Raw genomic sequence first — 43,728 nt, 5'->3', positions numbered from 1 at the left:
GCAGGGGGGACCCTGTGGGAGAGTAGGACGCCGCCGAACAATCATTCAGGAGAAGCCTCCTTTCCTTCGGGAAAGGGGGCTTCTTCGCGTTTCCGAGCCTTTTCGGGACAGCAGGGTAGCCGGCTGCTCGGGAGCGCGGACAGCCCGGCGGGACGTCCTGGGGACGGGCAGTGGTGCTCCGCGGAGAGTAGGGCCGAGCGGGGTTCTGGAGGCGCTGGGAAAGGTCCTCACGGGCAGGAGGGTGGTCCCTCGTGACACCGGAGTGGCATGACAGACGGCCCGTGATGGGGAACGCCGGAGGGGCCCGGGAGAACCCGGGCCCCTCCGGCGGTGGCGGTGGTGGACGGCTGCTCCGTGCTAGAGCTTGCCCGCCGCCTTGAGCTCCAGGTAGCTGTCCGCCAGGGCCGGCGGAAGGGCGGCGGGGGACTCGTCCAGGACCGTGACGCCGAGGCGGCCGAGGCGGGTGGCGACCGCGCGGCGGTCGGCCTGGGCCTGCTCGGCCGCGGCAGCGCCGTACACCGCCTGCACGGTGCCGCGGGCGGCCGCCAGCTCGGTCAGCCGGGGGTCGGCCACCGAGGCGACGATCACCTGGTGGCGTTGGGTGAGCCGGGGCAGCAGCGGCAGCAGGCCGTCCTCGGCGGGGCCGGTGTCCAGGCCGGTGAGCAGCACGATCAGCGAGCGGCGCGGGGCCAGCTTGAGCGTGGCGGCCGTCAGCGCGCGCAGGTCGGTCTCGACCAGTGCCGGTTCCAGCGTGGCCATGGCGTTGGTGAAGGCGGGCAGCACGTCGGTGGCCGAACGACCCAGGACCGTGCCGCGCTGGCGCAGGTCGTGGGCGAGCAGGTCGACCCGGTCCCCGGCCCGGGTGGCCAGTGCGGTGAGCAGCAGGGCGGCGTCCAGTGCCGCGTCCAGACGCGGGGCGTCGCCGACCCGGCCGGCCGAGGTCCGGCCGGTGTCCAGCACGATCAGGATGTGTCGGTCCCGCTCGGGCCGCCAGGTGCGGACCGCGACGGTGTGCCGGCGGGCGCTGGCCCGCCAGTCGATGGAGCGGACGTCGTCACCCGGCAGGTACTCGCGCAGGCTGTCGAACTCGGTGCCTTGACCACGGGTCAGCAGCGAGGTCCGGCCGTCGAGTTCGCGCAGTCGGGCGAGGCGGGAGGGCAGGTGCTTGCGGCTGGTGAACGGCGGCAGTGCGCGCAGCGTCCACGGCACGTGGTGCGAGCCCTGACGCCCCGCCAGGCCGAGCGGGCCCAGCGAACGGACCGTCACCCGGTGGGCCTGCTGGTCGCCGCGGCGGGTCGGGTGCAGCGCGGTGCTGACCCGGCGGCGCTCGCCGGCCGGCACGGTGAGCCGGTGCCGAGAGGCCGTCAGGTCGGTGCCGGGGCGGAAGGCGGAGGGGGCCCAGGCGTCGCGCAGCTGGGCCCGCAGCGGGCGCCCGGACAGGTTGCTGATGCTCAGTGAGACGGTGGCCGGCTCGCCGAGCCGGACCGAGGTGTCGCCGTCCCGGTCCAGCACCAGGGTGCGGACCGGGGCGGCGAGCAGCAGATCGGCCAGCACCCCGAGCAGTACCACCCCGGTGACCAGCCCGACGCCGGCCCAGGAGGGCAGCAGCAGCCCCACGACCAGGCTGCCCAGGGCGGCGAGCAGGGCGGTTCGGCCGGTCAGGGCCACGGCAGACTCCTAGCGTGTGGGGCTGACTGGCTGGCGGGAACGGGTCCGGCTCAGCGCGGTGCGGGGGTCTGGGCGAGCACGGCCTGGATCACCGAGTCGGCGGTCACGCCCTCCATCTCGGCCTCGGCGCGCAGCTGCAGCCGGTGGCGCAGCGTGGGCAGGGCGAGCGCCTTGACGTCGTCGGGCGAGACGTAGTCCCGCCCGGCCAGCCAGGCCCAGGCCCGCGCGGTGTTGAGCAGCGCGGTGGCGCCGCGCGGGGAGACCCCGAGCGAGAGCGAGGGGTGCTGCCGGGTGGCCCGGCACAGGTCCACGATGTAGGCCAGCACCTCGGGGGAGACGGTGAGCTTGGCGATCTCGGCGCGGGCCGCGGCCAGCTCGGCCGGGCCGGCCACCGGCCGCACGCCGGCGGCGGCCAGGTCGCGCGGGTCGAAGCCGGCGGCGTGCCGGCTGAGCACCTGGAACTCCTGGTCGCGGTCGGGCAGCGGCAGGATCAGCTTGAGCAGGAAGCGGTCCAGCTGGGCCTCGGGCAGCGGGTAGGTGCCCTCGTACTCCAGGGGGTTCTGGGTGGCGGCGACCAGGAACGGCTCGGGCAGCTTGCGCGGCTCGCCGTCCACCGTGACCTGGCGCTCCTCCATCGCCTCCAGCAGCGAGGCCTGGGTCTTCGGCGGGGTGCGGTTGATCTCGTCGGCCAGCAGCAGGTTGGTGAAGACCGGGCCGGGCTGGAAGGAGAACTCGGCGGTGCGGGCGTCGTAGACCAGCGAGCCGGTCACGTCGCCCGGCATCAGGTCGGGGGTGAACTGGATCCGCTTGGTCTCCAGGCTGAGCGCGGTGGACAGGGTGCGGATCAGCAGGGTCTTGGCGACACCGGGCACGCCCTCCAGCAGCACGTGGCCGCCGCAGAGTATCGCCACCACCAGGCCGGTGACGGCGGCGTCCTGGCCGACCACGGCCTTGCCGATCTCGGCGCGCAGCGCTCCGAGGGCCTGCCGGGGGTCGGCGGCAGCGGGAGTGGGCTGGTCGGTCACGGCTGTCGTACCTGCCTTTCGAGGGCATCGAGGTCGTCGGCGAGCCGCAGCAGTGCGGCGTCGTCGGTGGGCGGCGGACCGTAGAGCAGCCCGGCCAGGTCACCGGCGGGGCGGTCGGTCAGCCGGTCGCCGAGGGCGGCGAGCAGGGTGTGGGAGTCCACCTGGCCGGCCGTCACGGACACCCCGAGCACGGGGGCCAGCCGGTGCCGGGCGGCCCGGCGCAGCGCTTCGGCGGCCCGGCCGCGGGCCTTGGCCAGCTGGTAGAGCCGGGCGCGGCCCTCGGTGGTCTCGGCGGCCCGGACCACCACCGGCAGCTGTTCGGCGACCAGCGGTCCGAGCCGGCGGGCCCGCCAGAGCGCGGCCAGCACGACGGCGACGGCGAGCTGCACCGCGGCCCAGCTCCACCCGCTCGGGATCAGCTCCGTGAAGCTCTTGTCACCGTTGGCGGCGGCGGAGGCGGCGTAGTCCGGCAGGTACCAGACCAGGTGCGGCTGCGAGCCGAGCAGACCGAGGGCGAGCGAGGCGTTGCCCTCGTGGGTCAGGTACTCGTTGGTGAGGAAGCGGCCGGAGCCGACCACGACCACCTCGGAGCCGTCCGCGCCGCGGGCGCTCACCAGGGTCGGGTGGCCGAGCCGCGGGTAGCAGGCGGCGGTGCCGGGGCCGCCGCGGTACAGCCGGCCGCCCGCCTCGGCGGTGCCGGCCACCTCGGCCTCGGCCAGCGTGCAGCCGGGGGCGGTGGCGGCCGAGGTGACGCCTTCCGGTCCGTCGCCGGTGTAGGGCTGCACGGCGGGCGCCAGGACGTCCAGGGCGGTGCTGTCGGGGGAGAGCAGCACCAGGCGGCGGTGGCCGGCGGCGCCCAGCGCGCGCAACTGGTCGGAGGTCAGCAGGTCGGGCACCGGGACCAGGACGGTGTCGTCCGGTCCGGCGGTGGCGAGGGCGCCGGGGTCCGCAGTGGTGGAGACGGTCACGCCGTGCCCGCGGAGCAGTTCGGCGACGGCCTTGGTACCGGTCCCGTCGGGCGAGCGCGGATCCAGGGCCGGGTAGCCGGCGCTGTTGTCGAGCCCGGCCAGCAGCAGGCCGGCCAGCAGCAGCAGGACGGCGGCGGCCAGGAACCAGCGGGTCCGGTGCCAGAGCTGGCGCAGCGTCGGGCTGAGGCTGGACGCGGGCGCGTCGGCGGCGGTTGCCGCGGGCGCCCCGGTGGTCGGTTCGGTGGTCGGTTCGGTGGTGGTGCTCAGGCTCACGCGGCGCCCGCCGGAGTCAGGGTGGGACGGGTCTGGCGCAGTCGGCGGTCGAGCTCGGCCAACTGCTGGTAGGCGCCCCGGTCGGCGGTGCGGCCGCCGTAGGCGATGTCGTCGAAGAGGCGGGCGGCGGTGCGCAGCTCCGCGGCGTGGGTGGGGAGCCGGCGGCCGGCCTCGGCGGCGGCCTCGTCCGCGGTGCGGCCGGGGCGCGGGTCGAGCAGGGTGCGCTCCTCCAGGTCGCGGACCAGGGCGCGCAGCTGCTCGCGGACCGCGTCCTCCCACTCGCCGGCGGCGGCGTGCCGCTCGGCCGCGGCCCGGTGCTCGGCGGCGCTGCGCGGGCCCCGGTCGGCGAAGAGCGCGGTGGCGGTGGTCGCGGACCGCCCCGGGCGGCCCAGGCGCCACCAGAGCAGGCCGCCGATCACCACGAACAGGAGCAGGAAGAGGACCAGCCCGGTGGTGCCGCTGTGGCCCGGGCCGCCGAGTCGGTCGAGCAACTGGTTGAAGTGGTCCCAGAGCCAGCTGATGGCGCGCTGCAGCAGGCTCGGGTCGTGGCGGTGGTACTCCGCCTTCTGCAGTTCGTCGCGCGCGGCGTTGCGGGCCACGTCGCGCGGCACGGTCACCGGGACGCCGTCACCGGCGGCCCGGACCAGTTCCCCCCAGGTCGTCATCGGGTCAGGCCGCCCCGTGCGGGCCGGGGTACGGCGGGTACTGGCCCGGCTGCTGGCCGGCCCAGCCGGAGCCGCCGTACTCGGGCAGGCCGGCCGCGCGGGCCAGCTCCAGGTCCAGCGCCTCGCGGCGGATCCGCTGGTCGACGTAGAGCAGCACCGAGATGCCGGACTTGATCGGCGTGGTGAGGGTGGCGCCGAGCACGCCGCCGATCGCGACGATCACCAGCGAGGCGAGCGAGGGCGGGTTGTTCGGGTCCGGCACCAGCCCGGCGAGCGGGCCGCCCGCGCCGCTGCCGCCGGAGAGCAGCCGGAACGGCAGCGCGATCACGCCGGCCAGGATGCCGGTGAGGAGCAGCCCGAGCAGGTTGATGCCGAAGATCCGCCACCAGGAGCCGCGGACCAGCCGGCGGGAGCGGCGCATCGCCTCGAAGACGCCCTGGCGCTCCAGCATCAGGGCCGGGGCGGCGAGGCTGAGCCGGACGTACATCCAGGCGCCCAGCGCGATGGCGGCCATGAACCCGAAGAAGATCAGCACGGCGGCACCCGCGCCGGCGCCGGAGTCGTCCGAGCCGAGGCCGCCCATCGCGATGCCGACCAGCACGCAGGGCACGATGACCGCGGCCATCACGCCGACGACGATCAGCGTGATCATCAGGGTCAGTCCGACCAGCTTCCAGAGCTGGCCGCGGGCCGCCTGCCAGGCGGTGCCGACCGAGACCGACTCCCCGATGGTCGCCTTGCTCACCACGATGGTGAGCAGTGCGGTGACCACCAGGCCGGCGACCGCGCTGATCAGGGCGCCGGCCAGGCCGCCGACCAGGGCGGCGATGTTGGCCGAGCCGTTCAGCTGGACCCAGTTGAGGGTGGTGACAGCGCTCTGGCTGAGCACCGCGACGATCAGCGACAGCGGCAGCACGGTGCGCCAGTGCTGGCGGGCGGTGGCGATCGAGCCGTCCAGGATCTCGCCGACGGCGAGCGGGCGCAGCGGGATCACGCCGGGCTTGGGGCTGGGCGGGCGCATGCCCCACTGCGGCTGCTGGCCCCACTGGGGCTGTCCCCACTGCGGCTGGCCGCCCTGCGGCTGCCCGCCCCGCTGGGGTTGCCCCCACTGCGGCTGCTGCTGCCCCCAGCCGGGCGGCGGGTTCCAGCCGCGCTGCGGGGGGACCGGAGCTCCTGCGCCACCGGGGACGCCGTAGGAGCCCGAGTACGGTGGGGCGGCCGGCGGCGGGGTCACCGGGGGCGTGTGCGGTGCGGGAGGAGTGTCCGACGGTCGGTCCGCTCCACCCGGCGTGCCGGCCGGGGGCCGGACGTCCTCGGGTTCGGACCCGGACGAGCTGGGGGAGACCCAGCCCGGAGTGTCGGTCATCACTGCTCCTCGGCGCGGGGCGTCGGCCCCGGATTCGGTGGTGGGGCGCATGCGTGCCGCCCCATCGTGCCATGGTGTCGGCAGGCGCCCCAGGGGCGCCGGGTTGCTGATCGACAACGGAGTCGACCGGGCCCGGAAAGCATGGAGTTTGGGTGGATATGGGCAGCATTACCGGCCGTTCGCCGGTCGGATGGGCACGGGTGTGCGGCAGGTCACAATCCGGTAATGAGAGGATGGGCGCATGAAAGGTCGCGTCCTCGTCGTAGATGACGACACCGCACTGGCCGAGATGCTCGGCATCGTGCTGCGTGGTGAGGGTTTTGAGCCGTATTTCGTGGCGGACGGGGACAAGGCGCTCGCCGCGTTCCGGGAGACGAAGCCGGATCTGGTGCTGCTCGACCTGATGCTGCCCGGACGGGACGGGATCGACGTCTGCCGGCAGATCAGGTCCGAGTCCGGTGTGCCGATCGTGATGCTGACCGCGAAGACCGACACGGTGGACATCGTGGTCGGCCTGGAGTCCGGCGCCGACGACTACGTGGTGAAGCCCTTCAAGCCGAAGGAGCTGGTGGCCCGGATCCGGGCCCGGCTGCGCCGGGCCGAGGAGCCCACCCCCGAGCAGCTGACCATCGGTGACCTGGTCATCGACGTGGCCGGCCACTCGGTCAAGCGGGACGGGCGGGGCATCCCGCTGACCCCGCTGGAGTTCGACCTGCTGGTCGCGCTGGCCCGCAAGCCCTGGCAGGTGTTCACCCGCGAGGTGCTGCTGGAGCAGGTCTGGGGCTACCGGCACGCGGCCGACACCCGACTGGTGAACGTGCACGTGCAGCGCCTGCGCTCGAAGATCGAGAAGGACCCGGAGCGTCCGGAGATCGTCGTGACCGTCCGCGGTGTCGGCTACAAGGCCGGACCCAGCTGACGTGTCGCACCAGGTCCACCCCTCCTCGGCCGACGTCGTGGCCGAGGAGGTGATCGTCCCCAGCGGCGGCCCGCGACGCGCGACGGGCGCGTCGCACGGTCCGCTGGGCCGTCGGCTGCTGCGCCCGTTCCACCGGCTGAGCGCGCTGTACCGGCGTTCCATCCAGGTCCGGGTGGTCGCCGCCACCCTGGTCCTCTCGGTGGCGCTGGTCGCCGTGCTCGGCGTCGTCGTGATGGCCCAGGTCCGCCAGGGCCTGCTGGACAGCAAGAAGCGCGCCGCGCTCAGCCAGGCCTCCGGCGGCTTCAGCACCGCCCAGAAGCAGAGCGACACGCTCCGCGACCTCGGCGCCAAGGTCGGCGGCACCGGCACCGCCGGCAGCGGCGACCCGAGCAGCAGCGAGACCAGCACCTGGCTCACCGACCAGGTGGCCAACCTGGCCAGTGGTGGCCAGGGCGTCTACCTGGTGATCGGCGTCGTGCCGGCCACCGACCAGAGCGCAGTGGCGACCAGCGTCCCGCCGCAGACCGCCCGGGCCTCCGAGGACGTGGCGCTCACCAGCATCTCCCCCGAGCTGCGCCGGGACGTGGCCGGCGACCCGAACGCGATCCACCAGCAGACCACCACGATCAACCGCACCGCGGCGAACGGCCAGGAGCTCTCCGAGCCCGGCCTGGTGATCGGCCGGCAGCTGACGGGCCCGGACAACAAGCCGTACCAGCTCTACTTCGCCTTCTCCTTCGTCCAGGAGGACCAGACCCTGGCCCTGGTCACCACCACGGTGGCCACCGCCGGCGTCTTCATCGTCGTGCTGCTGGCCTGCATCGCCTGGCTGGTGGTCCGTCAGGTGGTCACCCCGGTGCGGATGGCCGCCGGGATCGCCGAGCGGCTGGCCGACGGGCACCTGGAAGAGCGGATGAAGGTCACCGGGACCGACGACATCGCCCGGCTCGGCGAGTCCTTCAACCGGATGGCCGGCGCGCTGCAGGCGCAGATCCGCCAGCTGGAGGAGCTGTCCCGGGTGCAGCGCCGGTTCGTCTCGGACGTGTCGCACGAGCTGCGCACCCCGCTGACCACGGTGCGGATGGCCGCCGACCTGATCTACGACTCGCGCGAGGACCTGGACCCGATGGCGGCCCGCTCGGCGGAGCTGCTGCAGGGCCAGCTGGACCGGTTCGAGTCGCTGCTCGCCGACCTGCTGGAGATCAGCCGGTTCGACGCGGGCGCGGCGATCCTGGACGCGGAGCCGGTGGACCTGCGCGACATCGTGCACCGGGTGGTCGAGGCGGCCGATCCGCTGGCCCGGCTGAAGGGCAGCGCCGTGGTGCTGCGCGGGGCCGAGAACCCGGTGGTGGCCGAGGTCGACCCGCGCCGGATCGAGCGGATCCTGCGCAACCTGGTGGTCAACGCGCTGGAGCACGGCGAGGGCCGCGACGTGGTGATCCGGCTCGGCTCCGCCGAGGGTGCGGTCGCCGTCGGCGTGCGCGACTACGGCATCGGCCTGAAGCCGGGCGAGGCCTCGCGGGTGTTCCACCGGTTCTGGCGCGCCGACCCGTCCCGGGTGCGCACCACCGGCGGCACCGGGCTGGGCCTGTCGATCGCGGTCGAGGACGCCCACCTGCACGGTGGCTGGCTGCAGGCCTGGGGCGAGCCGGGCGGCGGTTCGCACTTCCGGCTCACCCTGCCGCGCACCCGCGGCGGGGAGATCGGCCGGGCCCCGTTCCGGCTGGAGCCGGAGGACTCCCGGCACAACCGCGGCCTGCGGACCCAGGGCACCCCGTACCGCCGGGCGCTGCCGGCCGGCGCGACCGCGCTGACCGCCGGTGGCGAGGCGACCGAGGTCCCGGAGACCCCGGGCGGCGCGGGTCAGGGTCTCGGCCCGGGCCTGGGCGGGGTACTGAGCATCGGCGGGGCGCTGGGCCGTCCGCAGGCCAGGGCGGCCGTGGTCGCCGACCCCTCGGACGTGCGGGCCGCGGGCACCGGGTACGGTGCCACCGGCGCGCAGGTGGTGGTCGAACCGCACCGGCTGCCGCAGCAGCCGGAGGCCGGTCCGACCGAGGCCGGAGCGGACCGGCAGGTCGGCGGGAGCACGAGCGCGGAGGGGTCACCGGGTGGGGACTACCAGTAGGGCCGACTCGAGCGGCTGGGTGGGGACGCTGACGGTCTCGCTGACCGTGCTGCTCGCGGCCGGTTGCGCCACCATGCCGGACAACGGGCAGCCCGAGACGGTCCGCCCGCCGCAGGGGCAGGGCGTCCAGGTGCGGGTGATCCCGATGCCGCCGCGCGACGGGCAGTCGCCGCGCGAGGTGCTGCAGAACTTCCTGGACGCCTCGATCGCCGACGAGGCCGACTACCGGACCGCCAAGCAGTACCTGACGCCGGACGCGATCGCGCAGTGGCGGCCGAACGACGGCGCGGTGGTGCTGGCCACCACCGCGCTGCAGGCCCCCGCCGGCGGCGACTCGGCCGACCAGGTGCAGCTGACCATCAGCTCGCACGAGGTCGGTGAGCTTGATTCCCGGCACACCTACCACGGCAAGGACGACCGGGCCCAGTACAGCGGCCAGTTCACCCTGGTCAACGTCGCCAAGGACGCGAAGGACAGCAAGGACGCCAAGGACCGGGCGCAGTGGCGGATCGCCGCGCTGCCCTCGACGCTGGTGCTGGACAAGACCAGCTTCCAGAACGCGTACCAGCTGGTCGAGCGGTACTTCTTCACCCGCAACGACCCGGTCGGCGGCGGCGCGCAGCCGGTCCTGGTACCGGACCCGGTGTACCTGCGCCGCCGGATCGACCCGGCCGGCGCCGCGGCCCAGGCGGTCGCCCAGGGTGCCTCGGGGTGGCTGGCGCCGGTGGTCCGGTCGGGCTTCGACGGCGGCGTGAGCGTGACCGCGGTCAGCTCCGACGACCCGCGCACCGTGCGGGTCCAGGTCGACGGCGTGGACTGCGTGACCAGCGAGCGCCAGTGCCGCCAGATGGCGGCCCAGCTGTACTACACCCTGCTCAGCCAGGGCGGCCCCGGTTCGGTCGACCGGGTCCAGGTGGTGGCCAAGAAGGGCAGCGCCGAGGTCACCACGACCCAGGCCAAGGCCGCGGCCTACGCGCCCGGCACGCTGGCCGGCTCCGGCCAGGCGTACGCCCGCGACGCGAAGACCGGGCAGCTGGAGACGCTCAGCCAGGGCAGCTCCGGCGCGGTGCCCGGGGTCCTGGGGTCGACCAGCCCCGGTGCGTCGGTCGAGCCCAGCGGTGACCAGGCGCCGGCCGCCTTCGCGGTGCGCCGCGACCGTCCCGCCGCCGCGGTGGTGAGCCAGGACGGCCGGGCGCTCTACCAGGTGGCGCTGGACGACAGTGCCAAGCAGCTGGGCCAGCCGGTCGCCACCAGCCGGGTGGCACAGGGCCTCGCCACGCCCAGCTGGGACGGCTTCGGCGGGCTCTGGGTGGTGGACCGCGACCCGGCCCAGCCGCAGGTGCTGCTGATCAAGGACGGCGCCCGGACCTCGGTGCCGGTGGCCGACCTGCCCGCCGGTCAGGCCGTGGACGGCCTGCGGGTGTCCTCGGACGGCACCCGGGTGGCGCTGCTGCTCAAGGACGCGGCCGGCAACCACGGCCTCTGGCTCGGGCTGGTCCGCCGGGACGACCCGCAGCAGGCGTCGAACGTGCAGATCAGCGGGCTGCGGCCGATCGCGGCGCTGCTCACCGACGTCACCTCGGTCTCCTGGGCGGATCCGGACACGCTGCTGGTGCTGGGCAAGGAGCGCGACAGCGTGCCGCAGCTGCGCTACGTCTCCACCGACGGCTACTCCGGCCTGGACACCGCCCTGCAGGCGGTGGACGGGACGACGGTGGTGGCCGCCTCCGAGTCGCGGCTCGACCCGGTGCTGGCCGACGCCAAGGGCGGCGACCACCTGGTCTACTCGCTGAGCGGGACCATGCAGCCGCAGTGGAAGGCGTTCGCCAAGGACGCCACGCAGCCGACCTACCCCGGCTGACGGCGGCTCAGCGCCGCGCGGCGGCCACCGTGGCCGCCGCCAGCGGCGGTGCGCCCGCCTCCCGCAGGGCCCGGGCGGCCTCGGCCAGGGTGGCGCCGGTGGTCACCACGTCGTCCACCAGGACCAGCTGACGGCCGGTCAGCGGGTGGTGGAAGCGGACGGGCACGGTGAGCGCGCGGTGCAGGTTGGCCCGGCGGGCGGCGGCGCCCAGGCCGGCCTGATCGGCCACCGTGCGGGCCGGGCGCAGCACGGGGGCGACCTGGCAGCGCAGCCCGTGCCCGCGCAGGCGGCGGGCGGCGGCGCGGGCGAGGCGCCGGGTGGCGTCGTGGCCGCGGGCGCGCACCGCGCGACGGGCCGAGGGCATCGGGACCAGGAGCACCGGTCGACCGGCGGGAGCGGGCGGCGCGGACAGCGCGGCGAGCACGGTGCGGGCCAGCAGCTCGCCGAGCGGGGCGGCCAGCGCGAGGGCGCCGCGTTCCTTGTGGGCGAGCAGGAGTTGGCGCAGCGGGTCCTGGTAGGCGGCGCAGCTGTGCACCGGTGGCAGGCCGGGCGGGGCGGGCTGCGGGTCGAGCCGCCCGGGGGTCGAACGGTCCAGCCGGGCCCGGCAGTCGGGGCAGAGCGGACCGCCGGGCCCGGCACAGCCGGCGCAGGGGGCGGGGAGCAGCAGGTCGAGCAGCGGAGCGAGCACCGGACGCCTCCCGAGCGCGGTGTTGGCGGGTCGGGCAGGGCTCAGGGTGGGCCGTCTGGGCGGAGTTGTCCAGATATTTACCGTCACTTCACTCATATGAGGGTAGACAGGGGGGAACAGCTGTCCGGCCAAGACCCGCGACCCCTAGGGTCCCGCTGGAGAGGCGAAATGAACACCCGGGGTGTCTGATGAGGCTCCGGGGGGTTTCGCGCCTCCCGGTTGGGGAGGAGAGTGGGTGAGGGCCCAGCCCGCCCGGTCCGTGGACCAGGCGGCGGGCCGGCGGCAGTTTGGCTGGTCAGGCTGGGTCTCATGCCCGGTCCGGTAGTCCGGGCCGGCGCCAGTACGAGGGATCGGAGTTCTGCGTGGACATCGTCGTCAAGGGCCGCAAGACCGAGGTGCCCCAGAGGTTCCGCGAGCACGTGGCCGAGAAGCTGGAGAAGGTCCAGAAGTTCGACGGCAAGGTGATCAGCCTCGACGTCGAGGTGTCCAAGGAACACAACCCGCGTCAGGCCGACCGGTCCGACCGGGTGGAGATCACCGTCCGCACCCGTGGCCCGGTGATCCGGGCCGAGGCCGCCGCCGCCGATCCCTACGCGGCGCTCGACCTGGCCTCGGCGAAGCTCGACGCGCAGCTGCGCAAGTCCGCCGACCGGCGCCGGGTGCACCACGGAGTGCGCACCACGCCGCTGAGCGTGGCCCAGGCGACCGCGCGGATCGCGGCGCTGCCGGGCACGGCGACCGCCGAGGAGCTCGACGCGCAGGCCGTGCCGAAGACGAAGATGGGCTCGCTGGAGGTGGAGGGCGAGGGGCCGCTGGTGGTCCGGGAGAAGACCCACCTGGCGCACCCGATGACGCTGGCCCAGGCGCTGGAGTCGATGGAGCTGGTCGGCCACGACTTCTACCTGTTCGTGGAGAAGGACAGCGGGCTGCCCAGCGTGGTGTACCGCCGCCGCGGCTACGACTACGGCGTCATCCACGTGCAGGCCAACGGCCTGGAGCCGGACGACGAGCTGAGCGGTGGCGGCGGCTCGATCAACTCGGCGGCCGACCGCTGATCGCAGGAGTACCCGAGCCCGGCGGCCGACAGCGGCCGCCGGGCCGTTCGCCGTCGTGGGCGCGCGCACGGCCGTCGGCCCACCCGTTGGGGGGACGTGACGATCACGGGTTGAACCCGGCCCCAATTACCGTGGAATGATGAGGCCCACAGCATTCGGCGGCGGGGAGGGGCGGATGGCGCAGCGGTTCGACGGCGAGGCTCCGGAGCCGGAGTACGCGCCACGCGGCGGCGAGCCCATCCGCGTCCTGGTGGTGGACGACCACGCGCTCTTCCGGCGGGGCCTGGAGATCGTGCTGGCCGAGGAGCCGGACATCAAGGTGGTCGGCGAGGCCGGGGACGGCGCGGAGGCGGTGTCCAAGGCGGCCGACCTGCTGCCCGACATCATCCTGATGGACGTGCGGATGCCGCGGCGCAGCGGGATCGAGGCGTGCACCTCGATCAAGGAAGTGGCGCCCAGCACCAAGATCATCATGCTGACGATAAGCGACGAGGAGGCCGACCTCTACGAGGCGATCAAGGCGGGGGCCACCGGCTACCTGCTCAAGGAGATCTCCACGGACGAGGTGGCCACCGCGATCCGCGCGGTGGCGGACGGGCAGTCGCAGATCAGCCCCTCGATGGCGGCCAAGCTGCTGACCGAGTTCAAGTCGATGATCCAGCGCCGGTCCGACGACCGGGAGTTGGTGCCCGCGCCGCGGCTCACCGACCGCGAGCTGGAGGTGCTCAAGCTGGTGGCCACCGGGATGAACAACCGGGAGATCGCCAAGGAGCTCTTCATCAGCGAGAACACGGTGAAGAACCACGTCCGCAACATCCTGGAGAAGCTGCAGCTGCACTCCCGGATGGAGGCCGTGGTGTACGCGATGCGGGAGAAGATCCTCGAAATAGGGTGACCGGCGCTCAGCCGAGCAGCCGCTCCAGCGGGGCGCGCAGCGCCTCGTCGGAGAGCGCCTCGACCCGGACCGCCGAACAGCCCACCCACTGGGCCGCCTCGCGCAGCGCGTCGGCGAGGGCGGGCAGCCGGGCGGGGGAGTCGAGCGAGACCTGACGGGCCACCAGGACGCCCTTCTCGCGGGCCGGGTCGACCCGGCCGACCAGCTTGCCGCCGGTCAGCAGCGGCATGGCGAAGTAGCCGTGGACGCGCTTCTCCCTGGGGGTGTAGGCCTCCAGCCGGTGGCTCATGCCGAAGATCCGCTCGGTCCGGGCGCGGTCCCAGACCAGCGAGTCGAACGGTGAGAGCAGGGTGGTGCGGTGCCGGCCGCGCCCGGCGGCGGAACCGTCGACCGCCCCCTCGGCGGCGAGGGCGGCGGGATCGGCCCAGGCCGGGGCAGGGGTCCCGGCGGCGCCCCAGCCGGCCACCGCGACCGGGACCAGGCCGCTGTCGGCCAGGACCCGGTCGAGCTGGGCGGTCCTGAGCCGGTGGTAGTCCTGCAGGTCGCTCCGGGTGGCCACGCCGAGCGCCCGGCCGGCCTGGCCGACCAGTCGGCTCAGGCACTCCCCGTCGGTGAGCTCGCGCTGGTACAGCTCGGCGGGGACCGCCTGCTCGGCCAGCGCGTAGACCCGCTTCCAGCCGCGGCGCTCGGTGCAGACCACGTCGCCGAAGGCCAGCGCCCGCTCGACCGCGATCTTGCTGTCCGACCAGTCCCACCACTCGGCGGTCCGCTTGGCGCCGCCGAGCTCGCTGCTGGTCAGCGGGCCCTCGGCGCGCAGCCGGTCCAGCACCGCCCGGTAGGCCCGGGGCTCGACCCGGTGGTTCCACAGGTTGCCGCGGTCCCGGAAGGCCCGGCGGCGGAAGGCGAACAGCGGCCACTCCTCGATCGGCAGCACGCAGGCGGCGTGCGACCAGTACTCGAAGGAGGCGGCCGCGCCCCAGAGCGCGTGCTCCACGGCCGGGCGGCCGACCGCGCCGAGCCGGGCGTACGGGACCAGCTCGTGCGAACGGGCCAGCACCGAGATGGTGTCGAGCTGCACCGCGCCCAGCCGCCGCAGCACTCCGCGCACCCCGGCCCGGCGGTCCGGTGCCCCCAGCAGTCCCTGCGCCCGCAGCGCGATGCGGCGGGCCTGGTCGGCGGAGAGGGTCAGCTCGGGCGGTGGCAGCGCGGTCATGCGGGGCAGGCTAGCGGGCCCGTCCGACAGCCGGGCCCGTCCGACAGCCGGGCCCGGCAGACGGTCGGGGCCGTCCGGCGGTCGGGGCCGGCCGGACCGCGGGGTCCGGTCCGGCGCGCCGGGCTCAGTCGACGGCGTCGGTGGCGAGGCGGGCGTGCAGGTGCAGGTCCTGCCGGGCGCCGTGGCTGTCCGGCATCGCCCCGCGCAGCACGCCCTCCAGCAGGTAGCCGCCCTTGCGGGCGATCGCGCAGGACGCCCCGTGTCCCACGGCGTGCGCCAACTCGATCCGGTGCAGGCCCAGTTCGCCGAAGGCCCAGTGGGAGGCGAGGAGCAGGGCGGCGGTGGCCGTGCCGCGGCCGCGCGCCTCGGGCATGATCCAGTAACCGACCCGGGCGGTGCCCGTCGCCGGTTCCACGTCGCGCAGGCCCAGGTGGCCGAGCAGCCGGTCGTCGTCCGGGTGCCGCACCGCCCAGAAGACCCCGCTGCCCTGGGCCGTCCTGGCCAGCAGGCGGTCGACCCAGTCGTGCACGGCCGGTTCGCCCGGGTCGTCGAGCGGGGCGTTGGGGTTCCACCGGGCCTGTTCGGGGTCGCTCAGACCCCTGCGCAGGTCCGCCACGTCGCGCCGGTCGAGTGCGGCGGTCCAGGGGCGCAGCAGCAGGCCGTGCCCCGACAGCTCCGCGGGCTCCAGTGCCCCGGTCATGCCGACGGGACCTCGGTGGCCAGCAGCGAGCCCATCCACACGTCGCGCCACTGGCCGCGCTGGGGGGCGAACGAGCGCAGGGTGCCCTCCATGGTGAAGCCGGCCCGGCGGGCCACGGCGCGCGAGGGCTCGTTGCCGACGTAGGCGGTCCACTCGATCCGGCGCAGGCCGCGCTCGGCCACGCCCCAGCGGCAGACCGCCAGCAGCGCCTCGACGGTGAAGCCGCGGCCGCGCGCCGCCGGCGCGGCCCAGTAGCCCACCTCGGCGCTGCCCGGGCCGCGGTCGGCCAGGCTCTGGGTGCCGACCAGCGCGCCGGTGGCCTTCTCGAACACGCACCACGAGGGGTAGCGGCCGGTGCGCCAGCCGTCGGCGGCCAGCTTGTGCACGAAGAACTCCGCGTCCTCCGGCCGGTAGGGGGAGGGGACCACGGTCCAGCGCTGGATCTCGGGATCCTGGCAGATCTCGAAGATCGGGCCGACGTCCTCGGGCGCGGGGGCGCGCAGCAGCAGCCGTTCGGTCTCCAGGACCGCGGGCGCCAAGATCGAATCGCTCATGACTGGAGTATCCGGGTCGTCCGGCGGCGGCGAAAGTGACTTTCCCGTGCCCGGTTTGCACCCGTTCCGACACCTATCGCGGGATCCGCCCCCACGGGTGACACAGGAATGGCGTGCTGACGCACCTCCCGGCGCGTTGGACTCCTCGCATACGATGGCCCGTGCGGTGGGGTGGACCCCGCCGTGCAGTCGTCCAGAGCCGATCCAGGCAAGGAGCCCGCTCAAGTGTCCGTCTTCGACAAGATCCTGCGCGCCGGCGAAGGGAAGATTCTTCGCAAGCTGCAGCGGATTGCTGCCCAGGTCAACTCCATCGAAGAGGACTTCGTCAACCTCACCGACGACGAGCTGCGGGCGCTGACCGACGAGTACAAGCAGCGCCTGGCGGACGGCGAGTCGCTGGACGACATCCTCCCCGAGGCGTTCGCCACGGTCCGCGAGGGCGCCAAGCGCGTCCTCGGTCAGCGCCACTACGACGTCCAGCTGATGGGTGGCGCCGCGCTGCACATGGGGTACGTCGCCGAGATGCGCACCGGCGAGGGCAAGACCCTGGTCGGCACCCTGCCCGCCTACCTCAACGCCCTGACCGGCAAGGGCGTGCACCTGATCACCACCAACGACTACCTCGCCGAGCGCGACTCGGAGTGGATGGGCCGGGTGCACCGCTTCCTCGGCCTCGAGGTCGGCGTGATCCTCGCCAACATGTCGCCGGCCGAGCGCCAGCGCCAGTACGCGATGGACATCACCTACGGCACCAACAACGAGTTCGGCTTCGACTACCTGCGCGACAACATGGCCTGGTCGCAGGACGAGCTGGTGCAGCGCGGCCACAACTTCGCGATCGTCGACGAGGTCGACTCGATCCTGATCGACGAGGCCCGCACCCCGCTGATCATCTCCGGCCCGGCCGACCAGGCGACCAAGTGGTACGCCGACTTCGCCAAGCTGGTGCTGCGCCTCAAGCGCGACCGCGACTACGAGGTGGACGAGAAGAAGCGCACCGTCGGCGTGCTGGAGGAGGGTGTCTCCCGGGTCGAGGACTACCTGGGCATCGACAACCTCTACGAGTCGGTCAACACCCCGCTGGTCGGGTTCCTGAACAACGCCATCAAGGCGAAGGAGCTCTACAAGGCGGACAAGGACTACGTCGTGATGAACGGCGAGGTCATGATCGTCGACGAGCACACCGGCCGCATCCTGGCCGGCCGCCGCTACAACGAGGGCATGCACCAGGCGATCGAGGCCAAGGAGGGGGTGGAGATCCAGAACGAGAACCAGACCCTGGCCACCATCACCCTGCAGAACTTCTTCCGCCTGTACGAGAAGCTCTCCGGCATGACCGGTACCGCCACCACCGAGGCGGCCGAGTTCCACCAGATCTACAAGCTCGGCGTGGTGCCGATCCCGACCAACAAGTCGCCGCAGCGCATCGACCAGCCCGACCTGATCTACAAGTCGGAGCCGGCCAAGTTCGCCGCCGTGGTCGAGGACATCGCCGAGAAGCACGAGAAGGGCCAGCCGGTGCTGGTCGGCACCGTGTCGGTGGAGAAGTCGGAGTACCTCTCCCAGGAGCTGCGCAAGCGCGGCATCCCGCACGAGGTGCTGAACGCCAAGCACCACGAGCGCGAGGCCCAGGTCGTCGCCCAGGCCGGCCGCCGGGGCGCCGTCACGGTCGCCACCAACATGGCCGGCCGCGGCACCGACATCATGCTCGGCGGCAACCCCGAGCACCTGGCCACCGCGGAGCTGGCCCAGCGCGGGCTGAACCCGGTGGACACCCCCGAGGACTACCAGGCCGCGTTCCCGGCGGCGCTGGACAAGGCCAAGGAGATGGTCAAGTCCGAGCAGACGGAGGTGCAGGAGCTCGGCGGCCTGTACGTGCTCGGCACCGAGCGGCACGAGTCGCGCCGGATCGACAACCAGCTGCGCGGTCGTTCGGGCCGTCAGGGCGACCCGGGCGAGTCCCGGTTCTACCTCTCGCTCGGCGACGACCTGATGCGCCTGTTCAAGGCCGGCATGGTCGAGCGCGTGCTCTCCATGGCCAACGTGCCCGAGGACGTGCCGATCGAGTCCAAGATGGTCACCCGCGCCATCGCCTCCGCGCAGACCCAGGTCGAGCAGCAGAACTTCGAGATCCGCAAGAACGTCCTGAAGTACGACGAGGTGCTCAACCGCCAGCGCGAGGTCATCTACGGCGAGCGCCGTCGGGTGCTGGAGGGCGAGGACCTGCAGGAGCAGATCGGCCACTTCATGGACGACACGGTGGAGGCCTACGTGCAGGCCGCCACCGGCGAGGGCTTCGAGGACGACTGGGACCTGGACAAGCTCTGGACCGCCCTCAAGCAGCTCTACCCGGTCACCCTGGAGCTGGACGCGCTGGAGGAGGAGGCCGGCGGTGCCTCCGGCCTGACCTCGGACTTCCTGACCAAGGTGCTCCAGGAGGACATCCAGGCCCAGTACGGCGCCCGCGAGGACCAGCTCGGCGAGCAGGTCATGCGCGAGCTGGAGCGCCGCGTGGTGCTCTCGGTGCTGGACCGCCGCTGGCGCGAGCACCTGTACGAGATGGACTACCTGCAGGAGGGCATCGGCCTGCGGGCGATGGCCCAGCGCGACCCGCTGGTCGAGTACCAGCGCGAGGGCTTCGACATGTTCTCCGCGATGATGGAGGGCATCAAGGAGGAGTCCGTCGGCTACCTCTTCAACCTGGAGGTCCAGGTCGAGCAGCAGGTCGAGGAGGTCCCGCTGCCGGCCGACGCCGAGGCCGCCGAGGTCGTCCAGGACGCCCGTCCGGAGATCAAGGCCAAGGGCCTGGAGGCTCCGGCCCGCCAGCGCCTGCACTACACCGCCCCGTCGGTGGACGGCGACGAGACCGTCATCGAGGGCGACTTCGAGGAGGACGCGGCGGTCAGCGAGGGTGACGGGCTGACCCGCGCCGAGCGCCGCCGGGCCGCCAAGGGCCGCCGCCGCAAGTAGTCGAGCCGTCGTCGGGGCGCCGTCCGGATCCGTCCGGGCGGCGCCCCGCCGCGTCACCAGGTCCCCACGGTGGCGCACTGCCACTGGTCGGTGCGGCGGTGGCGCTCCAGCCGGAACGCGACCACGTGGTGGCGCGGGCCGGCCTCGACCCGCACGCAGACCTCCAGGGCGCCGGGCCCCGGGGCGGACTCGTGCACCGGGCCCAGTCGGGGCAGCGCGCCGCCGGGGCGGCGCAGCGGGTTGCCGCGGGACAGCCGGGCGAGTTCGCGGTAGCCGTCGTGGGTGGTGTGCCGGACCAGCTGGCCGAGCGGGCGGACCCCGGCGAGCACCTCGACCAGGCGCTGGGCGAACCGCTGGGCCAGCTCGCCCTGGGCCCGCGCGGTGGTCGCGCAGGCGGCGCGCGGGTGGCGGGGCGCGCGGGGCTCGTGCGGTGGCGGGTGCGGCGTCGAGTGCGGTGCGTCCGGGTGCGGCGCGTCGTGCGGGTGCGGGTGCGGTGCGTCGTGCGGCGGGTGCGGCGCGGTGTCCGCGTGCGGTGCGGCGTTCGACTGCGGTCGGGCCGGGCGCCGGGGCGTCGGCGTCAGCCTGCTGATCTGCGGCGCGGTGGTGCGGCGCAGCGCGGTCTCCATCATCGGCGGTACCCCCGGGGCTCGGTCGGTCACGGACGGGTGCGGTGCCAGTGCTATCGGCCGCTGCCGCGCCGCCTCAAGGCGGCCGCGCACCCCCGTGCGGGTGTCGCCCGGACGGCGGCTTGACACCGCTGCGGCCCTGGCGGGAGGGCCGGCGCACCCGGGTCCCCGACCGCCGCCGGGCCCGGCGGCGATGCGCTCGAAGGGGTACACGCCGCCCGCCCCGCGGTGATCGTCGGGGCCGTATTCTGTGGTGGTCCCGAGGACTACCGGAAGCGAGCGTGCCCCGATGCGTGTCTACGTGCCCACCACCCTGGCCGCGCTGGCCCAGGCGCACCCGGACGGCGCGCTGGACCAGTCCGCCGCCTACGCGGTGACCCCGGCGCTGCGCGAGTGGTACGTCAGCGACGACCTGGAGGAGCTGGAGTACGCCGCCCTGGTGCGCGCCGCCCAGTCCTCGCTGCGCCTGCTGGCCGCCGACGCCGGGGCGCCGCGCCGCCGGGTGGTGGTGGCGCTGGACGTGCCGGACCAGGCGGTGCGCCCGTTCCCCGGGGACGAGTACCAGGACCAGGCCTCGCTCGGCCGGGTCACCCTGGCCGCCCCGGTCCGGTTGGCCAAGGCCGCCGCCGTGCACGCGGACGCGGACGAGGAGGAGGTGGTCACCGACGTGACCGCCGCCGCGGCCGCGATCGGCGCCGCGGACGCCGGCGACACCGACGCCCAGTTCGACGTGGACGGCGCCGAGGACCACGAGCTGCTCTGGTACGCGACCCAGGAGATCCCCGGCCTCATCGGTTGATCGCCTGGTTGTGAGCCGCCCGATACCCGTTTGTCGGCACGGCCGCCTACCCTTCCGGGGTGCGAACTCACATCGTCTGGGACTGGAACGGCACCCTGCTGAACGACATGGCGGCGGTGGTGGGCGCCAGCAACGCCGCCTTCGCCACGGTCGGCGGCGCCCCGCTGACCCTGGAGCAGTACCGGGCCAGCTACGAGATCCCGATCCCGCGCTTCTACCAGCGGGTGCTGGGCTTCCAGCCGAGCGGCGCCCAGTGGGAGGCGCTGGACGCGGCCTTCCAGGAGCGGTACACCGAGCTGGCCGTCGGCTGCGGGTTGACCGACGGGGCACGGGACCTGCTGGCCGGCTGGGCGGCCGGCGGCGGCACCCAGTCGCTGCTCTCCATGTACCAGCACGAGCGGCTGGTCCCGGTGGTGGAGCGGTTCGGCATCCAGCGCCACTTCCTGCGGGTGGACGGTCGCACCGGCCCCTCGCACGGGCAGAAGGCCGCCTCGCTGGTGCGCCACCTGGCCGCGCTGGCCCCCGGGGTGGACCCGGCCCGCACCGTGCTGATCGGCGACGCGGCGGACGACGCACTCGCGGCGCGCGAGGCGGGCGCGCACGCCGTGCTGTACACCGGGGGTTCGCACATTCGCGCCAACCTGGAGCCGGTCGGCGTCCCGGTGGTCGACACCCTGGCCGAGGCGGTCGAGCTCGCCCGCACGCTCGTGCGCTGACCTGCTGGTTCGCCGCTCGCGGGCGATGGACCTGGACATCCTGTCCAGGAAGGGCGGATCTTCCTTCGGGAATGCTCCGCACTGTCCCCTGACACCTTGGTTCCCGCCGGTTAGGCTGGCTGGCGTCGTCGGGACGGCCCCCTCAGGCCGAAAGGTCTGTCGTACCCAGGCGAGGTGTTCTTTAAGCGTGCCTTGAGCGCCCCTTGCCAACCTGGTGCGGGAGGATTGTGGTCGGCCCGGCGGTGTGAAACCCAGACACCACCGAGTCACGCAACGGCGCGCGACAGGAGCCAATCAGCCATGCAGACCAAGCTGGACGCGGCGAAGGCCGAACTGCTCGTGAAGGCGGCCGCGGCCGCCGAGCACAGCCAGGTGGGGGGAGCGGCGCCCGGAGAGGGTCTGAGCAATGGTGCTCTGACCGCCTACCTGAACCACTACTACCTCCACACCGCCCCCGAGGACCTGGTCGACCGCGACCCGGTGGACGTGTACGGGGCGGCGGCCTCCCACTACCGGCTGGGCCTCAAGCGCCCGCAGGGCACCGCCGAGGTCCGGGTCTCCACCCCGACGGTCGACGAGAACGGCTGGTCCAGCGGCCACACCGTGGTCGAGGTGGTCACCGACGACATGCCGTTCCTGGTCGACTCGGTCACCAACGAGCTGTCCCGCCAGAACCGCGCGATCCACCTGGTGATCCACCCGCAGCTGGTGGTCCGCCGCGACATCACCGGCAAGCTGCTGGAGATCCTCGACATCGACGCCTGCTCGCGCAGCCAGGCCGGCGGCGTCGAGTGGCCCGCGGACGCCACGGTCGAGTCGTGGATGCACGTCGAGATCGACCGCGAGAGCGACCGCGAGGACCTGCGCCAGATCGAGTCCGACCTGCGCCGGGTGCTGGGCGACGTGCGCGAGGTGGTCGAGGACTGGGCGAAGATGCGCACCTCCGCGCTCCGCCTGGCCGACGAGCTCGCCGAGCAGCCCCCGGCCCACCTGCCCGAGCAGGAGGTCGGCGAGGCCTGGGAGCTGATGCGCTGGCTGGCCGACGACCACTTCACCTTCCTGGGTTACCGCGAGTACGACCTGGTCGAGCACGAGGGCGAGGAGGTGCTGCGGGCGATCCCCGGCACCGGCCTGGGCATCCTGCGCTCCGACCCGCTCAGCCACGACACCGACCACCACCCGGTCAGCGAGTCCTTCGGGCGCCTGTCCGCCCCGGTGCGCGCCAAGGCGCACGAGAAGAAGCTGCTGGTGCTGACCAAGGCCAACTCGCGGGCCACCGTGCACCGCCCGGCCTACCTGGACTACGTCGGCGTCAAGAAGTTCGACGCGGCCGGCAACGTGATCGGCGAGCGCCGCTTCCTCGGCCTGTTCTCCTCCGCCGCCTACACCGAGTCGGTCACCCGGATCCCGGTGGTGCGCCGCAAGGTCCAGGAGGTCGTCGCCGACTCCGGCTTCTCCGCCGAGAGCCACGACGGCCGCGACCTGCTCCAGATCCTGGAGACCTTCCCGCGCGACGAGATCTTCCAGACCCCGGCCGACGAGCTGCAGCAGATCGCCACCAGCGTGCTCTACCTGCAGGAGCGCCGCCGGCTGCGGCTGTTCCTGCGCCAGGACGAGTACGGGCGCTACTTCTCGGCGCTGGTCTACCTGCCGCGCGACCGCTACACCACCCGCATCCGGCTGCGCCTGATGGACATCCTGATGCAGGAGCTGAACGGCGCCGCCATCGACTACACGGTGTACGCCACCGAGTCGGTGCTGACCCGCCTGCACTTCGTGGTCCGGGTCGCCCCGGGCAACGAGCTCACCGACCTGACCGACGCCGAGGCGGAGCGGATCGAGGCCAAGCTGGCCGAGGCCGCCCGGTTCTGGATGGACGGCTTCAACGACCAGCTGCACGTCGAGCTGGGCGAGGAGCGGGCCGCCGAGCTGGCGCACAAGTACGCCAACGCCTTCCCCGACGGCTACCGCGCCGACTTCACCGCCCGCACCGCGGTGGCCGACCTCAAGCAGATCGAGTCGCTGCACGGCGAGGGCGACTTCCGCCTCAACCTGTACCAGCCGGTCGGCGCCGGGGACGACGAGCGCCGGTTCAAGATCTACCGGGTCGGCGGCCCGATCTCGCTGACCGAGGTGCTCCCGGTGCTCCAGCGGCTGGGCGTCGAGGTGCTCGACGAGCACCCGTACGCGCTCCGCCGCTCGGACCACACCACCGCCTGGGTCTACGACTTCGGCCTGCGGCTGCGCGAGGCCACCGAGCTGACCGACGAGGCCCGCGAGCGGTTCCAGGAGGCGTTCGCCGCCACCTGGACCGGCCGCGCCGAGAACGACGGCTTCAACGGCCTGATCCTGACCGCCGGGCTGACCTGGCGCCAGGCCGTGGTGCTGCGCGCCTACGCCAAGTACCTGCGCCAGGCCGGCTCGACCTTCTCGCAGGACTACATGGAGGACGCGCTCCGCAACAACGCGCACACCACCCGCCTGCTGGTCAACCTCTTCGAGGCGCGGCTGAGCCCCAGCCACCAGCTGGGTTCGGGCGAGCTGGGCGAGGCCATCCTGGAGGAGCTGTCCGGCGCGCTGGACGAGGTCGTCTCGCTGGACGAGGACCGGATCCTGCGCTCCTTCCTGCACCTGATCACGGCCACCCTGCGGACCAACTTCTTCCAGCGCAGCGAGTCCGGCGACTGGCACCCGTACGTGTCGATGAAGTTCGACCCGCACGCCATCCCGGACCTGCCGGCCCCGCGCCCGGCCTTCGAGATCTGGGTCTACTCGCCCCAGGTCGAGGGCGTGCACCTGCGCTTCGGCAAGGTCGCCCGCGGCGGTCTGCGCTGGTCCGACCGGCGCGAGGACTTCCGCACCGAGATCCTGGGCCTGGTCAAGGCGCAGATGGTCAAGAACACCGTGATCGTGCCGGTCGGCGCCAAGGGCGGCTTCGTCGCCAAGCAGCTGCCGGACCCGTCGGTGGACCGCGACGCCTGGCTGGCCGAGGGCATCGCCTCGTACAAGACCTTCATCTCGGCGCTGCTGGACATCACCGACAACCTGAAGGGCGGTCAGGTCGTCCACCCGGTGGACGTGGTCCGCCACGACGAGGACGACACCTACCTGGTGGTCGCCGCCGACAAGGGCACCGCGACCTTCTCCGACATCGCCAACGGCGTGGCCGAGTCCTACGGCTTCTGGCTGGGCGACGCGTTCGCCTCCGGCGGTTCGGCCGGCTACGACCACAAGGGCATGGGCATCACCGCCCGCGGCGCCTGGGAGTCGGTCAAGCGCAACTTCCGCGAGCTGGGCGTGGACACCCAGACCGAGGACTTCACCGTGGTCGGCATCGGCGACATGTCCGGTGACGTGTTCGGCAACGGCATGCTGCTCAGCGAGCACATCCGGCTGGTGGCCGCCTTCGACCACCGCCACATCTTCCTGGACCCGAACCCGGACGCGGCGGTCTCCTTCGCCGAGCGGCGCCGGCTCTTCGACCTGCCGCGCAGCTCCTGGGACGACTACGACAAGTCGCTGATCTCGGCCGGCGGCGGCGTCTTCCCGCGCTCCGCCAAGTCGATCCAGCTGTCCGCCCAGGTCCGCGAGGCGCTCGGCATCGAGGCCGCCAAGCTGACCCCGGCCGAGCTGATGAAGGCCGTGCTGCAGGCGCCGGTCGAGCTGTTCTGGAACGGCGGCATCGGCACCTACATCAAGGCCGAGCGCGAGACCAACGCGGACGTGGGCGACAAGGCCAACGACGCGATCCGGGTCAACGGCGGCCAGGTCCGGGCCCGGGTGATCGGCGAGGGCGGCAACCTCGGCTGCACCCAGCTGGGCCGGATCGAGTACGCCCAGACCGGCGGCCCCGCGGGCACCGGCGGCTGGATCAACACCGACGCGATCGACAACTCGGCCGGCGTGGACACCTCGGACCACGAGGTGAACATCAAGATCCTGCTCAACCAGGTGGTCGCCGAGGGCGACATGACGGTCAAGCAGCGCAACGCCCTGCTGGCCGAGATGACCGACGAGGTCGGCACCCTGGTGCTGCGCAACAACTACGCGCAGAACGTGGTGCTGGCCAACGCGGTGGCCCAGGCGCACAGCATGGTCAACGTGCACGCCCGGATGATCGGCCGGCTGGAGGCGGACGGCCTGCTCGACCGCCAGCTGGAGTTCCTGCCCGGCGACAAGCAGCTGAAGGAGCGCCAGCAGACGGGCTACGGCCTGACCCAGCCCGAGCTGTCGGTGCTGCTGGCCTACACCAAGATCACCCTGGCCGACGAGCTGCTGGCCACCGAGCTGCCGGACGACCCGTACTTCCGCAGCGTCCTGCACCTGTACTTCCCGACCGCGCTGCGCGAGCGGTTCGCCGAGGCGGTGGACAACCACCCGCTGCGCCGGGAGATCATCACCACCCTGATCGTCAACGACACGATCAACCGCGGCGGCTGCACCTTCGCCTTCCGGCTGCGCGAGGAGACCGGGGCCGGCTACGAGGAGATCGCCCGCACCCACACCGCGGCCCGCGCGGTCTTCGGCCTGGAGAACATCTGGGACGAGGTCGAGGGCCTGGACAACCGGGTGACGGCCGAGGTGCAGACCCGGATGCGGCTGCACGCGCGCCGACTGGTCGAGCGGGCCACCCGGTGGATGCTCAACAACCGCCGCCAGCCGCTGGACATCGCCGGCACCATCGCGTTCTTCCAGGAGCGGGTGGACCAGGTCTGGAGCAGCCTGCCCAAGCCGCTGCGCGGCGAGGACCTGGCCTGGTTCCAGCACGTCTACGGCGAGCTGGTCGAGGCGGGCGTGCCGGAGACGCTGGCGACCCGGGTGGCGGGCCTGTCCTCCGCCTTCCCGACGCTGGACATCACCGGCGTGGCGGACCGCTCCGGCACCGAGGTGACCGAGGTCGCCGAGCTCTACTACGACCTCGCCGACCGGCTGGGCATCACCCACCTGCTGGACCGGATCATCGAGCTCCCGCGCACCGACCGCTGGTCCTCGATGGCCCGCGCCTCGATCCGCGAGGACCTGTTCGCGGCGCACGCCCAGCTCACCGCGGACGTGCTGGCCTGCGGCCCGGCCGGGGCCACCCCGTCCGAGCGCTACGACGCCTGGGCGGACCTGAACGGCACCCTGCTGAGCCGCGCCAAGACCACGCTGGACGACATAAGGGGTTCGGACACCTACGAGCTGTCCAGCCTGTCGGTGGCCATGCGGGTGATCCGCACCCTGCTCCGTGCGGGGGCCATGGGCTGACGCCCGCGCAGCGCGACGGCGGGGCCGCACCTTCCAGGGGAGGGGGCGGCCCCGCCGTCGTCCCCCGGTCCGCCGTCGGCCCCCGGCGCGCCGAGCGGTGGGCCGGCGGAGTGACCGGTGTGACGGCGGCGCCCCGGGCGGGGATGGTGCACCGGTGCTCTTGTGGCGGTGGTGGACGGTGCTGGGGGCGTGGCTGCTGCGCCGGGCCCGCTGGGTGCTGGCGGGGTCGCTGGCGGTGCACCTGCTGGTGACCGCACTGGCCACCGACATGTTCGACCTGCGGGTCTACTGGCTGGCCGCGCCCCGGCTGCTGGACGGGCACCTGTACGACGTCACCCTGGTGCGGCCCGACCCGGGCAGCCTGCCGCTGCCGTTCACCTATCCGCCGTTCGCGGCGGTGGCGCTGCTGCCGACGGCGGTGCTGCCCTGGCCGGCGGCGACCTGGGCGTGGCACGCGGCCTCGCTGGCGTCGCTGGCCGTGCTGGTGCACTGCTCGCTGCGGCTGTGCCCGGGCCGGTCCGGGCCGGTGGGGCCGGAGCACACGATGGTGTGGACGGCCGCCGCGCTCTGGCTGGAGCCGGTCCGGCACTGCCTGGACCTGGGCCAGATCGACCTGCTCCTGGCCGCCGTGGTGCTGGCGGGCCTGACGACCCGGCGGGCGGCGGCGGGCGGCCTGGGGGTGGGGCTGTCGGCGGGGGTGAAGCTGACCCCGGCGGTGGTCGGCGTGTACTTCCTGGTCGCCCGGCGCTGGCAGGCGGCCGGCTGGACGGTGGCCGTGTTCGCCGCCACCGTCGGCCTGACCTGGCTGGTCGACGCGCGCGACTCGCGGCGGTACTGGCTGCAGTTGGTCGGCCAGTCGGACCGGGTCGGGCCGGTGGCCGCGTGGGAGAACGAGTCGCTGGGCGGCGTGCTCTCGCGGTTCGCCGGGCACGGGATGGTGCTCACGCCGACCTGGCTCGGGCTGGCGCTGGCCGCGCTGCTCGGCACCGCCCTCGCGCTGCGGGCGTCGCTGCGCCGCGGGGACACGCTCGCGGCGGTGGTGGCGGTGCAACTGCTCGGCCTGCTGGTCTGCCCGATCTCCTGGAGCCACCACTGGGTCTGGGCGGTGCCGGCGCTGATCTGCCTCGGCTACGGCGGCGGTCCGCCGCGCCGGGCCGCGCTGGCCGCGATCGTGGCCTGGGGGCTGGCGGCCGGGGCCTGGCTGGTCCCGCTCGCGGGGGAGCTGGCGGACGGCACGGGCCCGTCGGGGTACCTGTTCCTGCTCAGCGCGAGCTACCCGGTGTGCGCGGCGCTCACCCTGGTGGCACTGGCGCGCCGGGCGGGGGGCCCGGACCGCCGCCAGGGACGCGGTCTCGCGGCGTCACCGGGCGGGGAGCCGCAGGGCTGACCCGCGCCCGGCGGCACCGGTCTCAGCTCGCCGCCGCCCGCTGCAGCGCGCTCGCCAGCAGGGCCAGGTCGGTCGGGCCGTTGCCGAGCTCGCGCACCGGGCGGCGGGTGGGCGGCGCGCCCAGCTGGGCCGGGTCCAGGGCGACGACGGTCGGGCGCAGCGTGGCGGTGCGCGGGATGCGGCCGCTGATCTGCGCGGACTGGAAGGCCAGCACCGCGCCGTCCGGGCGGCGGAGGTAGCCGCGGCCCGGGGTGGCGTCGGGGAGGGCCGCCGCGTCGTCGACGTGGACCAGGAGGTCGGAGTCGGCCGGGCGGTCGGTGCGCAGGGCGATCCGCCACTGGGCGGCCTCGTCCAGCTCGGTGCCCGCGGTCAGCTCCGGCTGGCCGGTGGCGGCGACCAGGTGGACGCCGAGGCGGCCGCCGCGGACGGCGACCTCGGCCAGCGCCCGGGCCAGCGGGCGGCCGGCGGGGGACTGGGGGGCGAGCAGCGCGTCGTAGTCGTCCACCACCACGACCAGCCGCGGCGGGGGTGCGGTGACGGTGGCCGTGGCCGGGCCCGGCGGGACGGCGGTGGGTACCGGCACGGCGGCGCCGCGCGGCTGCACCACCTTGGTGCTGAGCGCCTGCTCCGCGTACCAGCTGCCGAACGGGCGGCCGCGGAAGAGCTCCTCACGGTGGGTCAGCTCGTCCAGCAGCGACTCGGCGGTCAGCAGCGCCTGGCGGGGGTCGGCGGCCGCCTCCAGCCGGCCCGCCACGTGCGGCAGCTCGGCGCAGGCGGCGAGGGCGCCGTCCCGGCCGCCGATCAGCAGCACCGAGAGCCGGTCCGGCCGCTCGCCGACCGCCAGCGAGGCCACCAGGGTGCGCAGCAGCTCGCTCTTGCCGGAGCCGCGGGCACCGCCGATCAGCAGGTGCTGCTGCTCCGTCGGGTCCGGGCCGGCCAGGTCGACCGTGCACAGGTCGTCCCGGGTGGTGCCGAGCAGCGCGGTGGCGGTGCCGGTGGTGCTGGGCAGGCCCTCCCAGCGGGCCAGCAGCTTGGCGGGGGTGACGGTGTCCAGCTCCAGCAGCTCCAGCAGGCGCAGCGCCTCCGGCAGCGGACCGCGCGACACCGGTGCGCTCTCCCGCAGCGGGGCCAGCGCCCGGGCCAGCCGCTCCGCCCAGGCCCGCGAGACCGCGTCCAGCGCGGCCCCCTCGACCGGCTCGCCGCCGGCCCGCAGGGTCAGTTGGGTGGCCACCTCGCCGGTCAGCTCCGCCACCGCGCCCAACCCCGGCGGCAGCTGCTCGGCCGTCCGGGCCAGGCACACCACGTGGACGCCGGGGGTCCGCAGCACCCGGGCCAGCGCCTCGCGGGCGGCGGGCGAGCCCGGATCGCCGTCGACCAGCACCACCGTTGCGCCCACCGGCTCCTGGGTGTCCAGCAGCTCGGTCAGCCGCTGCTCGGCCTGCGCCGGGTCGAGCCCGAAGAGCAGCCGGCAGTCCTGGCCCCGGGCGGGGCGCAGGTGCGGCAGCCAGAGCGCCCAGGACCAGTCCTCGGCCCGCTGCTCGGCGGCCAGCCGCCCGTCCGCGCCGACCAGCACCAGGCTCAGCCCGCTCGGCGGGTGCAGCACGGCCAGCTGCGCCAGCACGGCCCGGGCCAGCCCGAGCACCCGCTCGCGCGGACCGGTCAGTCCGAGGCCGCCGGCGGCGGCCAGGTCCACGGTGACCGGGACACCGGGCAGCACGGTGCCCGGGGCCGTCCCCGGACCCGCCGGCCGGTCGGCGGTGCCCAGTCGCACGGCGAGCGCGTCCGGGTGGGCCGGCACCCGCTCCCAGAGCCGGGGGCCCGGGCCCAGCGCGGTCAGCAGCAGCGTGGCCGGGTCGGGGAAGCGCTCCCGCAGCGCGGCGGCCTGCCGGTCCCGGGCCCGCAGCTGCTGCTGGGCGGCGTCCGGGGCCGGGTCGGCGGGCGCGGCGGAGCGGCCCAGGGTGCGGGAGAGCAGCGAGCGGGTGCGGCCGGGCGCGGCCGCCGAGGCGGGCGCGGGCTGCTCGGCGGCCGGGACGGCGGGCCGGGCGGGCGCGGCGGGGCCGACCTGGAGGTGGCCCAGCCCGTCCGGCGTGGTGGTGCGGGCGGACGCCGGGGCGGGTGCGGCGGCCAGCGTCACGGTGGACTCGCCGAGCCGCAGCAGCGCGCCCTCCGGCAGCGGACGGGGGTCGTCGGTGAGCGGGCGGCCGTCCAGCGACGTGCCGTTGGTGGAGCCGAGGTCGTGCACCGTGACCGCGCCGTCGGCGGCCAGGTGCAGCGCCAGGTGCAGCCGGGAGACGTCCGGGTCGTCGAGCGGGACGTCCGCGTCGCTGGAGCGGCCGAGCCGGACCTGGCGGCCGTGCAGCCGGTGCACGCCGCCCGCGTCCGGTCCGCCGACCACGCGCAGCTCGGCCACCGCGTCACCGGGCGTGCCGAGGGCCTGCGGGTCGGGCTCGCCGAGCGACAGGACGGCGCCGTCGAGCAGCGGGGGGTGGCCGAGCGGGGTGCGGTCGTCGATCCGCTCCGCCCCGGCGTAGAGGTGCACGTGGGTCGCGCTGCGCGGGCCGCGCACGCCGACGGCGCCGGCCAGCGCCACCGACAGCGCCCCGAGCGCCGTGCCGACCGGTGCGGTGACCAGCACGTCGGTGGCGGACGCGGGCAGGCCCGCGCCCGCGCGGGGCCGGAGGACCGTCAGCCGGATCTGCATCTCGCCCGGGGTTCCCCTCTGCTCGTGATGAGTGCGGGCCAGCGCTGCCGGGTGCCCGGCCGCGACGGGGCCCGCGGCAGGGCACCGCCGTGGTGCTGGATGCGCCAAGTGCTAGGCGTCATCCTGCCACTCGGCACTGACAGCCCGCGCACCGTACCGGATTTGACGATCTTGTGATCATGGCCATGGTGGAGTCGACGGAGCATCAGGTCAAGGTGGTCGCACGGCAGCGGCAGAACCGGCCGTCAGTCCGCTGCGTCACACGTCTGAGTGGGGTCGCGCGGACACCGTTAGAGTTGCCGCACACCCGGGCTGCCGCCCGAGGTGGTGGGCTCGTTCAGGGCGAGGAGTGCACCAGGTGCGGCCGGTCGGCAGCAAGTATCTGCTCGAGGAGACGCTCGGGCGCGGAGCCATGGGCACCGTCTGGCGCGGCCGGGTCCGGGAGGACGCCGGACTGGCGAACCTGGCGCCCGGCCAGCCGGTCGCGGTCAAGGTGCTCAAGGAGGAGCTGGCCACCGACCAGGACATCGTGCTGCGCTTCCTGCGCGAGCGCTCGGTGCTGCTGCGGCTCAGCCACCCCAACATCGTGCGGGTGCGGGACCTGGTGGTCGAGGGCGAGCTGCTGGCCCTGGTGATGGACCTGGTGGACGGCCCGGACCTGTACCGCTACCTGCGCTCGCACGGCCCGCTCAGCCCGATCGCCGCCTCGTTGCTGATGGCCCAGATCGCCGACGCGCTCGCGGTCAGCCACGCCGACGGGGTGGTGCACCGCGACCTCAAGCCGGCCAACGTGCTGCTGGCCACCGTCCTGGCGGACGGCGGGGCGGAACAGCTGCACCCGATGCTCACCGACTTCGGCATCGCCCGGCTCGCCGACTCCCCGGGAATCACCCGGACCAGCGAGTTCGTCGGCACGCCGAGCTACGTCGCCCCCGAGTCGGCCACCGGCCACCCGCAGACCTCGGCGGTCGACGTCTACGCCGCCGGCGTCATGCTCTACGAGCTGGTCACCGGCCGCGCGCCGTTCCAGGGCGAGAGCGCGCTGCAGATCCTGCAGGCGCACCTGACCCAGGAACCGCCGCGCCCGCCCGGGATGCCCGAGCCGCTGTGGACGGTGGTCGAGCGCTGCCTGCGCAAGGACCCCGCGCAGCGGCCGAGCGCCGTCTCGCTGGCCCGGGCGCTGCGGGTGGTCGCGGCCGGCATCGGGGTGCACGCCTCGCCGGCCGCGGTGGACACCGCGCTCGCGGTGGGCGCGCTGCTGCTGCCGCCGGAGCAGCCGGCCACCGTCCCGGCCGAGGGCGAGCAGACCTTCGCCGGCGGGCGCTACGACCCGTCGGCCGCCACCCAGGTGATGCCGCAGGGCACCGTGCCGGGCGCCGACGGCACCCGGCTGCTGCCGCCGACCGGGGCGGTGCCGCCCGCCCCGCAGGGTGGCCGGCCCCAGGCCCAGCCGCAGCCCGGCGACCCGCAGCACCCGTGGCAGACCCAGCTGCGCGCGGCCCGCGACCGCAACCAGCAGACCCAGGTCTTCGCCGCCGAGGAGTTCGCGCCCCAGCCGCCGCAGGCCCCGCGCCCGTACCAGCCCTACCAGGGCCCCGGCGCACCGCCGCCCGGCCGACCGGCGCAGCCCTACCCGCAGGGCGGCGGCCAGCAGCCCTACCCCGGCGTCCGCCCCGCCCAGGGTCGGCCGCCGCAGGGCTACCAGCAGAACCCGCAGCAGGGCCACCCGCAGCAGGGCGGCCACCCGCAGAACGCGCCGCAGGCCGGCCGCGGCCGGCCCGAGCGCCCGCCGGTGGCCCCGCCGCCGTACCAGGCCCGTCGCGCCGGCGGCGACCAGGACTACGCCGGCCTGGGCTACCCCGAGCAGCACCCGGACCGCCGGGCCGAGCCGGCCCGCCGCCCGGAGCCCCCGCAGCCCCGCGAGCCGGAGCGCGACCGGGACCGGAGCCGCGACCGGGACGACTACGAGCCCCGGCCGCGCCGCGAGCCGCGCCCGCGCAGCCGCAACCGGATGTACATCCCGGGCCTGGGCTGCCTCAAGGGCTGCCTGATGGTGCTGGTGGTCCTGGCGATCGGCGTGCTGGTGCTGTGGAACTTCACGCCGCTGCCGCACTACTGGGACAACGTCCAGCACTGGTACCACCAGAGCAGCGACTGGGTCACCAGCACCTGGCACTCGCTCACCGGCTGACGCAGGGTCACCGGTGCTGTGCGGACCGCGACCGGTGATCACGATTGACGCTTTGTCGACAAACACGGTCCGGAGGTCCCCTCGGGGGCCCCGGGGCGCGTAGGTTGGTCGGCGACGTACAGACCTGTCGAGCGCTGCCGGGCCCCAGCGGGGCGGCCGGGGAGCGCTCCCGCCGCCCCACGGAGCAGCATTGGCACGCAAGATCGGCAGCCGGTACACCGTGCACCAGGTGATCGGCCGGGGCTCCGCCGGCACCGTGTGGCTGGGCGAGGGGCCGGACGGCCCGGTGGCCGTCAAGCTGCTGCGCGAGGACCTGGCCACCGACCAGGTCCTGGTCGGCCGGTTCGTGCAGGAGCGGGCCGCGCTCACCAGCCTGGACCACCCGCGGGTGGTCGGGGTGCGCGACATGGTGGTGGACGGCGCCGACCTGGCGCTGGTGATGGAGCTGGTGCACGGCACCGACCTGCGCTCCCGGCTGGAGCGCGAGGGGGTGCTGGCCCCGCAGGCCGCCGCCTCGGTGATCGCCGACGTGGCGGACGGGCTGGCCGCGGCGCACGCGGCCGGCATCGTGCACCGCGACGTCAAGCCGGAGAACGTGATGCTGGACCTGGCCGCCCCGCCCGGTCCCGGCGGCGCGCCCCGGGCCAAGCTGACCGACTTCGGCATCGCCCGCCTGGTCGACGCCCCGCGCCGGACCCGGGCCACCCGGATCATCGGCACCCCCGACTACCTGGCCCCGGAGATCATCGAGGGCCTGGAGCCGCGCGCCGCGGTGGACATCTACGCGCTGGCCACCGTGCTCTACGAGCTGCTGGCCGGCTTCACCCCGTTCGGCGGCGGCCACACCGGCGCGGTGCTGCGCCGGCACGTGACCGAGAGCGTGCCGCCGGTCCCCGGGCTGCCGGACGGACTGTGGCGGATCATCTCCGAGTGCCTGGCCAAGGCGCCCGCCTCGCGGCTGCGGGCCGCCGAGCTGGCCGAGCGGCTGCGCGAGCAGCTCCCGGCGCTGGCCGGCCTGCCGCCGCTGGCGCCCGCCGCCCCGGTCGGCGAGCAGTCCCGGGCGCCCGAGGAGGTGCTCACCCCGGGGGAGGCGGTCTACGCCGAGGCGGACACCGGTACCGGCGCCCACCGCCGCCGGCGCGGTCCGGCCGTGCCGCTGGTCCCGGCCCCGGCCCCGGACTCCACCCGGGACACCCACACCAGCCTGCGCCGCCCCTCCGCCCAGGAGCTGGCCGGCTACGCGGCCGAGTCCCGCGCCCAGCGCGCGGCGCCGACCCCGCACCGCGGCGGCCGCAAGGCCCTGGTGCGCCGGCGCCGGATGCTGGCGGTGCTGCTCGCCGTGGTGCTGCTGCTGGCCGGTGCCGCGGCCGCCGTCGCCGCCTTCGCCTCGGACGGGCACGGCCACGGCCACGCCCTGCACCCGCCGCGGGCGGTCCGGGCGGTCACCGGGCCACCGGCCGGTCCCAGTGACCCGCGCTAACCATTAGGCTTGAGGCGTGGCAGCTGTCGATCCTTCCGAAGAGCTCAAGAACCTCGAAACGACCATGGGGTCGATCGAGGCCGTCCTCGACCTGGAGAAGATCCGGGCCGACATCTCCCGCCTGGAGGAGGAGGCAGCTGCCCCGAACCTCTGGGACGACGTGGCGTCGGCCCAGAAGGTCACCAGTCGACTCTCCTTCCTGCAGGCCGAGCTGCGCCGGGTGGAGACCCTGCGCAGCCGGATCGAGGACGTCCGGGTCCTGTTCGAGCTGGCCGAGGAGATGTCCGACGCGGACACCCGCGCCGAGGCCGAGGCCGAGCTGGCGGCGACCAAGAAGACGGTCGAGGAGCTCGAGGTCCGCACCCTGCTGTCGGGCGAGTACGACGCCCGCGAGGCGCTGGTGAACATCCGCGCCGAGGCCGGCGGCGTCGACGCGGCCGACTTCGCCGAGCAGCTGATGCGGATGTACCTGCGCTGGGCCGAGCGGCACGGCTACCCGACCGAGGTCTACGACACCTCCTACGCGGAGGAGGCGGGCATCAAGTCGGCCACCTTCACCGTGAAGACCCCGTACGCCTACGGCACCCTCTCGGTCGAGCAGGGCACCCACCGCCTGGTGCGCATCTCGCCGTTCGACAACCAGGGCCGCCGGCAGACCTCGTTCGCCGGCGTCGAGGTGCTGCCGGTGGTCGAGCAGAGCGACCACGTGGCCATCGACGAGGGCGACCTGCGGGTGGACGTGTACCGCGCCTCCGGCCCCGGCGGCCAGGGCGTCAACACCACCGACTCGGCGGTGCGCATCACCCACCTCCCGACCGGCATCGTGGTCTCCTGCCAGAACGAGCGTTCGCAGATCCAGAACAAGGCCTCCGCGATGAACGTGCTCCAGTCGAAGCTGCTGGAGCGGCGCCGCCAGGAGGAGAAGGCCGCGATGGACGCGCTCAAGGACGGCGGCAGCTCCTGGGGCAACCAGATGCGCTCCTACGTGCTGCACCCGTACCAGATGGTCAAGGACCTGCGCACCGAGTACGAGGTGGGCAACCCGCAGTCCGTGCTGGACGGCGACATCGACGGCTTCATCGAGGCCGGGATCCGTTGGCGCAAGCAGCGCGAGACGGCCGAGTAGGGCTCACCGCCCTCCCGGCCTCGATGAAGGGCCAGCGCAGCATCGAGGCCGGGATCCGTTGGCGCAAGCAGCGCGAGACGGCCGAGTAGGCGGTCATCGAGGACACGTAGGAGAGGGGCCCCGGATCGATCCGGGGCCCCTCTCTCTCGTGTCCGGGTACTACGCCAGCGCCTGCCGGCAGATCACCACCACCGCCAGCAGGCCCGCGAGCAGTGCGAGCAGGGCGGCGGGGTTGAGCGAGGCGAACGGACCCTGCTGCTCCTGCAGGCGGGCCCGGTGGGCGCGGCAGACGGGGCAGCGGCCTTCGCTCACGCGGCCGGCGCAGTTGGCACACACCAGATGGTCGCTGGTCATGCGAGCTCCTCCTTGCCTGGCTACTGCGCTGTCACGTATCAACGCACCGGGGCGCCCTGTGGTTCCCCCTCTACTCTGCCAGGTTCCGGGCCATCCGGCGCCCGGGCAGCGGAAGCCGGGGGCCGTGTGGGAGATCCGACTGTGAATTGGCTCCCAATTTTCCGGTCATTGCCCTACAGACTTGGACATTTCGTCAGATGCTTCGGGGGCGGACCCTGCGCGCGGTCGGGGCGGTCGCGTATGGTCCCAAGCCGGGGGAGTCGGCCGGCGGCCGCTCCGCCCGCCCGTCCCCGTGCGGACCGCGGGGCTCGGGACTCCACCTAGGATGGCCTCCGTGATGCAGCCGTGATCAGATTCGACAACGTTTCCAAGACCTATCCCAAGCAGAACCGTCCCGCCCTGCACGAGGTCTCGCTGGAGATCGAGAAGGGCGAGTTCGTCTTCCTGGTCGGTTCCTCGGGATCGGGCAAGTCGACCTTCCTGCGGCTGTGCCTGCGCGAGGAGCGGCCGAGCACCGGCGAGGTGCACGTGCTCGGCAAGGACCTGGGCAAGCTGTCCAACTGGAAGGTGCCGCACATGCGGCGTCAATTGGGCACCGTCTTCCAGGACTTCCGCCTGCTGCCGAACAAGACCGTGGCGCAGAACGTGGCGTTCGCGCTGGAGGTCATCGGCAAGCCGAAGGGGGCCATCAACAAGGTGGTGCCCGAGGTGCTCGACCTGGTCGGCCTCGGCGGCAAGGAGGACCGGATGCCCGGTGAGCTCTCCGGTGGTGAGCAGCAGCGCGTGGCGATCGCCCGGGCCTTCGTCAACCGCCCGATGCTGCTGATCGCGGACGAGCCGACCGGAAACCTGGACCCGCAGAACTCGGTCGGCATCATGAAGCTGCTGGACCGGATCAACCGGACCGGGACCACGGTGCTGATGGCCACTCACGACCAGGCCATCGTCGACCAGATGCGCAAGCGCGTCATCGAGCTCGACAAGGGGCTGCTGGTCCGCGACCAGGCCCGCGGCGTCTACGGGTACCAGCACTAGCCGGCACCCCGCACGCCGTCCACGGCCCGTCCGCAGCCCCGATCTTGGAGTTTTGAAGCATGCGCGCCCAGTTCGTCCTGTCGGAGATCGGTGTGGGTCTCCGCCGCAACCTGACCATGACCATCGCGGTCGTGGTCAGCGTCGCGCTCTCGCTGGCCCTGGCCGGCGCCTCGCTGCTCGTCCGCGACCAGGTCAACTCCATGAAGGGGTACTGGTACGACAAGGTCGAGGTCAGCGTCTACTTCTGCACCAAGGCGGACGCCAAGACCGCGCCGCAGTGCGCCGACGGTGCCGCCACCCAGGACCAGATCGACGCGGTCAAGGCCGGCCTGGACAAGCTGACCCCGTCGGTGGTGAAGACCTCCACCTTCGAGACCAACCAGGAGGCCTACAAGCACTGGAAGGAGATGAACCCGGACAGCGCGCTGGTCTCGGTGCTCGGTGCCGACGCGATCCCGTCCTCGTGGCGGGTCAAGCTGCAGGACCCGACCCGGTACGACATCATCCAGAGCCAGTTCGCCGGGCAGAAGGGCGTGCGCTCGGTCGAGGACCAGCGCAAGATCCTGGAGAACCTCTTCGGGCTGCTCAACGGCCTGCAGACGGCGGCCTTCGTGATCATGCTGCTGATGCTCTCGGTGGCGCTGCTGCTGATCGTCAACACGGTCCGGGTCTCGGCCTTCAGCCGCCGCCGGGAGACCGGCATCATGCGGCTGGTCGGCGCCTCCAACTTCTACGTGCAGATGCCGTTCATCGCGGAGGCGGCGTTCGCCGCGCTGCTCGGTGCGGTGCTCGCCTCCGGCCTGCTGCTGGTCGGCAACTTCGGCGTGCACCACTGGCTGGCCAGCCGGGTGCAGTTCATCCACTTCATCGGGCTCTCCGCGGTGCTCCAGGTGATCCCGCTGCTGATGGTGGTCGGTATGGGCATGGCGGCCGTGGCGGCCTTCCTGACCCTGCGCAAGTACCTGAAGGTCTGACCCGGACCCGGTGGTCCGGTCACTCCCGGTGATGTTCCGGCGTTCCGCGACCACGCAGCGCATCGGGCGCCTAGACTCCGGTCCCATGACGTCTCGACGCGCGCGCCAGGGGGCCACCCTCACCGCGGTGTTCGGCGTGTTACTGGTCTGCGGTGCGGCGGCCGGTGCCTGGGGAGGCACCGCGCCGCCGCTGCCGCGTCGGGCCCTCTCCGCGGACACCCTGCCGGCCGACCCGTCGGCGCTCTCCCCGGAGCAGGCGGCCGGCCTGGTGGCCAGCGGCACCGACCGCTGGGCGGCCTACTACAGTCCCGACGACTACGCCGAGTTCGCCCAGGGCCTGGACGGCGAGTACCTCGGGGTCGGCCTGACGGTGGACCGGGCCGAGGACGGCACCACCCTGGTCGCCGAGGTGCAGGCCGGCTCCCCGGCGGCCGCGGCCGCGCTGGCGTCGGGCGACCGGCTGCTCGCCGTGGACGGCGAGGCCGCCGACCGGCTGCCGGTCACCGAGGTGGTGGCCCGGCTGCGCGGGCGGGCGGCCACCGAGGGCCGCGGCGAGCGCTCCGCGGGCCCCGGCTCCACCGTGGTGCTGACGGTGCAGCGGCCCGGTGCGGCGGCCCGCGAGGTGACGCTGCGCCGGACCGTGCTGACCACCCAGGACGTGACGGTGGACCACCCCGCCCCGGGCGTGCTGCGGATCTCGGTGCGCGCCTTCACCAGCGGCGTCGGCGCACAGGTCCGGGCCGCCATGAAGCACCCGCCGCAGCACGGCGTGGTGCTGGACCTGCGGGGCAACTCCGGCGGCCTGCTGGAGGAGGCGGTCGGCGCGGCCTCGGCCTTCCTGGACGGCGGCCCGGTGGCCTCCTACCTCTCCCGCGGCGAACGGCGGGAGCTGACCGCCGCGCCGGGCGGCGACACCACGACCCCGCTGGTGGTGCTGGTGGACGGGGGCACGATGAGCGCGGCCGAACTGCTGGCCGGCGCGCTGCAGGACCGCTGCCGGGCGGTGCTGGTGGGCACCAGGACCTTCGGCAAGGGCACCGTGCAGCAGCCCAGCCGACTGGCCGACGGGTCGGTGCTGGAGCTGACGGTGGGCCAGTACTTCACCCCTGCCGGGCGGTCCCCGGACGGCACCGGGCTGCAGCCCGACGTGGCCGCCACCGACCCGGCCGCCGCGGCCGAGCTCGCGCTGCGCGTGCTCAGCGGCCTGGCGCCGACCCCGGCGCAGCGCTGAGGCCGACACCGGGGCAGCGCCGGGAGGGTGCGGGGCACGGCGCCGGGCGCGGCCAAAACCGGCTGCCGCGCCGGGCGGCGGGGTGCGAGAATGTCCGGGTTATGGCAAAGGAAACGGGACACAAGCTGATCGCGCAGAACAAGCGGGCGCGACACGAGTACACCATCCTCGACACCTACGAGTGCGGGATGGTGCTCACCGGCACCGAGGTCAAGTCGCTGCGCGAGGGCCGGGCCAACCTGGTCGACGGCTACGCCTACACCCAGGCCGGCGAGGTGTGGATCGACAACGTCTTCATCCCCGAGTACACCCAGGGGACGTGGACCAACCACTCGGCGCGGCGCAAGCGCAAGCTGCTGCTGCACAAGATGGAGATCCGCAAGCTGGAGGCGAAGACCAAGGAGACCGGGCACACCCTGGTGCCGCTGTCCCTCTACTTCAAGGACGGCCGGGTCAAGCTGGAGCTGGCGCTGGCGGTCGGCAAGAAGCTGTACGACAAGCGCCAGACGCTGCGGGAGAAGCAGGACACCCGGGAGACCGCCCGCGCGGTGGCCGCGGCCCGCCGCCGGCAGGGCTGAGGCTCCGTTCCCGCGCGTTCTGTAGCAGCTTCGTCCCAAGGGCGGTCCGCGGACCGGGGACGGCTGCCGCAGTCGGCTCCGGCCTGGCTACGATCCCCGCCATGAACGTCTCCCTGCTCACCGGCTGGTTCCCGTGGACCGTGCAGCTGGCGGCCGCGGCCGCGCTGCTCGGGGCGATCGGCTGGCGCGACCGCGGCTGGCGGCTGCGCCGGCTGCCGCTCGCGCTCGCCGGTGCGGCGGCGCTGACCGCGCTGCTCGCGGTGCTGGCCGTCACGGTGGGCGGGATCACCGACCCGCTGCCGCTCGCGCTCTGGTGCTGGCTGGCCGCGGCGGTGGCCGCGCCGGTGGTGCTGGCGGTCGGCTGGCGCGGGGCGCGCTGGTGGCGCCGGGCGCTGGCGCCGCTGGCCCTGCTGCTCGCGGTGGTGGCGGGGGCCAACGCGCTGAACGCCTCCACCGGCTACTTCCCGACCCTGGACGACGCGATCGGCGAGCTGGGCGGTGACCCGCTGCCGCAGCAGGTCACGCTGGACCAGTTGCCCTCGCTGACCGGGCGCACCACCACCGGGCGGATCGTCGAGGTGGACATCCCGGACACCGCCAGCGGGTTCGCCCACCGGCAGGAGCTGGTCTACCTGCCGCCGGCCTGGTTCCGCAGCAAGACCCGGCCCAAGCTGCCGGTGCTGGAAATGATCGGCGGCGAGTTCGCGGCCCCCGACAACTGGGTGCGGGCTGGGAACGCGGTGCAGACCGCGGACGCCTACGCCGCGCAGCACGGCGGATTCGCGCCGGTCCTGGTGTTCGCCGACGCCACCGGCGGATTCAAGGTGGACACGGAATGCGTGGACGGCCCGAGCGGAAAGGCCGAGGACCACCTGGTGAAGGACATTCCGCCGTTCGTCGAGAAGACCTTCAACACCGCCACCGACCCGCACAAGTGGGGGGTGGTCGGCTGGTCGATGGGCGGGACCTGCGCGGTGGACCTGGCGGTCGAGCACCCGGACGTGTTCGCGCACTTCGAGGACATCTCCGGCGACCTCGGCCCGAACACCGGGGACAAGCAGCAGACCATCGACAAGCTGTACGGCGGCGACGCGGCCGCCTGGGCGGCGCACGACCCGCTGACCGTGCTGGCGCACCACCCGAAGTACAAGAACGCCTCCGGCTGGTTCGAGAGCGGCGACCAGGAGGGCAGCCACATCGCCCAGGCGAAGCAGTTGGACGCGGCGGCGCGCAAGGACGGGATCCGCACCCAGGTCGTGGTGGAGCCGGGCCGGCACGTCTGGCAGTTCGCGTCCGGCGCCTTCGCCCGGGCGCTGCCCTGGCTGGCCCAGCAACTGGGCACCCCCGGCCCGCACCAGAACACCCCGGCGCCGACCCGGCCGGCCGCCGGGACGTAATCGGCTGGACCGGGTTCTGCGGTGCGCGTACCATGGGCGCAGCACCACCGGCCCCGGCCGGCGCTGTTTCTCAACACAACATGGGGATGATCGGTTTCGACAGGGGACGTCGAAACAGGAGAAGCGAGCCGAGGAACGCGGCAATGATCTCGTTAACCATCTGTCGCAAAAAATATAATCGCCAACTCTAAGAGCGATTCCCGTTTCGCCCTCGCTGCCTAAGTAGCGAGAGCCGGGTGTCAGACCGGGGAGTTCCCGACCCGGACCCTGGCATAATCTAGGGAACTCAACCGTCCGCTCGGGCTGCGAGAGCGGATGGGACATCAAACAGTAGCTGGGCCTGTTGGCGGCTTGTCCGTGTGACTGCCAGGGCCGAGAAAAGCACAGCGGACTGCGCTCGGAGAAGTCCTGAATCCACTCCACTGGACCCGGGTTCGATTCCCGGCATCTCCACCATCCCATGTGCATGCGGGCCGCCTTCCGAACCGGAGGGCGGCCTTCGTGTTTCCCCCGCCGTGCCGTAGGATCGTCCGTCCGCTGTCCCAGACGGCGACCCTCCCACCGCATCACGTACAACAGGGGATTCCTTGGCCGCGCAGGGCAGACAGCACGCAGCCGCATCCAGCACCGCAGCCCGCGAGGGCCTGCGGGAGCGCGAGATCGCCGGCGAGCAGCGGCATCTCGACACCGTCTACCGACGGCTGGAGGAGAAGCTCGCGGAGGCCGAGTACGTCCTGGAGGACGCCGCCAAGCGGGTCCAGGTCGGCACCCCCGGCGCGCTGGCCGAGCGGGACGCCCAGGTCTACCGGGCGGGCGCGCACCTGAACCGGCTGAACAACGAGTTCGAGGACTTCCTCTTCGGGCGGATCGACCTGCAGCAGGCCGACGCCCCCGAGGAGCACGGCATCCCGTCCTTCACCCCGCTGGACCCGGCCGACCCCCGGGTGGCGCAGAGCCTGCACATCGGGCGGCTCGGCGTGCTCGACGCCGAGTTCGGCCCGCTGGTGATCGACTGGCGGGCCCCGGCGGCCGCGCCGTTCTACCGCGCCACCCCGCTGGAGCCGGGCCGGGTGCTGCGCCGCCGGGTGATCCGGTCCAAGGGCCGCAAGGTGATCGGGGTCGAGGACGACCTGCTCCGCCCCGAGCTGGCCCCTGTGCTGGACGGCGAGGAGCTGGCGGTGATCGGCGACGGCGCGCTGATGGCCTCGCTCGGCCGGGCCCGCAGCCACAGCATGCGCGACATCGTCTCCTCGATCCAGAAGGAGCAGGACGAGGTGATCCGGGCGGCCGCCGCCGGCGCCACCCTGGTCACCGGCGGCCCCGGCACCGGCAAGACCGCGGTGGCACTGCACCGGGCCGCCTTCCTGCTCTACCAGGACCGGCGGCGGTACGCCGGCGGCATCCTGGTGGTCAGCCCGACCCCGCTGCTGGTCTCCTACACCGAGGGCGTGCTGCCCTCGCTGGGCGAGGAGGGCCAGGTGGCGATCCGCGCGGTCGGCAGCCTGCTGGACGGCGTCGAGGCGGGCCGCTACGACACGCCGGAGACGGCCCGGGTCAAGGGCTCGGCCAGGATGGTGCAGCTGCTGCGCCGGGCCGCCCGCGCGGCCCTCGAAACGGCCGCGCCGACCGAGCTGAAGGTGGTCGCCCGCGGCGAGGTGCTGCGGCTGGACGCAGGCCGGCTGAACGCGGTCCGCAGCCACGTGGTGGGCGGTGGCGGCACCCCGCTCAACCTGCTGCGCCCGCGCGCCCGCCGGCTGCTGCTGGACGCGCTGTGGGCGGAGGCCGTGCGCGACCTGCCCAGGCCGACCGACCACTACGCCCGCGAGCAGCGCCAGGAGGAGAAGGAGGCCTTCGACGAGTACGTCTCGGACGAGGCGCCGTTCCTGGACTTCCTGGAGGCCTGGTGGCCCGCGCTGACCCCGCGTCAGGTGCTGGCCACGCTGAAGAGCTCCAAGCACACCAACCGGATCGCCCGGCGCGCCGTGACCGGCGAGGAGGCCCGCCTGCTGGCCGCCTCCTGGCGCCACCTCGGCGCCCGCGGCGAGGGGCCGGTGAGCGCGCACGACGTGGCCCTGCTGGACGAGCTGCAGCAGCTGCTCGGCGAGCCGGCCCGGCCCAAGGTCCGCGAGGTGGACGCGGTCGACCTGCTGACCGGGCTGGACGAGGTGACCACCTACGCCGACCGCAGCAGCCGGGTGCGCGAGCCCGGACCGGTGGAGCGGACCGAGTACGCCCACGTGATCGTGGACGAGGCGCAGGACCTCACCCCGATGCAGTGGCGGATGATCGGCCGCCGGTCCCGCACGGCCACCTGGACCATCGTCGGCGACCCGGCGCAGAGCTCCTGGCCGTTCCCGCAGGAGGCGCAGGCCGCGCTGGACGAGGTGCTCGGCTCCAAGCCGCGCCGGCGCTACACGCTCACCGTCAACTACCGCAATCCGGCCGAGATCGCCGAGGTGGCCGCCAAGGTGCTGGCGCTGGCCGCGCCCGGCACGCCGGCGCCGAGCGCGGTGCGCTCGACCGGGACGGTGCCGCGGTTCGCCGCGGTTGCGGCCGCCGATCCGGCCGCCTTCGGCGCGGCGGCCCGGGCCGAGCTGGTCCGGCTGCTGGACGAGGTGGAGGGCACGGTCGCGGTGGTGGTCCCGATGGACCGGCGTGCCGAGGCGGCCGGGTGGATCGCCGGGCTGGGCGACCGGGTGGTGGCGCTGGGCAGCCTGGAGGCCAAGGGCCTGGAGTACGACGCGACCGTGGTGGCCGACCCGACCGGGATCGCCGGCGAGTCGGAGGCCGGGCTGCGGGTGCTCTACGTGGCGCTGACCCGGGCCACCCAGCGGCTCACCGTGCTGTCCGGACCTGACGACCTGGTGGACGGGGACGGGGTGCCGGCGCTGCTGCGCTGAGCCGGGCCGGTCGGGGCTGAGCCGCCGTCACGGGGTGACGG

31 protein-coding genes and 1 other RNA gene are annotated in these 43,728 nt (G+C 73.9%); 20 read left to right on the top strand and 12 right to left on the bottom strand.

Annotation, left to right across the window (positions count from 1 at the left end; all coding sequences use genetic code 11):
* Positions 1–357: 357 nt before the first annotated feature.
* From ACFW1A_RS07875 to ACFW1A_RS07855, 5 genes are read right to left on the bottom strand one after another with little or no spacing between them, the layout of a single operon-like run.
* Positions 358–1,668, bottom strand: coding sequence for a DUF58 domain-containing protein (locus ACFW1A_RS07875; protein WP_380405976.1), 1,311 nt, complete (start codon positions 1,666–1,668; stop codon positions 358–360).
* A 50-nt stretch (positions 1,669–1,718) separates the two neighbouring features.
* A complete protein-coding gene (locus ACFW1A_RS07870) occupies positions 1,719–2,693 on the bottom strand; it encodes an AAA family ATPase (protein ID WP_380405973.1) in 975 nt (324 codons plus the stop codon).
* The gene (locus tag ACFW1A_RS07865) at positions 2,690–3,934 is read right to left on the bottom strand and encodes a DUF4350 domain-containing protein (RefSeq protein WP_380405970.1); all 1,245 of its coding nucleotides are present in this window, start codon (positions 3,932–3,934) and stop codon (positions 2,690–2,692) included. The genes ACFW1A_RS07870 and ACFW1A_RS07865 overlap by 4 nt, the downstream gene beginning before the upstream one ends.
* On the bottom strand, positions 3,931–4,599 hold the full coding sequence (locus ACFW1A_RS07860) for a DUF4129 domain-containing protein (protein WP_380405967.1): 669 nt from the start codon (positions 4,597–4,599) through the stop codon (positions 3,931–3,933). Before ACFW1A_RS07860 ends, ACFW1A_RS07865 begins: the two co-directional genes overlap by 4 nt.
* 4 nt (positions 4,600–4,603) lie before the next feature.
* Positions 4,604–5,833, bottom strand: coding sequence for a hypothetical protein (locus tag ACFW1A_RS07855; RefSeq protein WP_380405964.1), 1,230 nt, complete (start codon positions 5,831–5,833; stop codon positions 4,604–4,606).
* Between the two features lie 373 nt (positions 5,834–6,206).
* Here ACFW1A_RS07855 and mtrA point away from each other — a divergent pair, with 373 nt between their 5' ends.
* From mtrA to ACFW1A_RS07840, 3 genes are read left to right on the top strand one after another with little or no spacing between them, the layout of a single operon-like run.
* The gene (gene mtrA / locus ACFW1A_RS07850; protein WP_380405960.1) at positions 6,207–6,884 is read left to right on the top strand and encodes an MtrAB system response regulator MtrA; all 678 of its coding nucleotides are present in this window, start codon (positions 6,207–6,209) and stop codon (positions 6,882–6,884) included.
* A gap of 1 nt (position 6,885) precedes the next feature.
* Positions 6,886–9,009, top strand: coding sequence for an MtrAB system histidine kinase MtrB (gene mtrB / locus ACFW1A_RS07845; RefSeq protein WP_380405956.1), 2,124 nt, complete (start codon positions 6,886–6,888; stop codon positions 9,007–9,009).
* Between the two features lie 19 nt (positions 9,010–9,028).
* The gene (locus tag ACFW1A_RS07840) at positions 9,029–10,870 is read left to right on the top strand and encodes an LpqB family beta-propeller domain-containing protein (RefSeq protein ID WP_380405953.1); all 1,842 of its coding nucleotides are present in this window, start codon (positions 9,029–9,031) and stop codon (positions 10,868–10,870) included.
* Between the two features lie 7 nt (positions 10,871–10,877).
* On the opposite strand, the gene ACFW1A_RS07835 is transcribed toward ACFW1A_RS07840, so the two are convergent.
* A complete protein-coding gene (locus ACFW1A_RS07835) occupies positions 10,878–11,558 on the bottom strand; it encodes a ComF family protein (RefSeq protein WP_380405951.1) in 681 nt (226 codons plus the stop codon).
* Between the two features lie 362 nt (positions 11,559–11,920).
* Here ACFW1A_RS07835 and hpf point away from each other — a divergent pair, with 362 nt between their 5' ends.
* Both hpf and ACFW1A_RS07825 read left to right on the top strand, forming a co-directional pair.
* The gene (gene hpf, locus ACFW1A_RS07830) at positions 11,921–12,613 is read left to right on the top strand and encodes a ribosome hibernation-promoting factor, HPF/YfiA family (protein ID WP_380405949.1); all 693 of its coding nucleotides are present in this window, start codon (positions 11,921–11,923) and stop codon (positions 12,611–12,613) included.
* 175 nt (positions 12,614–12,788) lie between these two features.
* On the top strand, positions 12,789–13,508 hold the full coding sequence (locus ACFW1A_RS07825; protein ID WP_380405979.1) for a response regulator: 720 nt from the start codon (positions 12,789–12,791) through the stop codon (positions 13,506–13,508).
* Positions 13,509–13,515: 7 nt separating this feature from the next.
* Here the strand turns inward: ACFW1A_RS07825 and ACFW1A_RS07820 are convergent, their stop codons facing one another.
* The 3 genes from ACFW1A_RS07820 to ACFW1A_RS07810 all read right to left on the bottom strand — a co-directional run bounded on the left by ACFW1A_RS07820 (position 13,516) and on the right by ACFW1A_RS07810 (position 15,975).
* Positions 13,516–14,721 (bottom strand): winged helix-turn-helix domain-containing protein, encoded by a 1,206-nt coding sequence (locus tag ACFW1A_RS07820; RefSeq protein WP_380405947.1) that lies wholly within the window; start codon positions 14,719–14,721, stop codon positions 13,516–13,518.
* A 124-nt stretch (positions 14,722–14,845) separates the two neighbouring features.
* Positions 14,846–15,421, bottom strand: coding sequence for a GNAT family N-acetyltransferase (locus ACFW1A_RS07815; RefSeq protein WP_380405944.1), 576 nt, complete (start codon positions 15,419–15,421; stop codon positions 14,846–14,848).
* The gene (locus ACFW1A_RS07810) at positions 15,418–15,975 is read right to left on the bottom strand and encodes a GNAT family N-acetyltransferase (protein WP_380405940.1); all 558 of its coding nucleotides are present in this window, start codon (positions 15,973–15,975) and stop codon (positions 15,418–15,420) included. Before ACFW1A_RS07810 ends, ACFW1A_RS07815 begins: the two co-directional genes overlap by 4 nt.
* A gap of 225 nt (positions 15,976–16,200) precedes the next feature.
* On the opposite strand from ACFW1A_RS07810, the gene secA reads away from it, so the two are divergent.
* Positions 16,201–18,945 (top strand): preprotein translocase subunit SecA, encoded by a 2,745-nt coding sequence (gene secA, locus ACFW1A_RS07805; RefSeq protein WP_380405937.1) that lies wholly within the window; start codon positions 16,201–16,203, stop codon positions 18,943–18,945.
* Positions 18,946–18,998: 53 nt separating this feature from the next.
* Here the strand turns inward: secA and ACFW1A_RS07800 are convergent, their stop codons facing one another.
* Positions 18,999–19,604 carry an Rv3235 family protein gene (locus tag ACFW1A_RS07800; protein ID WP_380405934.1) on the bottom strand — a complete coding sequence of 202 codons (606 nt, stop codon included), beginning with the start codon at positions 19,602–19,604 and terminating at the stop codon, positions 18,999–19,001.
* Positions 19,605–19,860: 256 nt separating this feature from the next.
* On the opposite strand from ACFW1A_RS07800, the gene ACFW1A_RS07795 reads away from it, so the two are divergent.
* The 4 genes from ACFW1A_RS07795 to ACFW1A_RS07780 all read left to right on the top strand — a co-directional run bounded on the left by ACFW1A_RS07795 (position 19,861) and on the right by ACFW1A_RS07780 (position 27,720).
* Positions 19,861–20,370, top strand: a complete 510-nt coding sequence (locus ACFW1A_RS07795; protein ID WP_380405931.1) for a DUF6912 family protein — start codon at positions 19,861–19,863, stop codon at positions 20,368–20,370.
* Positions 20,371–20,429: 59 nt separating this feature from the next.
* Positions 20,430–21,086, top strand: a complete 657-nt coding sequence (locus ACFW1A_RS07790; protein ID WP_380405928.1) for an HAD family hydrolase — start codon at positions 20,430–20,432, stop codon at positions 21,084–21,086.
* A 300-nt stretch (positions 21,087–21,386) separates the two neighbouring features.
* Entirely contained in the window at positions 21,387–26,333 is a 4,947-nt protein-coding gene (locus ACFW1A_RS07785) for an NAD-glutamate dehydrogenase (RefSeq protein ID WP_380405925.1), read from the top strand.
* Between the two features lie 154 nt (positions 26,334–26,487).
* The gene (locus ACFW1A_RS07780) at positions 26,488–27,720 is read left to right on the top strand and encodes a glycosyltransferase 87 family protein (protein WP_380405922.1); all 1,233 of its coding nucleotides are present in this window, start codon (positions 26,488–26,490) and stop codon (positions 27,718–27,720) included.
* 22 nt (positions 27,721–27,742) lie between these two features.
* Here the strand turns inward: ACFW1A_RS07780 and ACFW1A_RS07775 are convergent, their stop codons facing one another.
* Positions 27,743–30,421: an FtsK/SpoIIIE domain-containing protein gene (locus ACFW1A_RS07775; RefSeq protein WP_380405918.1), complete on the bottom strand. Its 2,679-nt coding sequence runs from the start codon at positions 30,419–30,421 to the stop codon at positions 27,743–27,745.
* Between the two features lie 358 nt (positions 30,422–30,779).
* On the opposite strand from ACFW1A_RS07775, the gene ACFW1A_RS07770 reads away from it, so the two are divergent.
* The 3 genes from ACFW1A_RS07770 (at position 30,780) to prfB (ending at position 35,218) form a co-directional block, all read left to right on the top strand.
* Positions 30,780–32,612 carry a protein kinase gene (locus ACFW1A_RS07770; protein ID WP_380405914.1) on the top strand — a complete coding sequence of 611 codons (1,833 nt, stop codon included), beginning with the start codon at positions 30,780–30,782 and terminating at the stop codon, positions 32,610–32,612.
* Positions 32,613–32,802: 190 nt separating this feature from the next.
* Entirely contained in the window at positions 32,803–34,092 is a 1,290-nt protein-coding gene (locus ACFW1A_RS07765; protein ID WP_380405909.1) for a protein kinase, read from the top strand.
* Positions 34,093–34,108: 16 nt separating this feature from the next.
* Positions 34,109–35,218 (top strand): peptide chain release factor 2, encoded by a 1,110-nt coding sequence (gene prfB / locus ACFW1A_RS07760; RefSeq protein ID WP_380405906.1) that lies wholly within the window; start codon positions 34,109–34,111, stop codon positions 35,216–35,218.
* Positions 35,219–35,377: 159 nt separating this feature from the next.
* Here the strand turns inward: prfB and ACFW1A_RS07755 are convergent, their stop codons facing one another.
* Positions 35,378–35,572 carry a hypothetical protein gene (locus ACFW1A_RS07755; protein ID WP_380405903.1) on the bottom strand — a complete coding sequence of 65 codons (195 nt, stop codon included), beginning with the start codon at positions 35,570–35,572 and terminating at the stop codon, positions 35,378–35,380.
* Between the two features lie 345 nt (positions 35,573–35,917).
* On the opposite strand from ACFW1A_RS07755, the gene ftsE reads away from it, so the two are divergent.
* The 7 genes from ftsE to ACFW1A_RS07720 all read left to right on the top strand — a co-directional run bounded on the left by ftsE (position 35,918) and on the right by ACFW1A_RS07720 (position 43,687).
* On the top strand, positions 35,918–36,607 hold the full coding sequence (ftsE, locus tag ACFW1A_RS07750) for a cell division ATP-binding protein FtsE (protein WP_380405900.1): 690 nt from the start codon (positions 35,918–35,920) through the stop codon (positions 36,605–36,607).
* A gap of 59 nt (positions 36,608–36,666) precedes the next feature.
* A complete protein-coding gene (gene ftsX / locus ACFW1A_RS07745; protein WP_380405897.1) occupies positions 36,667–37,581 on the top strand; it encodes a permease-like cell division protein FtsX in 915 nt (304 codons plus the stop codon).
* Between the two features lie 85 nt (positions 37,582–37,666).
* Positions 37,667–38,812, top strand: coding sequence for a S41 family peptidase (locus ACFW1A_RS07740; protein WP_380405894.1), 1,146 nt, complete (start codon positions 37,667–37,669; stop codon positions 38,810–38,812).
* A gap of 101 nt (positions 38,813–38,913) precedes the next feature.
* Complete coding sequence (smpB, locus tag ACFW1A_RS07735) at positions 38,914–39,390, top strand: SsrA-binding protein SmpB (protein ID WP_380405892.1); 477 nt, start codon at positions 38,914–38,916, stop codon at positions 39,388–39,390.
* A gap of 101 nt (positions 39,391–39,491) precedes the next feature.
* Positions 39,492–40,787, top strand: coding sequence for an alpha/beta hydrolase (locus tag ACFW1A_RS07730; protein WP_380405889.1), 1,296 nt, complete (start codon positions 39,492–39,494; stop codon positions 40,785–40,787).
* An 82-nt stretch (positions 40,788–40,869) separates the two neighbouring features.
* Positions 40,870–41,243: a transfer-messenger RNA gene (gene ssrA, locus ACFW1A_RS07725) on the top strand.
* A gap of 131 nt (positions 41,244–41,374) precedes the next feature.
* Complete coding sequence (locus ACFW1A_RS07720; RefSeq protein ID WP_380405886.1) at positions 41,375–43,687, top strand: HelD family protein; 2,313 nt, start codon at positions 41,375–41,377, stop codon at positions 43,685–43,687.
* Positions 43,688–43,728 lie beyond the last annotated feature (41 nt).

It is taken from the genome of Kitasatospora sp. NPDC058965, assembly GCF_042741245.1.
Taxonomy (GTDB): domain Bacteria; phylum Actinomycetota; class Actinomycetes; order Streptomycetales; family Streptomycetaceae; genus Kitasatospora.
Note: the sequence above shows the minus strand (reverse complement) of the source record. Positions and strands in the feature narration are given on the sequence as shown.

Bases quoted from the DNA above. Each gene is read 5' to 3' on its own strand.
- ftsX (WP_380405897.1), top strand. From the start codon at position 36,667: ATGCGCGCCCAGTTCGTCCTGTCGGAGATCGGTGTGGGTCTCCGCCGC.
- ACFW1A_RS07860 (WP_380405967.1), bottom strand. From the start codon at position 4,599: ATGACGACCTGGGGGGAACTGGTCCGGGCCGCCGGTGACGGCGTCCCG.
- ACFW1A_RS07730 (WP_380405889.1), top strand. From the start codon at position 39,492: ATGAACGTCTCCCTGCTCACCGGCTGGTTCCCGTGGACCGTGCAGCTG.
- ACFW1A_RS07810 (WP_380405940.1), bottom strand. From the start codon at position 15,975: ATGAGCGATTCGATCTTGGCGCCCGCGGTCCTGGAGACCGAACGGCTG.
- ACFW1A_RS07785 (WP_380405925.1), top strand. From the start codon at position 21,387: ATGCAGACCAAGCTGGACGCGGCGAAGGCCGAACTGCTCGTGAAGGCG.
- mtrA (WP_380405960.1), top strand. From the start codon at position 6,207: ATGAAAGGTCGCGTCCTCGTCGTAGATGACGACACCGCACTGGCCGAG.
- ACFW1A_RS07740 (WP_380405894.1), top strand. From the start codon at position 37,667: ATGACGTCTCGACGCGCGCGCCAGGGGGCCACCCTCACCGCGGTGTTC.
- ACFW1A_RS07820 (WP_380405947.1), bottom strand. From the start codon at position 14,721: ATGACCGCGCTGCCACCGCCCGAGCTGACCCTCTCCGCCGACCAGGCC.
- smpB (WP_380405892.1), top strand. From the start codon at position 38,914: ATGGCAAAGGAAACGGGACACAAGCTGATCGCGCAGAACAAGCGGGCG.
- ACFW1A_RS07815 (WP_380405944.1), bottom strand. From the start codon at position 15,421: ATGACCGGGGCACTGGAGCCCGCGGAGCTGTCGGGGCACGGCCTGCTG.
- ACFW1A_RS07795 (WP_380405931.1), top strand. From the start codon at position 19,861: ATGCGTGTCTACGTGCCCACCACCCTGGCCGCGCTGGCCCAGGCGCAC.
- ACFW1A_RS07775 (WP_380405918.1), bottom strand. From the start codon at position 30,421: ATGCAGATCCGGCTGACGGTCCTCCGGCCCCGCGCGGGCGCGGGCCTG.
- ACFW1A_RS07825 (WP_380405979.1), top strand. From the start codon at position 12,789: ATGGCGCAGCGGTTCGACGGCGAGGCTCCGGAGCCGGAGTACGCGCCA.
- ACFW1A_RS07755 (WP_380405903.1), bottom strand. From the start codon at position 35,572: ATGACCAGCGACCATCTGGTGTGTGCCAACTGCGCCGGCCGCGTGAGC.